The 57671-nt window shown below is 41.9% G+C and carries 55 protein-coding genes, 3 tRNA genes and 1 pseudogene (1 of these 59 running past the window's edge); 35 read left to right on the top strand and 24 right to left on the bottom strand.

All coding sequences use genetic code 11. The annotated features are described in order from the left end of the window. Positions 1 to 942, top strand: the 3' portion of a protein-coding gene (gene cysN / locus HYG89_RS11375) for a sulfate adenylyltransferase subunit CysN (protein WP_178867548.1). The gene continues 675 nt to the left of window position 1, outside the view; the window shows 942 of its 1617 coding nt (coding positions 676-1617); its start codon lies beyond the left edge, outside the window; it ends in the stop codon at positions 940 to 942. Positions 943 to 1044: 102 nt separating this feature from the next. Here cysN and HYG89_RS11370 read toward each other — a convergent pair whose 3' ends face one another. Next, positions 1045 to 1512 (bottom strand): GNAT family N-acetyltransferase, encoded by a 468-nt coding sequence (locus HYG89_RS11370; protein ID WP_178867547.1) that lies wholly within the window; start codon positions 1510 to 1512, stop codon positions 1045 to 1047. A 281-nt stretch (positions 1513 to 1793) separates the two neighbouring features. Here HYG89_RS11370 and HYG89_RS11365 point away from each other — a divergent pair, with 281 nt between their 5' ends. The 5 genes from HYG89_RS11365 (at position 1794) to HYG89_RS11345 (ending at position 4644) form a co-directional block, all read left to right on the top strand. Beyond that, positions 1794 to 2270 (top strand): hypothetical protein, encoded by a 477-nt coding sequence (locus HYG89_RS11365; protein ID WP_167845869.1) that lies wholly within the window; start codon positions 1794 to 1796, stop codon positions 2268 to 2270. Between the two features lie 157 nt (positions 2271 to 2427). Further along, positions 2428 to 3006 carry a nicotinamide riboside transporter PnuC gene (gene pnuC / locus HYG89_RS11360; protein WP_178867546.1) on the top strand — a complete coding sequence of 193 codons (579 nt, stop codon included), beginning with the start codon at positions 2428 to 2430 and terminating at the stop codon, positions 3004 to 3006. Between the two features lie 12 nt (positions 3007 to 3018). Next, positions 3019 to 3303, top strand: a complete 285-nt coding sequence (locus tag HYG89_RS11355; protein WP_178867545.1) for a hypothetical protein — start codon at positions 3019 to 3021, stop codon at positions 3301 to 3303. 165 nt (positions 3304 to 3468) lie between these two features. Further along, entirely contained in the window at positions 3469 to 3966 is a 498-nt protein-coding gene (locus tag HYG89_RS11350; RefSeq protein ID WP_004971978.1) for a DUF2505 family protein, read from the top strand. A 258-nt stretch (positions 3967 to 4224) separates the two neighbouring features. Further along, positions 4225 to 4644 (top strand): DsrE family protein, encoded by a 420-nt coding sequence (locus HYG89_RS11345; protein ID WP_178867544.1) that lies wholly within the window; start codon positions 4225 to 4227, stop codon positions 4642 to 4644. Between the two features lie 60 nt (positions 4645 to 4704). On the opposite strand, the gene mobR is transcribed toward HYG89_RS11345, so the two are convergent. After that, on the bottom strand, positions 4705 to 6378 hold the full coding sequence (mobR, locus tag HYG89_RS11340) for a phenol degradation transcriptional regulator MobR (protein ID WP_178867543.1): 1674 nt from the start codon (positions 6376 to 6378) through the stop codon (positions 4705 to 4707). 417 nt (positions 6379 to 6795) lie between these two features. On the opposite strand from mobR, the gene HYG89_RS11335 reads away from it, so the two are divergent. From HYG89_RS11335 to HYG89_RS11295, 9 genes are all read left to right on the top strand, one after another. Beyond that, positions 6796 to 7089: a phenol hydroxylase subunit gene (locus HYG89_RS11335; protein ID WP_004971972.1), complete on the top strand. Its 294-nt coding sequence runs from the start codon at positions 6796 to 6798 to the stop codon at positions 7087 to 7089. 19 nt (positions 7090 to 7108) lie between these two features. Next, on the top strand, positions 7109 to 8113 hold the full coding sequence (locus HYG89_RS11330; protein WP_178867541.1) for an aromatic/alkene monooxygenase hydroxylase subunit beta: 1005 nt from the start codon (positions 7109 to 7111) through the stop codon (positions 8111 to 8113). An 11-nt stretch (positions 8114 to 8124) separates the two neighbouring features. After that, a complete protein-coding gene (locus HYG89_RS11325; protein ID WP_004971969.1) occupies positions 8125 to 8391 on the top strand; it encodes an MmoB/DmpM family protein in 267 nt (88 codons plus the stop codon). Between the two features lie 92 nt (positions 8392 to 8483). After that, positions 8484 to 10010 (top strand): aromatic/alkene/methane monooxygenase hydroxylase/oxygenase subunit alpha, encoded by a 1527-nt coding sequence (locus tag HYG89_RS11320; protein WP_004971966.1) that lies wholly within the window; start codon positions 8484 to 8486, stop codon positions 10008 to 10010. Between the two features lie 117 nt (positions 10011 to 10127). Then, on the top strand, positions 10128 to 10490 hold the full coding sequence (locus tag HYG89_RS11315) for a phenol hydroxylase subunit P4 (RefSeq protein ID WP_178867539.1): 363 nt from the start codon (positions 10128 to 10130) through the stop codon (positions 10488 to 10490). Positions 10491 to 10558: 68 nt separating this feature from the next. Beyond that, positions 10559 to 11620, top strand: a complete 1062-nt coding sequence (locus HYG89_RS11310) for an NADH:ubiquinone reductase (Na(+)-transporting) subunit F (protein WP_004971960.1) — start codon at positions 10559 to 10561, stop codon at positions 11618 to 11620. Positions 11621 to 11809: 189 nt separating this feature from the next. Then, on the top strand, positions 11810 to 12730 hold the full coding sequence (catA, locus tag HYG89_RS11305; protein ID WP_178867537.1) for a catechol 1,2-dioxygenase: 921 nt from the start codon (positions 11810 to 11812) through the stop codon (positions 12728 to 12730). Positions 12731 to 12885: 155 nt separating this feature from the next. Further along, on the top strand, positions 12886 to 13758 hold the full coding sequence (locus tag HYG89_RS11300; RefSeq protein ID WP_178867535.1) for a transporter: 873 nt from the start codon (positions 12886 to 12888) through the stop codon (positions 13756 to 13758). Between the two features lie 251 nt (positions 13759 to 14009). Next, positions 14010 to 15080 carry an ArsO family NAD(P)H-dependent flavin-containing monooxygenase gene (locus HYG89_RS11295; protein ID WP_372595709.1) on the top strand — a complete coding sequence of 357 codons (1071 nt, stop codon included), beginning with the start codon at positions 14010 to 14012 and terminating at the stop codon, positions 15078 to 15080. Positions 15081 to 15218: 138 nt separating this feature from the next. Here HYG89_RS11295 and HYG89_RS11290 read toward each other — a convergent pair whose 3' ends face one another. After that, positions 15219 to 15911, bottom strand: a complete 693-nt coding sequence (locus tag HYG89_RS11290) for a pirin family protein (protein ID WP_178867531.1) — start codon at positions 15909 to 15911, stop codon at positions 15219 to 15221. Positions 15912 to 16113: 202 nt separating this feature from the next. Continuing rightward, positions 16114 to 17358: a L,D-transpeptidase gene (locus HYG89_RS11285; RefSeq protein WP_178867529.1), complete on the bottom strand. Its 1245-nt coding sequence runs from the start codon at positions 17356 to 17358 to the stop codon at positions 16114 to 16116. A gap of 271 nt (positions 17359 to 17629) precedes the next feature. On the opposite strand from HYG89_RS11285, the gene hemE reads away from it, so the two are divergent. The 5 genes from hemE to HYG89_RS11260 all read left to right on the top strand — a co-directional run bounded on the left by hemE (position 17630) and on the right by HYG89_RS11260 (position 23742). Beyond that, positions 17630 to 18700 carry a uroporphyrinogen decarboxylase gene (gene hemE, locus HYG89_RS11280; protein WP_178867527.1) on the top strand — a complete coding sequence of 357 codons (1071 nt, stop codon included), beginning with the start codon at positions 17630 to 17632 and terminating at the stop codon, positions 18698 to 18700. A 76-nt stretch (positions 18701 to 18776) separates the two neighbouring features. After that, on the top strand, positions 18777 to 19610 hold the full coding sequence (locus tag HYG89_RS11275; protein ID WP_178867551.1) for a DUF817 family protein: 834 nt from the start codon (positions 18777 to 18779) through the stop codon (positions 19608 to 19610). A gap of 155 nt (positions 19611 to 19765) precedes the next feature. Next, complete coding sequence (locus HYG89_RS11270) at positions 19766 to 20236, top strand: DUF3015 family protein (RefSeq protein WP_168417733.1); 471 nt, start codon at positions 19766 to 19768, stop codon at positions 20234 to 20236. A 95-nt stretch (positions 20237 to 20331) separates the two neighbouring features. Next, positions 20332 to 22281 carry a DUF4105 domain-containing protein gene (locus HYG89_RS11265; RefSeq protein WP_178867525.1) on the top strand — a complete coding sequence of 650 codons (1950 nt, stop codon included), beginning with the start codon at positions 20332 to 20334 and terminating at the stop codon, positions 22279 to 22281. A 105-nt stretch (positions 22282 to 22386) separates the two neighbouring features. Next, positions 22387 to 23742: a diguanylate cyclase gene (locus tag HYG89_RS11260; protein WP_178867523.1), complete on the top strand. Its 1356-nt coding sequence runs from the start codon at positions 22387 to 22389 to the stop codon at positions 23740 to 23742. An 89-nt stretch (positions 23743 to 23831) separates the two neighbouring features. Here the strand turns inward: HYG89_RS11260 and folE are convergent, their stop codons facing one another. From folE to HYG89_RS11235, 5 genes are all read right to left on the bottom strand, one after another. Further along, positions 23832 to 24380 carry a GTP cyclohydrolase I FolE gene (gene folE, locus HYG89_RS11255; protein WP_171062567.1) on the bottom strand — a complete coding sequence of 183 codons (549 nt, stop codon included), beginning with the start codon at positions 24378 to 24380 and terminating at the stop codon, positions 23832 to 23834. Between the two features lie 93 nt (positions 24381 to 24473). Next, positions 24474 to 25163 carry a Smr/MutS family protein gene (locus HYG89_RS11250; RefSeq protein ID WP_168417735.1) on the bottom strand — a complete coding sequence of 230 codons (690 nt, stop codon included), beginning with the start codon at positions 25161 to 25163 and terminating at the stop codon, positions 24474 to 24476. Positions 25164 to 25178: 15 nt separating this feature from the next. Next, positions 25179 to 25985 (bottom strand): indole-3-glycerol phosphate synthase TrpC, encoded by an 807-nt coding sequence (gene trpC / locus HYG89_RS11245; RefSeq protein WP_178867521.1) that lies wholly within the window; start codon positions 25983 to 25985, stop codon positions 25179 to 25181. 21 nt (positions 25986 to 26006) lie between these two features. After that, positions 26007 to 27053, bottom strand: coding sequence for an anthranilate phosphoribosyltransferase (gene trpD / locus HYG89_RS11240; protein ID WP_167846447.1), 1047 nt, complete (start codon positions 27051 to 27053; stop codon positions 26007 to 26009). Between the two features lie 17 nt (positions 27054 to 27070). After that, entirely contained in the window at positions 27071 to 27655 is a 585-nt protein-coding gene (locus HYG89_RS11235) for an aminodeoxychorismate/anthranilate synthase component II (protein WP_004971915.1), read from the bottom strand. An 874-nt stretch (positions 27656 to 28529) separates the two neighbouring features. Between HYG89_RS11235 and glnA the strand changes: the two genes are divergently transcribed. The 4 genes from glnA to HYG89_RS11215 all read left to right on the top strand — a co-directional run bounded on the left by glnA (position 28530) and on the right by HYG89_RS11215 (position 31988). After that, the gene (glnA, locus tag HYG89_RS11230) at positions 28530 to 29945 is read left to right on the top strand and encodes a type I glutamate--ammonia ligase (RefSeq protein ID WP_171287402.1); all 1416 of its coding nucleotides are present in this window, start codon (positions 28530 to 28532) and stop codon (positions 29943 to 29945) included. 207 nt (positions 29946 to 30152) lie between these two features. Continuing rightward, positions 30153 to 30641 (top strand): chorismate lyase, encoded by a 489-nt coding sequence (locus HYG89_RS11225; protein ID WP_004971911.1) that lies wholly within the window; start codon positions 30153 to 30155, stop codon positions 30639 to 30641. A gap of 14 nt (positions 30642 to 30655) precedes the next feature. Beyond that, the gene (gene ubiA / locus HYG89_RS11220; protein WP_131261595.1) at positions 30656 to 31534 is read left to right on the top strand and encodes a 4-hydroxybenzoate octaprenyltransferase; all 879 of its coding nucleotides are present in this window, start codon (positions 30656 to 30658) and stop codon (positions 31532 to 31534) included. Positions 31535 to 31730: 196 nt separating this feature from the next. Beyond that, positions 31731 to 31988 (top strand): hypothetical protein, encoded by a 258-nt coding sequence (locus tag HYG89_RS11215; protein ID WP_096900950.1) that lies wholly within the window; start codon positions 31731 to 31733, stop codon positions 31986 to 31988. Between the two features lie 16 nt (positions 31989 to 32004). Here the strand turns inward: HYG89_RS11215 and HYG89_RS11210 are convergent, their stop codons facing one another. The 7 genes from HYG89_RS11210 to HYG89_RS11180 all read right to left on the bottom strand — a co-directional run bounded on the left by HYG89_RS11210 (position 32005) and on the right by HYG89_RS11180 (position 35109). Then, positions 32005 to 32448, bottom strand: a complete 444-nt coding sequence (locus tag HYG89_RS11210; RefSeq protein ID WP_178867519.1) for a DUF2726 domain-containing protein — start codon at positions 32446 to 32448, stop codon at positions 32005 to 32007. 78 nt (positions 32449 to 32526) lie between these two features. Continuing rightward, a tRNA-Asn gene (locus tag HYG89_RS11205) sits at positions 32527 to 32602 on the bottom strand. 117 nt (positions 32603 to 32719) lie between these two features. Beyond that, positions 32720 to 33022 (bottom strand): hypothetical protein, encoded by a 303-nt coding sequence (locus HYG89_RS11200; protein WP_004971899.1) that lies wholly within the window; start codon positions 33020 to 33022, stop codon positions 32720 to 32722. A 216-nt stretch (positions 33023 to 33238) separates the two neighbouring features. Further along, positions 33239 to 33314: transfer RNA gene (locus HYG89_RS11195), tRNA-Asn, on the bottom strand. 6 nt (positions 33315 to 33320) lie between these two features. Beyond that, positions 33321 to 33396: transfer RNA gene (locus HYG89_RS11190), tRNA-Asn, on the bottom strand. 146 nt (positions 33397 to 33542) lie between these two features. Next, positions 33543 to 34169, bottom strand: a complete 627-nt coding sequence (locus tag HYG89_RS11185; protein ID WP_026438302.1) for a superoxide dismutase — start codon at positions 34167 to 34169, stop codon at positions 33543 to 33545. A gap of 181 nt (positions 34170 to 34350) precedes the next feature. Continuing rightward, positions 34351 to 35109, bottom strand: coding sequence for a Nif3-like dinuclear metal center hexameric protein (locus HYG89_RS11180; protein ID WP_004971895.1), 759 nt, complete (start codon positions 35107 to 35109; stop codon positions 34351 to 34353). A 167-nt stretch (positions 35110 to 35276) separates the two neighbouring features. Between HYG89_RS11180 and HYG89_RS11175 the strand changes: the two genes are divergently transcribed. Continuing rightward, a complete protein-coding gene (locus HYG89_RS11175) occupies positions 35277 to 36455 on the top strand; it encodes a trypsin-like peptidase domain-containing protein (RefSeq protein ID WP_004971893.1) in 1179 nt (392 codons plus the stop codon). 350 nt (positions 36456 to 36805) lie between these two features. Here HYG89_RS11175 and HYG89_RS11170 read toward each other — a convergent pair whose 3' ends face one another. The 3 genes from HYG89_RS11170 to HYG89_RS11160 form a co-directional block, all read right to left on the bottom strand. After that, complete coding sequence (locus HYG89_RS11170; protein WP_178867518.1) at positions 36806 to 37792, bottom strand: Tim44 domain-containing protein; 987 nt, start codon at positions 37790 to 37792, stop codon at positions 36806 to 36808. Between the two features lie 115 nt (positions 37793 to 37907). Beyond that, a complete protein-coding gene (gene radA, locus HYG89_RS11165; RefSeq protein ID WP_104853204.1) occupies positions 37908 to 39299 on the bottom strand; it encodes a DNA repair protein RadA in 1392 nt (463 codons plus the stop codon). Between the two features lie 156 nt (positions 39300 to 39455). Beyond that, on the bottom strand, positions 39456 to 40811 hold the full coding sequence (locus tag HYG89_RS11160) for a sodium:alanine symporter family protein (protein ID WP_178867516.1): 1356 nt from the start codon (positions 40809 to 40811) through the stop codon (positions 39456 to 39458). 359 nt (positions 40812 to 41170) lie between these two features. On the opposite strand from HYG89_RS11160, the gene HYG89_RS11155 reads away from it, so the two are divergent. The 10 genes from HYG89_RS11155 (at position 41171) to HYG89_RS11110 (ending at position 51995) form a co-directional block, all read left to right on the top strand. Beyond that, a complete protein-coding gene (locus HYG89_RS11155) occupies positions 41171 to 41410 on the top strand; it encodes a lipoprotein (RefSeq protein ID WP_178867514.1) in 240 nt (79 codons plus the stop codon). Positions 41411 to 41434: 24 nt separating this feature from the next. Beyond that, on the top strand, positions 41435 to 42679 hold the full coding sequence (gene lysA / locus HYG89_RS11150; RefSeq protein ID WP_178867512.1) for a diaminopimelate decarboxylase: 1245 nt from the start codon (positions 41435 to 41437) through the stop codon (positions 42677 to 42679). Between the two features lie 12 nt (positions 42680 to 42691). Then, positions 42692 to 43537, top strand: a complete 846-nt coding sequence (gene dapF, locus HYG89_RS11145) for a diaminopimelate epimerase (RefSeq protein WP_178867510.1) — start codon at positions 42692 to 42694, stop codon at positions 43535 to 43537. Between the two features lie 131 nt (positions 43538 to 43668). Further along, on the top strand, positions 43669 to 44307 hold the full coding sequence (locus HYG89_RS11140; protein WP_096900946.1) for an alpha/beta fold hydrolase: 639 nt from the start codon (positions 43669 to 43671) through the stop codon (positions 44305 to 44307). Further along, the gene (gene xerA, locus HYG89_RS11135) at positions 44307 to 45233 is read left to right on the top strand and encodes a site-specific tyrosine recombinase/integron integrase (RefSeq protein ID WP_178867508.1); all 927 of its coding nucleotides are present in this window, start codon (positions 44307 to 44309) and stop codon (positions 45231 to 45233) included. Before HYG89_RS11140 ends, xerA begins: the two co-directional genes overlap by 1 nt. Before the next feature lie 270 nt (positions 45234 to 45503). Beyond that, positions 45504 to 45875 (top strand): hypothetical protein, encoded by a 372-nt coding sequence (locus HYG89_RS11130; protein ID WP_096901040.1) that lies wholly within the window; start codon positions 45504 to 45506, stop codon positions 45873 to 45875. 546 nt (positions 45876 to 46421) lie between these two features. After that, on the top strand, positions 46422 to 47171 hold the full coding sequence (locus HYG89_RS11125) for an electron transfer flavoprotein subunit beta/FixA family protein (protein ID WP_178867506.1): 750 nt from the start codon (positions 46422 to 46424) through the stop codon (positions 47169 to 47171). Between the two features lie 18 nt (positions 47172 to 47189). Beyond that, positions 47190 to 48122: an electron transfer flavoprotein subunit alpha/FixB family protein gene (locus HYG89_RS11120; RefSeq protein WP_004971866.1), complete on the top strand. Its 933-nt coding sequence runs from the start codon at positions 47190 to 47192 to the stop codon at positions 48120 to 48122. Between the two features lie 403 nt (positions 48123 to 48525). Further along, positions 48526 to 51501 carry a DNA gyrase subunit A gene (gene gyrA / locus HYG89_RS11115; protein ID WP_178867504.1) on the top strand — a complete coding sequence of 992 codons (2976 nt, stop codon included), beginning with the start codon at positions 48526 to 48528 and terminating at the stop codon, positions 51499 to 51501. 68 nt (positions 51502 to 51569) lie between these two features. Continuing rightward, positions 51570 to 51995 (top strand): DUF3887 domain-containing protein, encoded by a 426-nt coding sequence (locus HYG89_RS11110; protein ID WP_096901142.1) that lies wholly within the window; start codon positions 51570 to 51572, stop codon positions 51993 to 51995. 27 nt (positions 51996 to 52022) lie between these two features. Here HYG89_RS11110 and HYG89_RS11105 read toward each other — a convergent pair whose 3' ends face one another. The 5 genes and pseudogenes from HYG89_RS11105 to HYG89_RS11085 all read right to left on the bottom strand — a co-directional run. After that, on the bottom strand, positions 52023 to 53123 hold the full coding sequence (locus HYG89_RS11105) for an ABC transporter permease (protein ID WP_096901141.1): 1101 nt from the start codon (positions 53121 to 53123) through the stop codon (positions 52023 to 52025). Then, positions 53120 to 54250, bottom strand: coding sequence for an ABC transporter permease (locus tag HYG89_RS11100; RefSeq protein WP_004971855.1), 1131 nt, complete (start codon positions 54248 to 54250; stop codon positions 53120 to 53122). Before HYG89_RS11100 ends, HYG89_RS11105 begins: the two co-directional genes overlap by 4 nt. Then, positions 54250 to 55380 carry an HlyD family secretion protein gene (locus tag HYG89_RS11095; protein ID WP_178867502.1) on the bottom strand — a complete coding sequence of 377 codons (1131 nt, stop codon included), beginning with the start codon at positions 55378 to 55380 and terminating at the stop codon, positions 54250 to 54252. Before HYG89_RS11095 ends, HYG89_RS11100 begins: the two co-directional genes overlap by 1 nt. An 11-nt stretch (positions 55381 to 55391) precedes the next feature. Next, positions 55392 to 56873: a TolC family protein gene (locus tag HYG89_RS11090; protein ID WP_178867500.1), complete on the bottom strand. Its 1482-nt coding sequence runs from the start codon at positions 56871 to 56873 to the stop codon at positions 55392 to 55394. A 397-nt stretch (positions 56874 to 57270) separates the two neighbouring features. Beyond that, positions 57271 to 57543: pseudogene (locus HYG89_RS11085) on the bottom strand (transposase family protein); the annotation flags it as partial. Between the last annotated feature and the right edge of the window lie 128 nt (positions 57544 to 57671).

The following is a 57671-nucleotide window of genomic DNA, read 5'->3' as shown; positions in this document are numbered from 1 at the left end:
ACTTTAATGGGAACATTGGAGTCGGTAGAAATTAACCGTAACTCGGCTCAAAATGATTTCCGTTTCCCTGTGCAGTATGTCAACCGTCCAAACCTTGACTTCCGTGGTTTCTGCGGCACGATTGCTTTGGGCGATATTCATGTGGGTGACCGCATTGTGGCATTGCCATCGGGTAAAAGCTCGACAGTAAAAGAGATTGTGACTTTTGATGGCAATCTTGAACATGCAATTGCAGGTCAAGCAGTTACCCTAACACTGAACGATGAAATTGATATTTCACGTGGTAATGTGTTGGTGCGTGAAGATCAAGTGCGTCCTGAAATTTCACGTGCTGTAAATGCCACTGTGGTGTGGATGGCTGATCAGCCACTATCTATTGGCAAGCTGTATAACTTAAAAGTGGGTACACAAACTGTGCCTGCAAAAGTCACAGCCATTCATTACCGTACCAATGTGAATACTTTGGAACAGGTGCACGTTGAACAGCTTGAACTGAATGCAATTGCCAATGTCACCATCGAATTTGATGCGCCTGTGGTATTTGACCGTTATCAAGACAGTCGTTATACGGGTTCGTTTATTTTCATTGATCGTTTAAATAACGTGACCATTGGCGCAGGTATGGTTGAAGCTTGCGTAGAATGGACTGCACACAGTACACCTGTAACAGCCGAAGACCGTGCTGCACGTTTGGGTCAAAAACCTGCAGCGGTATGTGTACCAAGCCAAGCACTTGAACAGGCACAAGCACTTGAAAGCTTGCTGATTCAGCAGGGTATTGTTGCCATTGCCAAAGCAGGTTTAGATGCTGCGCAGGTTGCATTACTCCGCGAAACGGGCATTGTGGTCATTAGTGATGTAAACAGTGGTGCAGATGCAGAGTTGACTGCGACAGCTACAGAAGAACTGGCAGAAAAAATTATTGCCCTAGTTCGCTTATAAAATTAGATTCGTTTATAAAATCGAATCCACATCCCCAAAAAACCGCTTTCACCTGAAAGCGGTTTTTTTATGTGCGTTCACTATATTGGAAAGTTTGTTTTTTTAAGTGTGCTCTAAGGGTTCGCCATTGAGATGTTTGAGCATGGGTGTGAAGTGCTCATAGCTAATTTTTTGAGGTTGTATTTCAAAGCCATTTTTTTCATAAAAACTTAAAGCAGTCTGTGTGCTAAATACACTCATGTGCGATACATTTTTGCGCTTTAAATCGCTTATTGCTTCAAATAACAAGGCTTGACCAATACCGCGTTGTTGTACTTCGGGGGCAATGGCATGTTGTAAAATTTGCCCGCGATCACTCATCATAATAAAGCCAACCACCATATGCTGTAAGACATAGACCCAACAATTATTGTAATGCAGCAGCATTAAAATATTTTCATAGCTTTTATTTTCTAGCCATGCCTGAATTTTGGCTTCATTGCGTTGATGATCTTGAATACAAGAGCGAATACTGGCGTGTAATACCGCAACCAAATTGGCGACATCTTGAATTTGTGCAGCTCTAATCATCTAGGCTTAGGGTGATAGATAAAAACAAGGCTCTATTGGAAGCGAAAAGTGTTTAAAGAAATAGCAGAAAATTGTTGTGTTTTACTGCGTTATACTGCAGCACAAGTCCTATTTTTAAGGCAATCGGTATCATTGTGTAATTGAGCATTGCACTTTTTAGCGATGCATGGATGGAATCTTCTGTTAAAGCATAAGCGTTGAAGCGTGCAGCAGCGAATAGACGCTAAGCCCTGAAATGGTTATACTTTATTGAAACGCCTGAAATAAGAGCGAAGACCAAGATGGCAAAACTATTGTTATGGATTTTGTTGTTGATTGCCGTATATGCAGTCTGGAAAGTCTGGTTCAAAATAAAAATTAATCGTACTTTTCAGCAAAGCTGTCAAGATATTGCCAATATTGTCCAAGACCCGATTACCCACAAAGCACCGCGCCCTGTAGAAGAGGTGGTGGAAGAAGTTGCCGAATACGAACAGCAATTATTTGATGATATCGCAGAAATATTTTTAAGCTTAAAAGTATCTAGTCGTGACCCTGAAGATGCCGAAACTATTCAACAAGAAGTGCTAAATAAAATGCCTGCCAAAGCACATACGCAAATTCGTCAGTTAGACTTGGGGGAGTGGTCAATTTACTGGAGTTTTTACGAGCAATCCCTTGAATATTTTGTCGGCAAATACGGAGTTTTTATTACCCATGTAGACCGCTTTGGGCAAGAGCATAAATACAATAATTCAGAGCAGTTTCAAACAGATTGATTGTCATGCCTGATTTTCTGTTTATGATTTTACAGAGGTTTCTTGAAAATTAATTGCAGCATCTTCTTGTCAGTTAAGTGTTTGGTTAAATGTTGAGTTTTGCGCTATTTTCCCGAAAAGAGGTATCATGCCTTTTTCTTTTACATAGGCAGCATCAATGTCAGTTTTAGAAATCATTGCTGTGTTGATTAGTGTTTTAGGCGTGACCTTAACCATTAAGCGACATATAGCTTGCTGGGTGGTGAATTTTATTGCCTGTTTGCTGTATGCCTATTTGTTCTTTGAATATCAATTGTATGGCGAAACGGTATTACAAACCCTATTTATGGGCATGGCTGTTTATGGTTTTTTCCAGTGGAAAACTGCACAGCAGCAAAAACAACATATCATCATTCAAAGCTTGCCACTCTCTAAAATGTGGCTGCAAATTGCACTGAGTAGCATGCTGGGTTTACTGTTTGGGCTAAGTTTAAAGTGGTGGACGCAGGCTTCACTGCCTTTATTGGATGCACAACTGGCAGCTATGAGTCTATTGGCAACCTATTGGACCAGTCGTAAATACTTGGCTACATGGGTGTTATGGATTGTGGTCGATCTGGTGTATATCGGCATGTTTATTTACAAAGAGTTGCTGTTAACGGCTGTGTTATATGCAGGTTTTGTGGTTCTTGCTTATTTGGGCTGGCGTGAATGGCATAAAATCCGACAACAACATGCGGCACATTCTGCGGTGTGATGACGTGTAGCGATGAGCAATTTAATTGATTTTAAACAGGCGCAGCTTAAACAATTTGATTTATTGGCATTGGATATTTTAGCGTATCCTGAGCGTTATTTACAGTTTGATTCGATTGCAGATTTTTGCCAAGCCCAGTGGTTAGATGATTTCCCCAAAGGGACGACATGGTGTTCCACAGGACTAGATGATGGCGCAGAACATTTTTATGCCAAAATTGAATTTTATGGGCATTATTTAACTATTTATAGCCATGAAACCTATGCCGCTGAATTTGGCATCATTCACACAGAATAGACAAAATAGAGTCAATGACAGCAGGCGGAAAAAACATTTTAATAGCCTGAAAATAAAGTTGTATTTAGGATATAAAACAGCTTATACCCGTTGAGCATCAGCCAAATTATATTGCACGATGATGCTAGACCTACTCCATCAATAAACAAAATAAAAGGAACTCAAATGGCTCATCAATTTACTGTAAACGCCACCATTCATGGCGTTTCAATTGACGAATTTAAGCGTTTAGTGGCAGATGTTGCTTTGCATGAAGCAGTCTGCAAGCGTATTCCTGGTGAAAATTTGGAAATTTTAGAATCTAAAAAGAACGGTGATATTTACACTTTACGCCGTGCTTATAATTTAGATGTGAATATTCCAGATATGGCTAAAAAATTATTAAAAGATGCATTTCGTTTAAAACGCAATGATGTGACCCATTTAACGGCGCTTACTTCTACCGTGGAGCTTGGTGCAAACTTGCCTTTAGAAGCTAAAGGCGAGCGTAGTGTGACAGGCAACCATGAAAAAATTGATATTCAATTAAACTGGACAATTAAGGTTAAAGTGCCATTGATTGGCGGCATGTTGGAAAAACATGCAGAAGGGGAAATCCGTCGTTTCAGTGAGTTGGAAATTGGTATTGTAGAAGATGAACTCAAGAAAAATTTAGCGGCTTAACCCTTCATTTCTACTAGAAAAGATTGCTCTTAAATACATGCTTGGCGCTGCCGTTTTCGGTGGCGCTTTGTTTTTTGGACGTATTGAATTGTGATTGTTGATGCTGGGGTCATTTTACAGTGATCAATTTTTGATTTTTGAAAAAGTTTAGTGCTTGGCTTTATTGCATACAGACTATCGTCTTAATTTATTATTTAAATATAGTATATTTATTATGCTAATATTTTGACCAGATTTAAATTGAGTGTGAGTTCTGCCATGAAATTGATTCAGTTGTTATGTTTATCGGTTTTGCTGACCTTTGCCAGTCTATCTCCAGCAATGGCAGAGAGCAAAAAAGATCCACTTTTTGTCTTGCTTACCAGCAGTGATGAGCACCGCACCAAAATGGCAATTGGCATGAGCAATAACCAATTTGGCAAAGGTCATCCACTGACGATTTATTTGGTCGATCAAGGCGTAATGTTGGCATCTAACCGCTTTGAACCTAAATATGCAGAGCATCAGAACATGCTGAAAAGTATTATCGCCAAAGGTGGTGATGTGTATATCTGCAAAATGTGTATGGAGCAGTACGGTGTTGTTGAAGGTGACTTAATGAAAGGTCTGAAATATGCCAATCCAGATGCTATGGGTGAAGCAATTTTCCGTCCAGGCACTCAGACACTGAGCTGGTAATTCGGCTGCTTGAAATGCAAAAGCCTTGTTGAAAAACAGGGCTTTTTTATTGCGGAATTTCTAGCGCATGGCGTATTTTTTTAAACGATAATCCAGTGCAGCGCGGGAAATTCCCAATAAGCGTGCCGCTTCAGATACATTGTGTTTGGCTTTTTGCATCGCGGTGATAATCAGTTGATGCTCATGCTGTTCTAAATCAAAACCTTCGGTTAAAAGCGTGTCTAAATCTACGCTGTCTTGCTCATCTACAGTATGGTCGCTGTGCATTTGCGGAAACAGGGCATTCAGTTTAATCAGTTGTTGATCTTCCGTCAGTAGTACCGCACGTTCGAGCAGGTTTTCCAGTTCACGAATATTGCCAGGCCACGCATAGCTTTGCATAAAGTCAGTGGCTTTTTCACTGACGCCTTGAATTTGTTTGTCATACATTTTTTCAAAGCGTTTTAAGAAATGCGCAACCAATAGCGGTAAATCTTCACGGCGTTCACGCAGTGGTGGAATTTGCACAGGAAAAATATTTAAACGGTAATATAAGTCGGCACGGAAACGACCTGCTTTAACGGCTTGTTCTAAATCTTCATTGGTTGCAGCAATTACACGAACATCAATATGACGGGTTTGTGAATCCCCAACACGTTCCACTTCACCTTCTTGTAGCACACGCAGTAAAGCCGCTTGAGCGCGTGGTGAAAGCTCAATCACTTCATCTAAAAAAATAGTGCCGCCATGGGCGCGTTCGAATTTACCTAAGCGTGATTGATGTGCACCTGTAAATGCACCTTTTTCAACACCAAACAGTTCAGATTCAATCAGTTCAGGCGGAATTGCCGCACAGTTGACCGCAACAAAAGCATGTTCTTTACGTTGACTGAGTTCATGCACACCACGGGCAAAGGCTTCTTTCCCGACCCCTGTTTCACCTTGCAGCAAAATCGACACTTTTGCACCTGCCGCTTTTTTGAGTAAGTCACACACCCGTTGATAAGCTGCAGATTGTCCGACTGAGCTGAACATGCTGTAGTCATTTTTACTGGTGGTATAAATCGACTTTTTCAGTTCATACAGTTCTGCTTGTAGCGCAATGAGTTCCTGTTCCATCGGTTCAGGCGACATGAACTGAATCAGCTCATCGGCATTTTCCCATTCACTGAGTTGTTTACCAATAATACGGCAATGCTCACGCCCGCAGGCTTTACATTCCACTTCCTGATAAATAATGGTCATGCCTGTGGCAAAACTGCTGTAACCGCAAGCATAGCCCAGCAGCATCCAGCAGGAAGGTTCGTGACTCAGTCCAAATTGCTCAACATGCACATCGGCTTCAAAAGAGTTATGCCAGTTTAAGTCTGCATAAAACTGTTTTTTCTTTTGATTTAAAATCAATTGATTGGCAGAAACTTGCACCATGCCACGAATACCGTGCATTTGCGGCCCTGCCATAAAAGCCTGTTCTTCAATTAAACCTGGGCGCATTTTAGTAGTGACTTCTGCATCTTTCAGACCTGCCTGATAGCCCAAACGAATAAAAAAGCGTTTGGTGCGTTCCATTCCAATCATATTGGCAAGGTCTTTACGCAAATAGCCCATGATGCTGGTATGCATCAGCAACATGCGATACTCATCAAACCAGATTTGTCCACGCTCAGTGTCAAAATGTAGTTTGGAAAGCAGGTCGTGAATTTCCTGAGGATGACCTGCATATTTGCCGCTGCTGTCGTATTTTACTTGTACCATGCGCCGTGTTTAATCCATTAAATTCGAGGCTATTTAGCCATCTTATGCAAATTCGTGAAAATTCAATAATACCTAAACAGCATCATGCCAAACCTTAAAGGTATTCGGCTGTATCTCTATGTTTTTGTTGTTTTTATTTCATCTTTATCATAAGCGAATTGCATAAAGCCCAAGGGTAAATTTTTGTATCTGTACGGGCTGTATTTCATCAAATCATGAAATCTTAAATTTTTTAAACATCAAAATTCATCAAATCATGAAATCCAAATTCTTATAAAAACACTCAGATTTTTTAAGTTGCTGTTTTTCAATGTTTTTATAAAGTTGGCACGCTTGTTGTAATAGTAAAAGTAAGCAACAGATGCATGAAGCAACTGAAGCAAGTTCTGAATGAATCAGATCTTGTAGGAGAACAATATGAAGGATGCAACAGGCGCATTGCCCTTAACCAAATATATTCGGGTAACGGGCGATATTAATGCCGCATTTGTCGAGTTCGACTTTGCCATTCACGATCCCACTTTATATGTGGAGTTGGTGTTACCGCAGCAAGCATTCCGCGAGTTCTGCGCAACCAATCAAGTGGTGGAAATGAGCGAACAACAGCAAGCCGTGAATGATGCTGAAGAAGACAAATGGCGTTACGGCATTGAACACGACACTTTAGTCGGTGCACAGCGATACAACATTGATCATGAAGATCAACACTGAATGCTTAAGGAGATAAGCGATGACTTTAGAAATTAAAACAGCGGGTATTGAGCCAATTCGTCAAAACTATGCCTATATTGAGCGCCGTTTTGGCAACAAGCCAGCCACCCGTTATCAGGAAGTCAGTTTTGATATTCAGGCGGAAACCAACTTTCACTATCGTCCGCTGTGGAAACCTGAAAAAACCTTAAATGATAAAACCCATACTGCAATTGAAATGCAGGATTGGTATGCATTTAAAGACCCGCGTCAGTTTTATTACGGAACTTATGTGCAGCATCGTGCGCGTTTGCAGGACATTGCCGAAAGTAACTTTAGCTTTTTTGAAAAGCGTCAGTTGGCAGAGCATATTTCTGAAGATGTCAAAGCCAAAGTGATTGCCTTGTTTTTGCCGTTTCGTCATATCGAACAGACTGCCAATTTACACATGATGTCGGGCAGTGCTTATGGTTATGGCACGGTGCTGACCCAAGCCTGTATTTATGCTGCGATGGATCGTTTAGGGATGGCGCAGTACATCTCACGGGTTGGTTTGGCACTCGATGGCAACACGGGCGAATCTTTAATTCCAGCCAAACAAGCATGGATGCAGGATGAAGCATGGCAAGGACTGCGCAAGTTGTGTGAAACCAGTTTGATCGAGCAGGACTATTTCAAACTGTTTTTATTACAAAACTTGGTGATTGACAGCTTTATGAGCGAATTGGTTTACACCCAATTTGATCAATGGCTGGCACAGCATCAAGCACGTGACTTGGCGATGCTGATGGAATTTATGCAGGAAGCCATGGCAGATTTACGCAAATGGTCAGACAGCGTATTTAAAATCGCAGCTGCAGAATCTGCACATAACAAACAATTGTTGAGCCAGTGGTTAGCCGAATATTTACCTGAAGTGAAAGCGGCATTTGCAGCGTGGGCAGCTGAGGCGTTGTCTGCAGATGCAGTCGACATTGCAGAACAAAAACTGCTGGAACGCAGTAAAAAAATTGGCATCGAACTCGAACAAATTTTGCAGGCTTAAGGAGAAGCAGCATGTCTAAGGTTTATCTCGCATTACAGGACAATGACACGTCGCGCTACATCATTGAAGCGATTGAAGAAGACAACCCAGATGCCACGATTCAATATCTGCCAGCCATGATTCGGGTAGAAAGCGAAACAGGTCTGATTGTTAAAGCAGAAACGGTATCTGAAAAACTTGGACAAGATTGGGATATTCAGTCTTTACAACTCAACATGATTACGTTGGGCGGCAACGTCGAAGAAGATGATGACAGTTTCCGTTTGCACTGGAACTAGGAATAAGGATGTGCACTGAGCCAATTTGAGTACAGTGCCGCCAGAACATATTGCTGCATAGATTGCCGCTAAAAAATTTAAGGATGATGAGCATGAATTCACAAGTTAAAACCCCAGCAAAAAAACTGAATGCCAAAGACCGTTATCGCGCACTTACTCGTGACTTGGATTGGGACTTTTCTTATGCAGACCGCAAAGAAGCCTTTCCATACGAAGAATTTGAAGGCATTAAAATTACAGACTGGTCTAAATGGGAAGATCCATTCCGTTTAACCATGGATGCTTACTGGAAGTATCAGGCAGAAAAAGAGAAAAAACTTTACGCCATTTTTGATGCTTTTGCGCAAAACAACGGTCAAATGAACGTGACCAATGAGCGTTATTTGAATGCCATCAAACTGTTTTTAACTGCGGTAACTCCGCTTGAATATCAGGCATTCCAAGGTTATGCACATGTAGGGCGTCAGTTCAGTGGTGTAGGTGCACGTATCGCATCACAAATGCAGTCGATTGATGAATTACGTCACGTGCAGACGCAAATTCATGCCATGAGCCATTACAACAAATTCTTTGATGGTTTTCAGGATTGGTCGCACATGCATGACCGCGTTTGGTACTTGTCTGTACCAAAATCTTTCTTTGAAGATGCGCGTTCAGCAGGGCCGTTTGAGTTCTTGTTAGCCATTAGCTTTGCCTTTGAATATGTATTGACCAACTTGTTGTTCGTACCGTTCATGTCAGGTGCAGCACACAATGGCGATATGGCAACGGTCACCTTTGGTTTTAGTGCACAGTCCGATGAAGCACGTCACATGACTTTAGGTCTAGAAATCGTGAAATTCTTGTTAGAACAACACGAAGATAACGTGCCAATCGTACAGGAATGGATTGATAAGTGGTTCTGGCGTGGGACTCGTCTGTTATCTATAGTTGGCATGATGATGGACTACATGCTGCCAAACAAAGTGATGTCGTGGAAAGAAGCGTGGGAAACCTACTTTGAAGAAGCGGGCGGTGCGTTATTTAAAGACTTGAGCCGTTACGGTATTCGTATGCCGAAATATTCAGAAGTAATTACCAAAGAAAAAGAACACGTGTCGCATCAAGCGTGGTGGATTTTCTATAACTTCGGTCATGCAGCAGGTTTCCATACTTGGATTCCAACCGATCAGGAAATGGATTGGTTATCTGAAAAATATCCAGACACCTTTGACAAATACTACCGTCCAAAGTGGGAGTTAGCACGCAAGATGGAAGCAGAAGGCAAGCGTTTCTACAGCGCAGGCTTACCGCAATTGTGCCAAATTTGCCAAGTGCCAATGACTTTCACCGAAATGGATGGCGATCCGACCATGTTTACGTATCGTGAGTCTGTTTATAAAGGCGAGCGTTACCACACCTGTTCAGATGGTTGTCACGATATTTTTGAACGTGAACCTGAAAAATATGTGCAGGCATGGTTGCCAGTGAACCAAATTCTACAAGGCAACTGTGGTGGCTTAGATTTGGAAAACATGCTGCGCGAATATTATCGCTTCAATGTCGGTGCAGATAACTTGGATATTGAAGGTTCACCAGACCAGCAACGCTGGAAAAAATGGAAAGGTGATGCGGCTTAACGCTCATTCACTATCTAAAGTAAATATCTAAAATTTAAGTTATTTCAAGATTCAAATTTAAAAGGATTTCGGTTTGAGTCATTTGCGGCTCAAACCACCCCAATACGGAGAATGACCATGTCAGTACGCGCTATTCGCCCAGATTACGACTTTGAACCACGCGACCTACAAAAACACTATGGCGACAACATTTTGGTGTATGTGGGTTGGGATCATCACACTTTATATTGTTCTGCACACGCCATGTTGGTTTCGCCGCAGCAAACCTTTCAGGAATTTTTGGATCAGCAAATGCAGGCGGGTTTCCATCAACATCCTGACTTTGAAAACATTAAATGGGATGAAGTGCAATTTACTTTAAACAAACAGGTAATTCAGCCACGCTCTGAACAGACCTTGGCAGAAATTGGCTTCGATCAAAAATCACTACTGCGTTTTGTGACCCCAGGACTGAATGGGTACAAGGGCGCACACGTTTAAAACAGTAAGATCACAACAAAATAAAGACAGCAAAGCACAGTCAGTAAGTACAAGACAGGAGGTCGCAGATGAGCTATCAAGTCACAATTGAGCCAATTGGCACAACCATTGAGGTTGAAGAAGATCAAACCATTTTAGATGCCGCGTTACGTCAAGGCGTGTGGTTGCCATTTGCTTGTGGGCATGGCACTTGCGGCACTTGTAAAGTCCAAGTCACCGATGGTTATTATGATGTCGGCGAAGCGTCACCTTTCGCGCTGATGGATTTGGAACGTGAAGAACACAAAGTGTTGGCGTGCTGCTGTAAGCCTGAATCAGACATGACCATTGAAGCCGATGTTGATGAAGACCCAGATTTCTTGGGATATTTGGTTCAGGATTATCAGGCCAAAGTCCTTGAGGTAAAGGACTTATCTCCAACCATTAAAGGTGTGCGCTTGCAGTTAGACCGCCCGATGGAGTTTCAGGCAGGGCAATACATTAACGTGCAATTCCCGGGTATTGAAGGCACTCGTGCCTTCTCAATTGCCAATGCACCAAGCGAACTAGGCATTATTGAATTGCATATTCGTCATGTTGTGGGCGGCAGTGCTACGACCTATGTGCATGAGCAGCTTGCGGCAGGCGACGCACTGGAAATTTCAGGGCCATACGGACAATTCTTTGTACGTAAATCGGATGATCAGGATGCGATTTTTATTGCAGGTGGTTCAGGTTTATCTAGCCCGCAATCTATGATTTTAGACTTACTAGAGTCGGGTGATACCCGCACCATTTACCTATTCCAAGGTGCGCGTGATGTTGCGGAATTATATAACCGAGAACTGTTTGAGCAGTTAGTCAAAGACTATCCAAACTTCCGCTACATTCCTGCATTAAATGCACCTAAAGCAGAAGACCATTGGACAGGATTTACAGGCTATGTGCATGAAGCGGTTGCCGATTATTTTGAGCAGCGTTGCGGTGGACACAAAGCCTATTTATGCGGCCCACCAGTCATGATTGATGCAGCAATTTCGACCTTAATGCAAAGCCGTTTGTTTGAACGTGATATTCACACTGAACGCTTCTTGAGTGCTGCCGATGGTGCAAGTGGTCAGTCACGTTCAGCATTGTTTAAACATATTTAAAAGTGGATAGGTGCTGCAATATTGTACTGAGCCTATCGAATTGCAATAGATAAAAAGTTTCCAAGGAAGTCGGTCAGTGTTGAGGCATTTAGCTCAGCACTGACACCATCATCAACACAGTAAGGCAGTGTCAAAAGCCAAAATAGCAATGCGACAACCAGCAAAGCCAAAATAGCCAAGGAGAGTTACATGGACCGTCAACAAATTGATACTTTAGTGAAGGAAATGAACGTAGACACCGCTACACGCCCTGTCGATCAGCGTGTGCAGCAAATAGTGGTGCGTTTAGTGGCAGATTTATTTCAAGCCATTGAAGATTTAGACATTCAGCCTTCAGAAGTGTGGAAAGGTCTGGAATATATTACCGATGCAGGCAAAGCCAATGAACTTGGTTTACTTGCAGCAGGTTTGGGTTTAGAACATTATCTAGATTTACGTGCCGATGAAGCCGATGCCAAAGCAGGCGTAACAGGCGGTACACCACGTACCATTGAAGGGCCACTTTATGTTGCAGGTGCGCCTGAATCAGTCGGTTTTGCGCGTATGGATGATGGTTCAGAATCAGACCATCTAGATACGTTAATTATTGAAGGTACAATCACTGACACCAATGGCAATATCATTGAAAATGCCAAAGTCGAAGTTTGGCATGCCAACGGTTTAGGTAACTATTCATTCTTTGATAAATCTCAGTCTGACTTTAACTTACGCCGTACTATTTTCAGTGATGCCAATGGTAAATATGTGGCGCAAACGACCATGCCAGTCGGTTATGGCTGCCCACCAGACGGCACGACTCAAGCTTTATTAAACAAACTAGGTCGTCATGGCAACCGTCCATCTCACGTGCATTACTTCATTTCTGCACCAGGTTACCGCAAACTCACTACGCAATTTAACATTGAAGGTGATCAATACCTGTGGGATGACTTCGCATTTGCGACCCGTGAAGGTCTGGTTGCAACAGCGGTAGATGTGACCGATGCTGCAGAAATTCAGCGCCGTGGTTTAGACAAACCATTTAAGCACATCACCTTTAACTTTGAATTAGTCAAAGACACTGCAAATGCGCCATCGACTGAAGTTGAACGTCGTCGTGCAAGTGCTTAATCCCACACCTTAAAACACAAAGTTTTAACACGTTCGCCAATACAGCATCAGCAAGTTCTTTGTTGATGCTGCCCTTAAAAGTCGGCTGTTCGCGCATGAATGATTCAGGCGCAGCAGGCAGACTTCATCAAAATTTCTATTGAATAGGATGTTCTATGAATAACAAAATTTGGGCACTCATGCTTTTGTGTGTCATGGCGACACACGTCAATGCAACAGAAAACGGTTTAGATACATTTGGATTAGGCGCAGAAGGCATTGCAGCAGGGGCTTTACCACCAGCTGGGGTATACTTACTCAACTACTATCAGAACTATCATGCCAGTGAGTTTAAAGACGGCCCAGACAATTTCCATGCCGATGTGAATGTCTATATTCCACGTTTGGTATGGATGACCCCCCAACACATTGCAGGCGGTCAGTTGGGTTTATATGCTGCACAGCCTTTGGTCGATTTGCGTTTAAATGTGATGGGCATGTCAGACTCTAACAGTGGTTTGGGCGATTTGATTATTGGCAGCATGTTGGGTTGGCATAAAGGCAATCATCACAGTATAGCTGCTTTAGAAGGTGTGCTCGCAACAGGCGATTATGAAGATGCCAATCCACAACGTCCTGTAGTTGCCAACTTAGGTAAGAACTACAACACCATTCGTCCTATCTTTGCGTATTCTTATTTGCAGCCGCAAGGTTGGGAGTTTTCCACCAAAATGTCTTATAGCTTCAACAGTGAAAATGACGACACAAATTATCAGTCGGGGGATTATTTCGCTGGAGATTATGCAATCGGTTATCAATTGAATGATCAAGTCAAATTGGCACTCGAAGGTTATGTATTTAAACAAACCACAGATGATGAAGTGAACGGTGCCAGTATTGGCAATAAAGGACAGGCGTTGGCATTTGGCCCTGCAATTCAATATAAGAAGGATAACTGGTCATTAGAGGCGAAGTTCCTGAAAGAAACCGAAGTGGAGCATCGTCCTGAAGGACATTCCACCACCTTGAAAATGGTGTGGGCGTTTTAAGGTCTAACTTTATCTAGCATTTGCTCTTGCAGCCTTGCAGTACAAAGCCAAGTTCTAGGACTTGGCTTTGCTTTTTTGGACATTCTTTTCTAAAAAGCTTGTTCTGTGGACTGAGTGTTAAATCAATGCTGTGCTTTATGTGTGTACTCTGCCCAAAAATGATCTAAAAGCTAGAGCAAAGATCATAGAGTAAACTGTTCACACAGGGTTAGAATCAAACATAGCATGTGCGTCTTGTATGCAGGAGAGTCATTTTGAGTCAAACAATTGATACCGATGTGATTATTATTGGTGGTGGACAAGCTGCATTAGCCACGGCTTACTTTTTAAAACGGCAAAAAATCAATTTTCTGATTTTGGATAATCAAACGCAAGCGGGCGGTGCGTGGCAACATGCGTGGGATTCTTTGCAGTTATTTTCTCCAAATACATGGAGTTCTTTGTCCGGCTGGTTAATGCCAAAAACCGAACAGGAATATCCAAAACGATTAGAAGTGATTGACTATTTAACAGCGTATGAAACACGCTATCAATTTCCTGTGCTGCGTCCTGTGCAGGTCGAAAAAGTCCTGAAGGAAGGCAATGATTTAATTGTGTGTTCGGCACAGCAAAGCTGGCGAGCCAAAGCCGCTGTGAGTGCTACTGGAACGTGGAGTCAGCCTTTTATTCCTGCTTATACAGGACGCGAACGCTTTTTAGGCACACAAATTCATTCGGCTCATTACCGCAATGCCAATGCTTTTCAGGGCAAAAGAGTCATGATTGTCGGCGGGGGTAACTCAGGCGCACAAATTTTGGCAGAAGTGTCTAAAGTGGCCGAAACCTTTTGGGTTACACAGCAGCCGCCAAGTTTTTTAGCCGATGATGTAGATGGTCGAGTTTTATTTTTACGTGCCACGGAGCGCTTAAAAGCCCAGCAGGAAGGTCGCAGTATTGAACAACCAATGGGGGGGGTGGGCGATATTGTGATGATTCCAAGTGTCAAAGAAGCACGGCAACGTGATGTCTTACATGGCCTGCCGCCATTTGATTATTTAACCGAACATACTGCAGTTTGGGCAGATGGGCGCGAACAGGAAATTGATGCCATTATTTGGTGCACAGGTTTTAAGGCAGCATTGTCGCATTTACAAAGTTTGAATGTGGTTAATGCACAAGGCACAGTCGATGTGTTAGAAAATCGAGCGTTACAACAGCAAAATTTATGGTTGGTTGGTTATGGCGATTGGACAGGCGCAGCCTCGGCAACTTTAATTGGTGTTTCCCGAACCGCACGGAATGTGGCAGAGCAAATTGCTGCGTATTTGCAGACAACAGCGTAAAGTCATTAACGTGACAAAAACTGTGTTTAAAAAATGAATCATGCAATTTCAGCCATAAAAAAGCCCTCTGTAGAAGAGGGCAAGAGGGTAACTCAAAAAATTAAAGATGCTCAATCATAATAAGGTGACAGTCAGGACTTACTGTTTTGGTAAATCAAACCAAATGAACTGGCTGTCTTCTTTTGCTTCAATCACAGCATTATCAGCAAATAACAAAGCATCGCCCGCTTTAACTGTTTGCTCGCCAATGGTGATTTCACCACGAATCACATGCACATAGTTAACAGCTTGTGTTGCTGCAACATCTAGCTGTTTTCCTGCTTGCAATACTGCAGTTTTCACTTCTGCTTGTTGGCGTATATGCATTGGTGCATTTTCATTCGGGCCTACAATCAGGTGCCATTGGTTCGGTTCGGCATTTGGGTCACGCTGAATTTGTTGGTAAGTCGGTTCTGCATTGCGTACATTAGGTTGAATCCAAATTTGCAACATGTGCACTTCTTCATCACCATTGTTAATTTCGCTATGCTCAACGCCTGTACCTGCGCTCATTAACTGCCATTCACCTGCAGTAATATGGCGTTCATTGCCCATGCTGTCGCGGTGGGAAATCGTACCACTTAATACACAAGTCAAAATTTCCATGTTGTCGTGTGGGTGAGTACCAAAACCATTATGTGCGGCAATACGGTCATCGTTAATGACACGTAAGGCACTAACACCCATATATTTCGGGTTATACCAATTACCAAAAGAGAAACTATGTTTGGTGTCTAACCACCCCATTTTTACATGACCACGATCTTCACTACGGTGTAAATAAGCATTCATGATAATGCTCCTATCATTTTTTTAACTTGAACTAATCTTAATCTTTTCACCGCAGCCGACCTAGAGGCGAACTGCAACATGCCGTTCTAAAATTGCAACATGTGTAGATTTTTTGCAGAACCTAGACATTTTAGAGTTTTATCGCGGCATTAAAAAACCCACGTAAAAACGTGGGTCTTTTGCGGTTTAAAGCGATCACTGATTATTCAAGGAATTTTACAGTCACGCCAGAACGTACTTTACGACCTAAATCGTTTGCATCCCAGTTGGTTAAACGGATACAACCATGCGACGCCGTTTTTGAAATGGTCGATGGGTTTGGTGTGCCGTGAATACCGAATGATTTTTTACTTAAACCAATCCAGATATTCCCCACAGGGCCGTTAGGGCCTGGTGGTAAAGACAGCGGTTTTAAGTTTTTGCCCTGAATAAAGTTACTTGGTGAATAGCTGTACCATGGGTTTGGTGCAACACCTGTCACTTTATAAGTACCTGTTGGCGATGGAGTATCTGCACTGCCAATGGTTGCTGGGAATGAGCCGACCATTTGGTTTTGTTTGTTGAACAAATACAGTTGTTTTGCACCTTTGTGCGCCACAATCAGGTGAATGTCTTCAGGTAAGTCATTGCGAACGTTGGTCACCAATAACTTTTCACCCACTTTATTAAATGTTGCATTCGGATTTAATTTCTTTAAGAAATTTTCATCCATGTGGAATTTTTCACCTAACATTTCACTTACGCGGGTGTAGTACAAGCCTTTCATTTTGGCTTGTTCTGCATAGTCATGCGGAATAGATTTCGCATAAGGACCTTTTAAGTCCGCTTCAGTAACCGTGTATTCTACAAATGCAGGACGTGAACCTTGACGTGCAACCAACGCATCCCAAGTTTCTTTGGTTAAAATACCCGTTGGGCTAATGCCATTCATTTGCTGGAATGATGCAATTGCTTTTAGGGTGTTCTTACCACTAGTGCCATCAATTGTACCTGGAGAAGCATGTGAATTGTTCAGCATCACGTGTGCACGTGCATACACAGGGAACTGACCTTTACCAATATTTTCATACCAAGTGGCATTATTTAAACCATCTAAAGTCCATGAAGCTTTTGGTGCTGCTGTGTTGGATGTAGCAGTTTGGCTTGCAGAGCTTTTTGTTGGTGCAGTGCCTACATCGGCAGTGGTATCTTCAGTTTTGTGTAGATCATCTAAGGTTTTTGAAGCCTTATTTAAATCATTTTGTTCTTGTTGCGTAATAGCAGTGTCTGTTGCATTTAGATTATTTTGTGCAGCCGATGCTTCTGTCGCTAAAGGATCAATCGGATCTTCAATAGCGGTATTGCTAATCACTTGTGGATTTAACGGTTGTTTAGCAGTAGATGCAGCAAAAGTAGTCCCTGCAAAAATGCAACTTAAACTCATTGCGAGTATTGTGCGAACCAACATGTAATTCAACCTTGAGAATTATTCATTTACATAGATAAAAACTAGCCAAGTATTGCAGAAAAACTAAGGAGATGCAGTAGTTGTTTTGTGTAAATATGCAAGATAACCCCAATTTTACAGTGACTTTTGTTTGTGTGATGTATTTCACATAAACGTAAGCTGAATTTGAACACTTAGAATAGGCTGAAAAGACGAGCAAGAAATGAAGTTATTAAAACTTCAACCTTTTTGATATGATGGCTGCAAGATTGAAAATGAGTTGGGAAAGTAAATGACGACCTTAAAAAATGATCGTTTTCTTCGTGCCTTATTACGTGAGCCAGTAGATTGCACGCCCGTATGGATGATGCGTCAGGCAGGACGTTATTTACCAGAATATCGTGCTACACGTGCGCAGGCAGGAGATTTTCTTTCTCTATGCAAAAATACTGAATTTGCCTGTGAAGTGACTTTACAGCCTTTGCGCCGTTATGAATTAGACGCTGCGATTTTATTTTCCGATATTTTAACCGTTCCAGATGCTTTAGGTTTAGGACTGTATTTTGAGGCAGGCGAAGGGCCAAAGTTTCATAAAACCGTACGTACTGAGCAAGATGTTGCCAATTTACCTAAATTCAATGCCAAGTCAGATTTAGACTATGTCATGAATGCAGTATCGACCATTCGTTCTGCTTTAGGCGGACAAGTACCTTTAATTGGCTTTTCAGGCAGTCCGTGGACATTAGCAACCTATATGGTAGAAGGCGGTTCAAGTAAAGATTTCCGCTATACCAAAAACATGATGTATGCACAGCCTGAAGTATTGCATGCGCTGTTAGGTCGTTTGGCGGATGCAGTGACTGAATATTTAAATGCACAAATTGATGCAGGCGCGCAGGCAGTTCAAATTTTTGACAGCTGGGGCGGTGCATTAGCACATCGTGAATATATTGAATTTTCACTGAACTATATGCAGAAAATTGTGTCAGGTCTGCAGCGTGAAAAAGATGGTCGTAAAATTCCTGTTATTTTATTCACCAAAGGTGGTGGTCAATGGCTTGAGCCAATGATTGCAACAGGTGCAGATGCCTTTGGTTTGGACTGGACAACACCATTGAATGTGGCACGTCAAACTGTGAATGGCCGTGCGGCTTTACAAGGAAACTTAGACCCTGCCACTTTATATGGTTCACCTGAAGCGATTGCCAAAGCTACTCGTGCAATGCTAGATGATGCTTACGCCAATGGTGAAAAAACTGGTTATGTGGCCAACTTGGGTCATGGTATTACCCAATGGGTTGACCCTGAACGTCCTAAAGTGTTTATCGATACCGTACATGAATACAGCGCTAAATATCTATAATAAAAGCAATCATATAGATCAGTTAGTTGTAGATGGAAATGGGTAACGTGAGCTTCAGTCGGGTCGTCAAATCATGATGTGGCGAACATGGCTGAAGTCAGGATTTGAATTTTCGACTAAGGCAGCTTCGGCTGCCTTATTTGGAATTTTATTGCTGATTGCATTTGCATTTACAGCACCTATGGCCAGTCAGGAATATTTTGGCTTTTTTCGTTATGACTATTTGCTGTTTTATGCCTTAATCATTCAGGTTTGTCTTTTATATTTAAAACTAGAATCTTGGGCTGAAGCCAAGGTGATTGCTTTATTTCATATTTTGGCAATGATCATGGAAATTTTTCTGACCCATCCACAGATTGCTTCATGGCAATATCCGCAACCTGCTGTGTTTAAAATTATGACTGTGCCGCTGTTTGCAGGCTTTATGTATTCAGCAGTTGGTAGTTTTTTTGCACGTTCCTTGCGTTTGTATCGGGTATCGTTACTGAATTTGCCAACTTTCCCGAATATGCTGGCTTTAGCGGTTTTGTCTTATATTAATTTCATGAGCAAATTTTTTATTCCAGATATTCGCTACGGCTTATTTGCGTGGAGTGTGCTGATTTTCTGGAAAACCAAAATCCGTTTTCAATTGCAACAGCATCAATTGCAGCTGCCAATGTTACCTATATTGTTGCTATTGGCATTTATTATTTGGGTGGCAGAGAATATCAGTACCTTTTATCAAATTTGGCTATATCCAAGTCAGGTCGATACGTGGCACATGGTGGGTTGGGGCAAGTTGGGGTCTTGGTACTTGTTGCTGCTATTGAGTCTGGTTTTAGTCATGCAAATACTTGGTATTCGTGATGCTCAAGGACGATGGACACTTAAAGATGAGGCTCCGAAAACAGACTCAATTCAGAGATGATCTTACGCTACAAAAATAATGCATGACTTTGGTATAAATGTTTTGCGTTCTTAGTCGCATCTCGCTATCTTAAAGCGGTGTAATAAAAGTTACACAAAGCAATAATAATGATTCGAAGCATAACTTTTCGGATAATAAATTTCTGGAGTACGACTATGATGAAAAAATTAGCATTGGCTGCAGTGTTGGCAGTAGGTTCTACAGCAGCATTTGCAGACCGTGATGCAGGTTGTGGTATCGGTTCACAAGTTTGGGCAGGTCAGTCTGGTAAAGTGGCTAAAATTTTAGCAGCAACCACCAACGGTATTTTTGCTAACCAATTATTTGGTATTACATTTGGTACTTTAGGTTGTAGCGGTACAGGTACAGTAACTGCACAAGTCGTGACTTTTACCAATGAAAATGCTGAATCATTGGCACGTGATATGGCAGTTGGTGAAGGTGAAAGCTTAAATGTATTGGCTGAATTGCTAAGCATTAAAGCTGAAGATAAAGCACACTTCTTTACAGTTTCTAAGCAAAACTTTGCTTCTATCTACTCTGCAGAAAACCAAACGTCTTTAGAAGTTCTGGCTTCTTTACAAAACGTAATGGCAAATGATGACGTATTAAAAGCATACGTTTAAGTTTGAATGAAAGCCCTGTGTAATTGCAGGGCTTTTTTATACCCAAATACAATGTTGAAATTCAAATTTGCCTATAAAAAACATATAAGATGTCCATGAAATTTTTTGTCTTGTGTACTGCTGCTTTTTTATCTCCTACGGTTTTTGCTTTATCTTCTGAAATATCAACCAGCCTGACTCAACAACTTTCTCCAAGTTCTGTGGCACAAAGGGCTGAAACTTTAGCCACATCTGCAAGCAATTATGTGCAAAAAGCCAAAGATTTGCACTTAGCAGAACAGGTGACTTGGCAGCGCTTAATGTATGCGCAGCAAGGCAAAAGTGAAGTGCAATATGCGGGCTATTTTGTGTCAGAACAAGGTGGAAGCAATTTAGACCAAGAGTTACTTCGCAATGTGCAGGCATTATTTGAAATAGCGCCTGCCAATCAATCGGTGCAGTGTAAATTTCCTGCACGTAGTCGCTGGTTGGTTGAACAATTACAAATTCCTCAACAAGATTTGGCGCAGGTGCAATGTCCTGAATTGGATGAATGGATTGGACAAATTAAACCTTATAAAGCGGTGCTAATTTACGCCACAGACTTTATGGGCAATCCAAGTTCTATGTTTGGGCATACTTTATTGCGCTTAGACCCGAAAGATCAAAAACAATTGAACTTAATTTCCTATGCGGTCAATTATGCGGCAACCGTGACTGGTAGTGAAGGTTGGTCTTATGCGTGGAAAGGGCTTACAGGGCAGTATCCAGGTGAATACTCACTGATGCCGTATTACCGCAAAGTAAAAGAATATGGCGATTTAGAAAGCCGTGACTTATGGGAATATGAACTGGCACTGAATGAGCAGGAAACCACATTTTTAGTGCAGCATATTTGGGAAATGAAGCATGTGCAATTTCCGTATTATTTTATCAGTGACAACTGTGCCTATCGCTTATTGGGCTTAATGGATTTGGTGCGCCCTGAACTCAATTTACAGCAGCAGTTTAAAGTCGCATCTATTCCAATTGAAACACTAAAAGCTGTAGAGCAGGAAAATTTAGTGGCCGATGTAGTCTATCGTTCTGCTTTGGAAACTCAGTTATTGGCGCAAGCCAGACAACATGGTACAGCGTTGGCAAAAACTGCCCATCAAGTGGCCGAAGCAGAACCTGAAAATGTGGCGGCAATTTTGCAAAATCACAGCCAAAGCGATCAAGCTAAAATTCTGGAAATGGCCTATGACGATTTGTATCTGAAGCTGATTGGACGCAAAATTGAAGCCAAAATTGCACAACCGCGACTGAGACAAATTTTAAGTTTAAGAAGTCAGATCAATTTAGAAAAACAACGTCAGGATGTCGCACGCCCTCAGGTTGATCCTGTGCAGGGGCATCATGCACGTAACTTTGCTGTGCGTACTGGCGAGGTGCAAGGCGAGCATTTTGTAGAGTTGAGTCATCGACAGGCTTACCATGACTTACTTGATCCGCAAGGTGGTTTTCGTACAGGGACGCAACTCAACTTTTTAGAAGCTTCTGTGCAATATCGTGAAGACCGCTTAAAACTGAATCAGTTAGATTTACTCTCGGTGAACTCTTATAACCCAATGACCGCATTTAAAACACCACTTAGTTGGGGCTTTAATTTGGGTTGGCAGCAAGAAGCCCTGAATTCGCACGGTGCTTTTAGCGAAACGGAACAGCATGGTGTTTTAAGTTTAAAAACACAGTTTGGTTATAGCGTGGCTAATCAAGCGCGTGAACATTTGTGTTATGTGCAAATTCAAAATCATGTGCAAGCGGGTAAGGCTTTAGACAAAGGCTGGCGTGTTGGAATTGGCCCAACACTGGGTTGTCAAAATATCTGGTCAGCACGCATGAATAGTTTGGTTCAGCTTGAATTACCGTGTTGGGAAGATCGTCACCAATGGCAATTTAAGCTGAACAGCCAGTTGCAATATGTACTCAACCCGCAGCATGTGTTGCGATTGGGTTGGGAATATCAACAACAGGACAAACAGGACTGGAACAAGACCAGTTTAGGCTATGTGCATTTTTTTTAAAGAGCTGTTGAATTTATACTGAATTGTAAAAAACCAGCTAAACAAGTTGAGTTGCTGGTGAAACCCGTTAAAATTTAGCAGTTTCTTTTGGCTGGGTTGTTGTGGATGTATCAAGAGTGTACGCATGAGCTTGCAGAGCAATGGAAGTCAATTTGCGAGCAATTTAAGCCAGAAGATTTGCAAGCGACATTCCAGTTTATTCAAGCACATGCAGAAGATTTTGTGATCGAGTTCTATCAGCAAATGTTGCTTGAAGAACATGCGACAGAATTTTTGTCTGCAGAGATGGTGAAGAATCGCTTAAAAAACTCTTTATATCAGTGGCTAATTTCCAGTTTTGAAGTTCCGTTTCAACACAATTATAACGAGATTGTAGAAAAGCAATTTAAAGTGGGCGATGTGCATGCACGTGTACAAATTCCATCTTGGCTGATTATTCGTGGTGTGCGCGTTATTATAAAAAAGGCTTTTGAGTTTTTTGCAACAGAAGCCAATAGCAACTTAAATCAGTTTAATTATTTAAGCCAAATTTTATGCTTTGCCACAGAAATTATGTGCCGATCTTATGAAATGAAGGTCGAAGTACATAATGATATGAAACATACCTATCGCTTATTTTCTGCCATGCAAGATGTTGCCGTGCACAAAGATCGACAACGCGGAACTTTGCTGGATTGGGAAAATGAACTGATGTTTCAGGTGGTGTCCGATCACACCAAAATGACGCAACCGATTTTATCTAAAACTGAATTTGGTTTATGGTTTATTCATAAAGCTGCTTATGCATTTTCCAATACTGAGCAGGTCGGTACAATTACCGATCGCATCTATCAAGTTGATGAATTAATTGAACAAATTAAGAATTCTGAAAGCCAATCCCATGCAGTTGAAATGATTCAGTTGATCCGCGCTAAAAACCGTGAAATTTTACATTTGATTGATCAAATTTTTCAGGTTTCAGAATATATCAACTCAGGGAATGATGCTTTAACTCAGTTACTGAATAGACGTTACTTAAGTACTATTGTGGCGCGTGAAATTAACTTTGCGCGTAAAAATAATACACCGCTGACTGTGCTTTCCATAGATGCTGACCATTTTAAATACATTAATGACCGTTATGGACATGCAGCTGGCGATGAAGCCTTACAATTTTTGGCAGATTCTATTTTGCAATATACCAAGGGCAGTGATTATGCATTCCGTATTGGCGGTGAAGAGTTTTTACTTTTACAGGTCGATACCAATGTAGAGCGAGCGTTAAAAGTCGCTGAAAATATTCGTAAACGGGTTGCGGACAGAACGGTCAATACTTCTACTGGGGCGAGCTTTAATTTCACCGTTAGTATTGGGGTACATGAATATGATGGTCACCCAGACTATCAACGGTTCCTAGATGCAGTAGATAAAGCTTTGTATGTCGCCAAAAATAATGGGCGTAATAATGTTTATATGGGCTAAACATATAGCTAGACACTAAAATGCAAAAATCCCGAAATCAATTTCGGGATTTTTTTATGTAGGCTTGATCTATTTAGAGCAAACGTCATTTAAAAACTTTCAGGCACTGCACTTAAAAACTCACGACGTGCTTCTTTATCGGTTTTAAAATCTCCCACAAAAGACACGGTACGTGTGGTTGATTCCTGTTTGCCTACACCGCGCATCATCATGCACATGTGGGCTGAATCAATGACTACAGCAACTCCGCGAGCTTTGGTCACTTCAGCTACAGCTTCAGCAATTTGCTGAGTCAGGTTTTCCTGAATTTGCAAACGACGAGCAAACATTTCGGTAATGCGGGCAAATTTAGACAAGCCCAATACATTGCCTTCTGGTAAGTAGGCAATATGCACACGACCATAAAATGGCAATAAATGGTGTTCACATAGTGAGTAGAACTCAATATTTTTAACCAATACCATTTCACGATTGTCGGATGGAAACACTGCATTATTGGTGACTTCGGCTAAAGTTTGGCTATAACCCGAAGTTAAATACGAAAAAGCTTTAGCAGCACGCATCGGCGTATCTTTGAGACCTGGACGATTAAGATCTTCACCAACGGCGGTTAGGATGTTTGCGTAGGATTGCTGCATAGACATAAGACGTGTTCACTTACACTGATATTGAACAAGGACGGCATTGTAACAGAAAACTATTGCAATGCCCTGTTTAAAAGATGAATCCGATTACTGTTTAAACTTTGGGTTCTTTTCACTGCGTTTAAGCAACACTAAAACCGCACCAGTACCACCTTGTTTTTCAGGCGCACTGACAAAAGCCAAAACATCTCGATGCTGACGCAGCCAACCGTTCACATAGGTTTTTAAAATGGCTTCAGGGCCTTTACCATGTACAATTTTAATCACGTTCTGGTTTTCATCTTTGGCCATTTGAATGATTTGCAGCACTGCAACTCGTGCTTCTTCTACGGTACAGCCATGTAAATCTACAGCTTCAAACCAGCGTAAGTTACCTGCTTTTAAATCTTCAAAGACTTTATGTTGCAGGGTTGCGATCCGATAACTCAATGCAGCTTGACTGCCAACTGGATTCAGCATGGCTTGTGTATCGGACAGCAAAGTTTCATCTGTTTCCATTGGTCCCATCGCTGCAGCACGTTTGGCCAGTGTTTGTGCATCAGGTTTTCTTCTGGCAGGTGTTTCAAGTTTAGCAATATTGCCAGCATCCATTTTTTGGACACCTTGCATTTGCTGATGAAACAACGCCAAATCATCTTCCTGCTGTTGCTCAGGCGTCTGAACTTTGGGTTCAGACGATTTGGCAATAGGAGAAGAATGTGGCTGAGTGATTTGCTTTTTAAAAGACTTCAGTAGCTTGTACTGTTCTTTAGAAAGCGAGGAATCATGTTTACTCATGGTACTTTGAATGAATTAAAGATTTTCAGGCTGACCAAACAGTGCCTGAAAGGCAAGGTCTGGACGTTCTTGTTTCATAAAGCTTTCGCCTACCAAGAAACTGTGAATATCGTGTTCCTGCATCATGCATACATCTTCAGGAGTCGCAATACCACTTTCTGTAACCAAAAGGCGAGAAGGAGGTAAAAGATTTTTTAAACGCAATGAGTTATTTAAATCGACCTGAAAGGTTTTTAAATCGCGGTTATTGACCCCTAAAATGCAGCGTTCAGACAGTTTTAGTGCACGTTCGAGTTCGCTTTCATCATGCACTTCTACCAACACATCTAAATGATGTTCAAACGCCGTTTCAGACATTTCTTGCAATTGCTGATCGGACAAACAAGACACAATGAGCAAAATACAGTCCGCATGCAAAGCACGCGCTTCAATCACGCCATAAGGGTCAATTAAAAAGTCTTTACGCAGGGCGGGTAGGCTGCAGTGCGAACGGGCAATTTGAATATTTTCATCTGCACCCTGAAAGAAATCTATATCTGTGAGTACGGATAAGCAGGCTGCTCCTGCGGCTTCATATTGCTGTGCAATTTCGGCAGGATTGAAATTTTCACGAATGATGCCTTTAGATGGAGATGCTTTTTTAATTTCGGCAATTACAGCAGGGCGTTTTCTGTGCAAGGCTTGTGCAAAGCCACGTACAGGTGTTGCTGCACGTGCCAATTCTTCTAAGTCTGTATAACTACGTTGCTTCAGACGCTCGGCAAATTCTTCCTGCTTACGTTCTACAATTTTACCTAAAATTGTATTTGTAATATCAACCATGATGATTCTTCCTAACCTGTCTTAAGCTTCATACTGTTTAAGCGTTTTGGTAAATTCAGACAACACGCCCATTTTTTCCAAAGCTTGTCCACCATAAATAATGTCATGTGCCAAAGCCACACCTTGTTTGTAGCTTGTGGTTAGACCAGAAACATAGATACCCGCACCCGCATTGAGTGCAATCATATTGGCCGCTTTTTCGCCTTTGTCTGATTTGTTTTTGCCCAAAGCATCTTTAATCAAACTCAAGCTTTCAGCTGAGTTTTCTACAATCAGTCCTGTTAAAGTTTGAGATTCAATTCCCACGCTTTCAGGGGTAAGTTCCCATTCGGTAATTTCACCATCTTTGAGTTCTGCAACATAAGTGCTCGAAGCAAGGCTAATTTCATCTAAACCATCTTTAGAATGCACCACCATGACATGCTCAGCACCGAGCTGTTTCATCACTTCTGCAATCGGGCGGCATAATTCATTGCTAAACACCCCAATGACAAAACGCTTTACACCCGCAGGGTTAGTCAATGGCCCAAGCAAGTTGAAAATACTGCGAATACCTAACTCTTTACGCGGGGTAACCGCATATTTCATGGCTTTGTGATGATTCGGAGCAAACAAGAAACCCACGCCCATTTCACGAATACAGCGCTCAGTTTGTTGCATGTTTAAATCAAGATTAATGCCTGCTTGCTCAAGTAAGTCAGATGAACCTGATTTGGTTGAAACACCACGGTTACCGTGTTTGGCAATGGTTGCACCTGCCGCTGCAATCACAAAAGCAGAGGCGGTAGATACGTTAAATAGGTTTTGACCATCGCCACCTGTGCCGACAATATCCACGAGGTAAGGAATATCACTGACATCAATTTTGATGGCAAATTCACGCATTACACGTGCAGCAGCAGTAATTTCATCAATGCTTTCGCCTTTTAAGCGTAAGCCCATCATCAATGCACCAATTTGAGCATCTGTAGCTTCGCCCGACATAATCGCGCGCATCACATCTTCCATTTGAGGCTGAGTCAGGTGAATTTGTTTTGTAATATGGTTGAGTGCTTGTTGAATATTCATGTGATTTGACTCGCTCATTATGCGTAAATTTCCAAAAAGTTTTTAAAGATTTGATGACCGTGTTGGCTCAGGATCGATTCGGGGTGAAATTGCACGCCTTCAACAGGCAAAGTTTTGTGCTTCACGCCCATAATTTCTTCCATCGAACCATCTGCTTCTTTGGTCCAGCATGTCACTTCCAGACAATCTGGCAAGGTTGCTTGATCAATTACCAACGAGTGGTAACGGGTTGCAGAAAATGGTGAAGGCAGATTGCTAAAAATACCTGTGTTGCTGTGGTACATATCCGATAAACGACCATGCATCACGGTTTTAGCGCGCACAATGTTTCCACCAAAGGCTTGTCCGATACTTTGGTGTCCTAAACACACGCCCAGTAATGGAATTTTGCCTGCGAAATGCTGAATGGCAGGAATAGAAATCCCTGCTTCAGATGGAGAACAAGGGCCTGGGCCAATCACCAAATACTTGGGTTGCCATCGCTCAATATCTTCTAAAGTCACGGCATCATTACGAACGACTTTTACTTCCTGATTTAACTCGCCAAAATACTGGACGATGTTGTAGGTAAAAGAGTCATAATTATCGATCATTAAAAGCATGAGCTAACCTATTGAAAATTGAACACTTTAAGTGCTAAAGAGTCTAAGATAATTTGCTTTATTCCTGCGCCTATAATGAGAAAGGACTTTATTTTTCTTGTTGAAAAGAAGGTGGAATAAGGAAGCGCTTATCATCATAGCAAAAAATAAGCATTTTCTGCGGACTATTTATATGATAATCCCTGTTAAAGCTTATCAGCGCATTCACCAGTTCATAGATTTTCAAAGCTTATTACACATTGTTCAAGTTTGATCTGAAAGAAATGATCACTTGATCAAGCAGGGTCATTCAGCAGTCATATTTTAGCTTCACACTTATAGATAACGTAAAAAATGCGCTAAAAAGTAGCATCATGGCGCATGTTATTAGCGGTTCACGTCAGGCAGTTTGATTGCAAAACATCGATAGAAAATACAAATATGTAGTAAAGGTATTTTCAATCAGCTTGCTCGAAAAGAATACAGATTTAGGATTTTTAAACGATCTTATTATTTTTGCTCAATAAAAAATAAAGTGTTGTTTAATATTGTTGAATAATTTGCATTGCTCAATGAAAGTACGGCACAGCAAAATACTTGCATAGATACAGTTTGAGCTATTTTTTGATCTACAATTCAACAGAAATAAAACATAAATGCACTAAAATGGTGCTATGTTTTGCAGTTTTAAATCAAATCAAATGAACAGTGTTTGAATATGGTGCAAATCGTATTTCTGACAGTATAATAGCGACAAAGTAATTTTTTTAAATGATGTATTCTCATACGGAATTCATGGTTTTAGCTTTGCTTTTAAAAGTTGGTACGCTAATTGCTTAATAACTGCCAACTACTAACACGCACTTTCGGGTGCAACAAAAAACATCGGAGCAAAATGAGCATGGCGAACAAGGTCCTTCAACTCATCCAAGAAAGTGGTGCAAAATGGGTCGATTTCCGCTTTACAGATACTAAGGGTAAAGAGCAGCACGTAACTTATCCTGCAGACAGTATCGATGAAGATACTTTTGAAGACGGTAAAATGTTTGATGGTTCTTCTATTGAAGGCTGGAAAGGAATCGAAGCATCAGACATGATCTTACGCCCAGATGCCAACACAGGTTTCATTGACCCGTTCTTTGCAGAACCAACAGTGGTTGTAACGTGTGATGTTATCGAACCATCGACAGGTCAAGGCTATGACCGCGATCCACGCTCTATTGCTCGCCGTGCTGAAGAATACTTAAAATCGACAGGTATTGGTGATACTGCTTTCTTTGGTCCAGAACCAGAATTCTTCGTATTTGACGAAGTAAAATGGGACATCGATATGTCTGGCGCGCGCCACACATTAATCGCTGAAGAAGCTGCATGGTCTACAGGTAAAGACTACGAAGCTGGTAACTCAGGTCACCGTCCACGTGTGAAAGGCGGTTATTTCCCAGTACCACCAGTAGATTCTTCTCAAGATATGCGTGCAGATATGTGTGCAAAAATTGAAGAAATCATGGGGCCTGGTCGTGTAGAAGTACATCACCACGAAGTTGCATCTTGCCAGTTAGAAATTGGTGTGAGCTTCAATACCATGGTGCGTAAAGCTGACGAAGTGCAACAGTTCAAATATGCAGTTTGGAACGTTGCGCATCAATATGCAAAAACTGCAACCTTTATGCCTAAACCAATGGTAGGCGATAACGGTTCAGGTATGCACGTACACATGTCTATCTCTAAAGATGGCAAAAACTTATTTGCAGGTGATGAATACGCAGGTTTGTCAGAAATGGCGTTGTACTTCATTGGCGGTATTATCAAACATGCCCGCTCTTTGAACGCGTTGACTAACCCATCGACCAACTCATATAAGCGTTTAGTACCGCACTTTGAAGCACCAATTATGTTGGCTTACTCAGCGCGTAACCGTTCTGCATCTATTCGTATTCCTTACGTGTCTAGCCCGAAAGGCAAACGTATTGAAGCACGTTTCCCTGATCCAATGATGAACCCGTACTTAGGTTTTGCGGCATTGTTGATGGCGGGTCTTGACGGTATTCAAAACAAGATTCACCCAGGTGAAGCTGCAGATAAAAACTTGTATGACCTTCCGCCTGAAGAAGAAGCAAAAATCCCAACTGTGGCACACAACCTAGAAATGGCGCTTGATGCTTTGAAAGAAGATCACGACTATTTATTAAAAGGTGGTGTATTCACCAAAGACATGCTTGATGCTTATATCGAGTTGAAAACTGAAGATGTACGTCGTTTGAACACGACGACTCACCCAGTTGAATTTGATATGTACTACAGCTTGTAATACATCAAAAATCTTAAATTTGAAAAACCCGCTTCGGCGGGTTTTTTGTTTTAGATGGTGCAATCATGGTTTTGAATTGGCATGGATTTTATCAAAATATAAGAATTCGCTTAATTTTTTTGGATAATTGCAGGGAATTGCGCCATCGGTCACAAAACTTTGCCTAAATTTGGGCTACACTAGGCTATCTTGTTAAGGTGGCGGAACATGCGAACACAGCCTATTTTTCCCAAGCAGGCAAATCTGCCTTCTGAATTAAAAACATGGCTATATGCAGCAGGTTCTTTGACCCAACAACTGACTCAGCTCGCAGGCGGACAATTTAAAGTTGAACCACTGCAGCAATCTTTTCAGCGTTTAAATTTACAAGATGCCCAGTGGATGCAAATGCCACATTGGCACACTTCATGGGTGCGTGAAAGCTATTTATATGGGTGTGATGAACAGCCATGGGTCAAAGCCAAAAGTATTTTTCCGATTCTAAGTTTGCAAAGCAAAGCCCGTTTATTTCAGCATATTGGCAATAAACCCATTGGCTGGTTTTTATTTCAGCGTACCAATCCGTTGTGTCAAAGGCGTGTGGTTTTGCTCGATGAAGGTTGGACACGACAGAGTTGCTATACTTGGCATGGCTGTAAATTTATTGTGCAAGAAACTTTTTTACCGCGTTTTGAGCAATTTATTCAACAACATTAAGATACGAGATTGGTATGGCATTGGCACAGCAGATCACGTGGCGTGAGCGTTTAGAAGCATATTATTATTTGTGTCGTTTCGATAAACCGATTGGCACAGAACTGGTGTTTTGGCCAACCATGTGGGCCTTGTGGATTGCTAATCAGGGCATGCCGTCTATCGGGATATTAATCCCTATGATTCTGGGCACAATTTTTATGCGCGCTGCAGGCTGTGCCATTAATGACTTTGCTGACCGTAAGGTAGATGGTCATGTAGAGCGTACCAAAACACGTCCTTTAGCCACGGGTGTGATTAGTGCCAAAGAAGCAATTTATGTATTCTTAGGTTTGGTTGCACTAAGCGCAGCCATGTTGTTATTTTTACCAATTGAAACTTTCTATTGGTCATTTGGGGCATTATTTTTAGCGTTTATTTATCCATTTATGAAACGCTACACTCATTTACCGCAAGTGTTCTTGGGAGCGGCATTTTCATGGTCTATCCCTATGGCTTATACCGCTGTAGGTGCAACGCCTGATCTTACTTGTTGGTTATTGTATTTTGGCAATTTGGCGTGGACTGTGGCTTATGACACCCAATATGCAATTACTGACCGTGAATATGATTTGAAAATTGGGGTGAAATCTACCGCAATTTTATTTGGTCGCTATGACATTCAGATTATTTCATTGTTGCAAGCGGGCAGTGTGCTTTTGATTGGTACGGCATTGTGGTTAGAAAATTTATTGATTCCGTTTGGTTTAGCGGCGTTATTGGTGGTGGTTGCAGACTTTATATATCAATGGAGTAAAACTAAAGATAAAGATCCGCAACGTTGTTTTTGGGCATTTCGTCATAACCGTTGGGTAGGGCTGATTATTTTTTCAGGAATCGTATTGGCTTTAATGTAAATATTTCTGTGCGATAAAAAACTGAGCAAAGCATCTGATGGTAGTTTGGTCAGGTGCTTTTTTATTCGATCGCTGATCAATTTTTGCTGTTAAAAATTAAACTGAGCATTAGAGCGTGCGTACTTATGCACAAAGCACAATCAGCATTATTCTGATATATTGAGCCTCATTTTGAAGTTTGAATTAGGAATAGATGATGTCACAGTCTGAGCAGCAAAGTCCTGAAAAAAAGCCAAGTCTAAAAAAGATGATTATCTTGGCAAGCTTAGGTTTGTTGATTCCTATCTTTTTGGTCAGCATGGCATTTTTAGCAGTCAATAGTGATGCCAAAAATCAGGAAAAATATAAACAACAGCAGGCAGAAATTATTGCGCGTATTGAAGCGCGTGAAGCTGCAGCACAGCAAGCGAAGCAGGCGGGTCAGACACAAGCTGCTTCAGAAGCTACACCTTAATATCGAGTTGATGATTTCAACTCAAATCTGATTGTAGTTGTCTGATACTTGGAATCTCGATGTATCGGACAACGCGATAACCTGCCTCGTGAAACATTGCATCCCGTTCTGCATCTTCCTGTTCTTTGCCAATATGTGAGGGGTCATCTAACTCTATAATTGCAATGACCTGCATTTCTGCATTTAAGATCACAAAATCAGTCACTTTACGATTAAACAGCGCACGAATTTTATAGTGGTTGTTGGTGATTAATGCGCTAAACGCCACTTGTGCCAAGATGTGATGCTCAGGAAAAGCTTGTTTTAAACGCATAAACATTCTGCGTTCAAAAGCAGTCATCATCGGTTTAGGATAAAAGTTTTTCTTGGGGAAAAATAATTGCTTAAAAATTAAGATAAACAGGGCAAGGCTAGCCAAGCTGCCAATAAGCAAGAAAGTCGATTGACTGGATTCAAACATAGATGATGCGGTGTCGTTAGACCCTAAACAGCAGGAATAAAAAACCCACGTCATAATGCGTGGGTTTTTTAAGAATTTTGGCTCTCCCACCTGGGCTCGAACCAGGGACCTGCGGATTAACAGTCCGTCGCTCTACCGACTGAGCTATGGGAGAATCTGACACGCATTCTATGTGGGTATCTGTTTTTGGTCAAGCTGGAATTGAAAAAAAACCGTAATTATAGATTAACTGCTTTAAAAATAATCATCTAGCTTTGTTTCAATGCAGTTTTTAGAGTGCTTGAATGGCTTTTATATAATCTTCGCGTGTCTGTGGTGGGTTGGTTTTACGACATAAGTTAATTAATTGCAGCATCTCTTGCTGAGTCATTTCTGTTTTCACTTGGCTTTGAATTTGTTTTAAGGTGGCTTGTTGTTGTGCGTTCAGATCACGACTGCATTGATACAGACGTTCATACATGAGTGTCGCAGCAGTTTTATTGCTTTCAGATTTTTGCGTACATTGAAAAATTGCAAAAATCACCACAATCAGAATTGTCCAAAAAATCAGGGATTTTAACCAAGGCGCTTGCATGGGCTTTCAAGTTTTATTGTTGTTGATGAACCTAAGTTAGCGAAAAAATAGAGTCATCACAAGAGGGGATAGCCCGATCTTCACTGTATGGTTTTAATTTTGATTTAAGGGGAGAGTGAGGCCTGTTCCATTCGTTTAGAACATCATATCCACTATAAAAACAATAAAAATTGCAAAAAAAATCCCACGTCATACTGCGTGGGATTTTTAGAATCTTGGCTCTCCCACCTGGGCTCGAACCAGGGACCTGCGGATTAACAGTCCGTCGCTCTACCGACTGAGCTATGGGAGAATAGATTGGCTCTCCAACCTGGGCTCGAACCAGGGACCTGCGGATTAACAGTCCGTCGCTCTACCGACTGAGCTATTGGAGAATCTGTGGGGCATTTTAGGGATGAAAGTTTAAGTCGTCAACACGTTCATCATCAGAAATGTATTGTTTGCTTTATAAATATTCATTTCATCTGCAAAAATAAAAAAACTGCCCATAAAGAGCAGTTTTTCTACAGAAAAATAGAAATTATTTTTCTACACCAGCATCTTGACCTGCGTATTTCGCATTTGCGTAATCCCAGTTTACAAGGCTTTCTAAGAAAGTTTTGATGTAAACAGGACGTGCATTACGGAAGTCGATGTAGTAAGCGTGTTCCCAAACGTCAATCGTCAATACTGCAACTTTGCCGTGCGCCATTGGTGTGTCAGCATTTGAAGTTTTCATAATAGAAAGTTTGCCATTCACTTCGTCAGCTACTAACCAAGCCCAACCTGAACCGAATTGAGTTGTTGCAGCAGCAGCAAATTCTTCAGCAAATTTTTCGTAAGAACCGAAAGCTTCATCAATTTTAGCAGCCAAAGCACCAGTAGCTTTACCACCACCGTTTTTCGCCATACAGTTCCAGTAGAACGTGTGGTTCCAAACTTGCGCTGCGTTGTTGAATACACCAGCTTTAGCTGCATCGCCTGCAGTTGCTTTGATGATTTCGTCTAAAGTTTTACCTTCAAGCTCCGTACCCGCGATCAAGTTGTTCAGGTTCACAACATAAGTGTTGTGGTGTTTGTCGTGGTGGAATTCTAAAGTTTCTTTGCTGATGTGTGGAGCAAGATCTTCGTAACCGTATGGTAAAGCCGGTAAAGTAATGGTTGTCATGTTTTCAATTCCTTGCATTTTGCTGGGTTTTAACATTAAGTGGCTCTATTGTAATAGATTTCGAGATCAAATTGCGCATTAGGTATAAATAACCATACAGAATAAGACTCGAATGTATACATCTAAAGACTATGTTAAACACAGATGTCATTTGAGTGAAATCGTTGGGTGAAACGGTGTATTAAATTGGGTTATTTAATTCAAAATAACTATACTCAATATTAAACTGTTCTGAAATAGCTTTTGCGAGTCGTTGTACACCATAGCGCTCAGTCGCGTGATGTCCGCAGGCATAATAATGCACGCCTAGTTCTTTGGCTTCATAATAGGTGCGTTCACTGACTTCGCCCGAAATAAAGGCATCACAACCTTGTTCTGCCGCTTTGCCAATAAAATCTTGTGCTGCACCCGTGCAGAACCCTACTTTTTGAATCTGACTTTTTTCGGCAGGAAGATGAATGGTTTTAAAGCCTAAACGCGCTGTGAGATAGTCACGAAATTCGGTTGCGCTCATGGCTTGCTTTAAAAAACCAATATTACCAATAGGATGACGTTCACTCGGGTCTAGGGCTTGCAAATTTTCTAATGCCAAACATTCAGCAATGGCAGCATTATTGCCTAGACTTGGGTGTGAATCGAGCGGTAAGTGATAACCCACCAAAGAAATATCATGCTGGATTAAACTTTTGATGCGTTTACCGCGCATGCCTGTAATTGGGTAAGGTTCGCCTTTCCAAAAATAGCCATGATGTACCAACAGTAAGTCTGCATTTTGGGCAATAGCAGCATCAATAGCCTCTTGAGAGGCAGTCACTGCACATAAAATTTTTTGAACTTCAGACTTACCTTCAATTTGTAAACCGTTGGGCGCGTAATCTTTAAATTCATGTGTATTTAAAGTTTGATCACACCATTGAATAATTTCTTTTAATTGCGCCATAACTCTCTCAAATTGCACATATTTAGCGAATATCAAAACATATTTTGTATTGTAACTAAAGCAAGACAAAACTCTTGGGCTTTTTTATGTTTCTATTTGTGTTTCGTTTTACAATAGCTCATTCAATGACTTAATCATCAAAAAAAATTTACTTAGAGGTACAAAACGTGCGCCGGACCTTTACCTGGTTACCTTGGGTGTTACTCATTCTGGTTATTATTGGCTTTGTGACTTGGCAACAACTGCAAAAACCGAAAGCGCCTGTGGCTGCCGATGGGGTCAAAATGCCTGCCGAGAAAGTTGAACCATTAATTGATACAACACGGACAGGTGGGGTGGTGTCGTATAGCGCTGCGGTTAAAGTGGCAGCGCCTGCGGTGGTAAATATTTTTACCACACAAAAAGTGAAACAAATGGATCATCCATTGTTAAATGACCCTGCATTTCGTGAATTTTTTGGCAATCAGTTACCCGATCAATTTAAGCAAGGCCCAAATGAAAACAGTTTGGGGTCTGGGGTCATTGTTCGTCCAGATGGTTATATTTTAACGAATAATCATGTGATCGCGCAGGCTGAACAAATTGTCGTGGCTTTGCACGATGGACGCCGTGCGGTTGCAAAAGTTGTTGGAACTGACCCAGACACAGACTTAGCGGTCATTAAAATTGATCTAGAAAAACTGCCTGTATTGCCATTTAAACTGAGTGGCAATGAAGTGGGCGATGTCGTACTTGCGATTGGTAACCCATTTGGTGTGGGACAAACCGTGACTCAAGGGATTATTTCTGCGACAGGACGTTCTGACTTGGGTATTAATACCTATGAAGATTTCATTCAAACCGATGCAGCAATTAATCCAGGTAACTCAGGTGGTGCATTGATTGATGTGGCAGGGAATTTGATTGGGGTAAATACGGCAATTTTCTCGCAATCAGGTGGTTCATTGGGCATCGGCTTTGCAATTCCTGCACAAGTCTGTCAGCAGGTTTTAAACTCGATTTTAAAAGATGGACGTGTGGTTCGTGGTTGGTTAGGTATTAGTTTGTTGCCTGTGCAACAAGACAACATTTTAGAACCTGCACAAGGCGGTGTAGTGGTTGCTGATGTACTGCGCGGTGGCCCTGCAGCAGAAGCAGGTTTAAAACGTGGTGACAAAATTTTAAAAGTGAATGATGAAGCGATTACTTCAACCTCGCATTTAATTAATTATGTTGCTGCACAAGCACCGCATACGACGGTGACTGTTTCAGTTGAACGTGGTGAAGAAGCCTTAGATTTGGAAGTCGCAGTCGGTGAGCGCAAAGTTCAAAATACCGATAAGCAATTTATTCCATTGCCTGAATAATAGATTTAACAGTAACAATTTAGCCTTGCCCGTTTGCAGGGCTTTTTTGTTGGCTAAGTAAATGGAGATCGACTGGAAATAACCAAAGTGATACGGATAACGTGATTTGATTTATCTCTGGGTAGATACAAAGAGAAGGTGGGCTAAATAAACTGTATTGATGAATGATGATACTTTTTGATAGATCTAATCAATCGAGGGTTTGGTTTTGTGTGGCAAGTGTGGATGTATTCGGTGTTGATGTCTTAGAAGATTTAAACGTGCTGTTTAAACATGATGGGTCTCAACTTAGATAAAGAAAGGCATAAAAAACAGCAACCGAAGTCGCTGTTTTTCTAGATCCATTGAAATTATTGCTCTTGCTGAATACCTGCCACTAACCAGTCTTGATTAGAGCCTGCAGGTTTTACAAAGTGCCAAATTTCTGTAAATGGTTGCGGTAAACTGTTCAGGTCTTCGCTGACTGTACCTGTAAAGCGTACACTTATGACATATTGACCATTTTCAGTTGCAGAATCGACCACCATGGCATTCAAGTTAGAAAACTCTGCTACATCTTGGTCTTGGTTTGCCATAATGTCCTGATACATCGACCGATATAAATCAGGAGTTAAATAACGCTGAATTTCTGCGATATTACTGGCTGTGTTCATAGACTGAATATGGTTAAAACGCTGACGCGCTACACGTAAAAAGGTTGCAGGCTCTGAACCATCAGGCAATTGATTGCCACTGTTGGTATAAGCTGCACCAAATGGCGCGTTATTATTGGCAGCTTGACCAAAAGGCGCTTGGGTAGAAGCGGCAGAACCCCCAACAGATTGACCAAAAATATTGGTATTGTCGTTACGTGGCGCTGCAGCAGGTGGTGTTTGCGCAAACGGTGCCTGATTGGCACCGCTATTTGGCGCATACGGATTAGGCGTTAGTTTTTTTTTTGCGCCCATCTTACGGAAAATGAAGAAGGCAACAGCAGCAGCGAGTAAAATCCAAATCCAGCTTGGAATACCGCCTTTTTCCTCTTGCGCTTCGGCAGCACTTGCAGCTTGATCATCGGCCAAGGCATTGGCAGCAACCGCACCAATTGCCGCACCTGCAACACCTGCAGCAACCATACCACCTACGCCTGGACCAGATTTTTGCTGTGCTGGTGCAGTTGTTGGTTGTTGTGCTGGCGTTGTTTGACGAGGTTGTTGGTAAGACTGAGTTGGAGTAGCCGAACGACTCATGCCATGGCTTTTACCGCCACCTGCACGTTTTGCTTCTGCTGCTAACGGAGCTACCAATAAAGTCGCTGTGAGCATTGCTGCGATCAAACCACGCTGTCGAACTTCCATCAAATTTTCCTATATTAAAATAAAGTTAAGCTGTGTATTTATGCAGGCATTTGCTGCGAATTTCAATATAAATATGATATTTTTTCTTGAAACTGAAAAAATATCATCCAAGGATTTAACCTAAGTTTTCACTTAAATTCATGGCTTCAGTTAAGGCTTCATGCAAACGCGCCACCGCAATAATTTGCACACCTGCAATGGCTTTTTGTGGGGCATTGCCACGCGGCACAATAATATATTTAAATCCGTGTTTAATAGCTTCTTTTAAGCGTTCCTGACCATTTGGTACTGGGCGGATTTCACCCGATAAACCGACCTCACCAAATACTGCCAATTGTTGTGGCAGGGCTTTGCCACGCAAGCTAGAAGCACAGGCAAGTAGTACAGCAAGGTCTGAACCTGTTTCGGTAATTTTTAAGCCGCCGACCACATTCACATACACATCTTGCCCTGAAGTTTGTACGCCGCCATGCCGATGCATCACCGCCAATAGCATATTCAGACGGTTTTGTTCCAGACCTAAAGCCACACGTCTAGGCTGACCATGTGCATCATCCACCAAAGCTTGTACTTCAACTAAAAGTGGTCGCGTTCCTTCGCGGCTAATCATGACAATAGAACCTGGAATTGCCTCATCATAACGGCTCAAAAATATCGCAGATGGATTGGCAACCTCGCGTAAGCCTTTATCGGTCATGCCAAAAACGCCCAGTTCATTCACTGCACCGAAACGGTTTTTGACTGCTCGAATCATACGGTAGCGTGAGTCTGACTGTCCTTCAAAATACAAGACGCAATCGACCATGTGTTCAAGGACGCGCGGCCCCGCTAAAGCCCCTTCTTTGGTCACATGACCGACAATAAACAGCGCAGTGCCACTATTTTTAGCAAAACGAGTCAGCAAGGCAGCTGATTCACGAATTTGTGAAACACCACCTGGAGCAGACTGCAACGTTTCGGTATATAAAGTTTGAATCGAGTCCAGAATGGCTACCGCAGGGCGTTCATGCGCCAAAACTTCACAAATCCGTTCGACACAGGTTTCTGCCATGACTTTCAGTTGATCGGTGGGTAAGTCTAAGCGTTGAGCGCGTAACGCCACTTGCGAAAGAGATTCCTCACCTGTGATATATAAAGCGGTGTTATTGGCAGCCGCCATGTGAGTCGCAGTTTGTAGCAAAATGGTCGATTTCCCGATACCAGGATCTCCACCAATCAGTACCACAGAGCCCGTAACCAAACCGCCACCCAAAACACGGTCAAATTCCCCAATGCCTGTTGTTAAACGGGTTTCGTGCGATACAGACACTTTATTAAGCGTGGTAATGGCGGCCGCTTGTCCTGCATAGCCACCGCCCATTTTAGGTTGGGCACGATGCGTCACCGCAGGGGCAATACTGACCTCATGAAGTGAGTTCCATTCCCCACATTCTGAACATTGACCTGCCCATTTAGGATGATCTGCACCACATTGTTCACAGCGATAGACACTTTTTACTTTTGCCATAACCCAGTCATTGCATCAATTAAAAACTGACTACAGCATACAGAGGAATGTTCGCGAAATGAATGTTATCTGGATTTTTCATGGAAAATCATACAACCACGTGGGTGATTGTATGATTTATGATTTGAACAGAATAATTCAATGAATTGGGCTTATTTAATACAACTCGCCAGATTTGCGCTTCGCAATAAAGTCTTTGGATTCTTTGGCAATCACACCAGACAGTAACAACAAGGCAATTAAGTTTGGTACAGCCATTAAACCATTAAAGGTATCGGCAAATAACCAGACTAAATCTAGGGTGGCGATGGTGCCAATGAACACTGAAGCAATATAAATTAAGCGGTAAATCAACACGTATTTTTCGCCGAATAAATAAGTACAGCATTTTTCACCATAATAGCTCCAACCGAGAATGGTGGAATAGGCGAAGAAGATGATCCCGAAAGTGACGACCCAACCACCAAAGCCTGGCAATAACTGGTCAAAAACCTGTGTGGTGAGTACAGCACCTGTTGCACCACCAAAACTATTGTCGGCCATAATAAAACCCATGACCAAAACAATACCTGTAATGCTACAAACAATAATGGTGTCAATAAATGTACCTGTCATAGACACTAAGCCTTGACGGGCAGGGTGGTCGGTCTTGGCAGCGGCAGCGGCAATTGGCGCAGAACCCATACCTGCTTCGTTGGAGAATACGCCACGTGCAACCCCGTAACGAATTACTGCACCAATTGCACCGCCCGCAACTGCTTCACCAGTAAAGGCATCACGGAAAATTAGCTCAAATGCAGGCACGACAAGGTGTAAATTATTCAGGATAATAATTAAACCGCCTGTAACATACAGAATGGCCATAATCGGAACAATCACCGAAGATGCTTTGGAAATCGAGCTAATTCCGCCCAAAATCACCAATGCAGAAAATACGGTAATTACCACGCCAGTAATCCAAGTTTCTACACCTAAGCTATTTTCAACTGCTAAAGCTACGGTGTTGGATTGTACTGAACTACCAATTCCAAACGAGGCGACTGTGCCAAAAAAGGCAAAGATAATCGCCAGCCATTTCCATTTTAGTCCGCGTTCAATGTAGTACATTGGGCCGCCTGACATTTGCCCTTTTTCGTTTTTAATACGGTATTTAACCGCCAAAACACCTTCACCATATTTGGTCGCCATACCAAACAGGGCAGTCATCCACATCCAAAACACTGCACCCGGGCCACCGAGGACGCAAGCCGTTGCAACACCTGCAATATTTCCCGTACCAATGGTGGCAGAGAGTGCAGTCATCAGTGATGCGAAATGTGAAATATCGCCCGGTTCTTTTTGCGCTTTGTCGTGTTTGCAAAAGACTTGTTTAAAAGCCAGTGGCAGCATGCGGAATTGCCAGAACAATAAGCGGAAGGTGAGGAAGACGCCCGTTCCCACAATGAGAACCAGCATGTATGGACCCCAGACCCAACCGCTTAGGGTTTCCATCATCGATTGTAAATTTTGCATAAATTTCTTCTTATAAACGCAGTGTATAAATGCTTAGTTTGTGACTGTAGTTGAACAGTTGTAAAAATTAAGCAAGTGATATGCCAGTCTTTAAAACTTCCTGTTAAAAGAACTTGGTTTTAAGCACGTTATATTTTTTGCATAGTTTTTAGATTTTGACAATTGATGCCTTGAAATAAAATTGACTTTATCTGTGTCAGAAGTCGCAATTTTTCAGACCTGATAAGGTCAATCTATGCCAGCAGAATAGTAAGTAAGCTAGAATTTTTACTAAGCTCAAGATAATCTCTGTGTTTTAGCACTTTGGTCACAGCGGTGATCACGTTATACTTCATCGAAAATATTTTATAGGTGGTCAGATGCGTACAGTCATTTGCTGCGTGAGTGTTGTGTTCACAACAGTACTTTTGGTCGGTTGTGGTCAGTCTGGGGCATTACAGCTTCCCAATGATCCAAACTATGACAAACGAGCAAAATATTTGTTATATCCAGATCATGCACCACAAAGTGTTAAACCATCTGAAACAGCTTCTGAGCAGGCAGCACCTGTACAACAGCAGTTTGCTGCACCTGCAACATCTACATCGACTACACCTTAACGCTTTCTAGAAAAGGATACATTCATGAGTTTTACCCGTATTCAAGGGGTTTTGCATGCCGAGCAATGTTCGCTACAACAACTCGCACAGCAATTTGGCACGCCACTTTATGTTTATTCAAAAGCAACTTTTGAAAAACATTATTTAGATATGGATCGTGCTTTTCACTTTATCGACCATCAAATTTGTTTTGCGGTAAAGTCGAACTCGAATATTGCGGTATTGAATGTATTGGCTAAATTGGGCGCAGGCTTTGATATTGTGACAGGCGGTGAGTTGGCGCGTGTGCTCAAAGCAGGTGGTGATGCATCGAAAATTGTATTTTCAGGTTTAGGTAAAACTGAAGCTGATATTCAAAAAGCACTAGAAGTGGGCATTGCCTGCTTTAACGTAGAATCACATGCAGAATTAGACCGTATTCAAAAAGTTGCGGCACAAATGAATGTGAAAGCGCCAATTTCATTACGCGTTAATCCAGATGTAGATGCCAAAACTCATCCTTATATTTCTACAGGTTTAAAAGAAAATAAATTCGGGATTCCTTCAGATTCTGTGTACAGCACCTATGAATATGCTGCGTCTTTGCCAAACTTGGATATTGTCGGCATTGACTGTCACATCGGTTCGCAATTGACCGAAACACAACCTTTTGTGGATGCTTTGGATCGTGTCATTGTGATGATTGATACCTTAAAAGAAATGGGTATTCAACTGAAACACATTGATATTGGCGGTGGTTTGGGTGTGACCTATAAAGATGAAACACCACCAAGTGTTGAAGAATATGCCAATGCTTTGCGCCCAGCTTTAGAAAAGTTAGGTCTTAAAGTATATATGGAGCCAGGACGTAGTATTTCTGCCAATGCGGGAGTATTGCTGACTAAGGTTGATTTATTGAAACCGACCACACATCGTAATTTTGCAATTATTGATGCAGCAATGAATGACTTAATCCGCCCTGCATTGTATGAAGCGTGGATGGATATTCAGCCAGTGACGCCACGTACCGATGTTGAAAGCAAAGCATGGGATGTGGTGGGTGCAATCTGTGAAACAGGAGATTTCTTGGGTAAAGACCGTGAATTGGCGATTGCTGAAAATGACATTTTGGCCGTGATGGGTGCGGGTGCATACGGTTTTGTGATGAGCTCTAACTACAACACTCGTGGTCGTGCGGCCGAAGTGATGGTCGATGCAGATCAGCCACACTTAATTCGTGAACGTGAAAGCATTGAATCTTTGTGGGAAAGAGAGCGTTTATTGCCATAAGGGGAATTCGAGATGTTATTAGAATTTACCAAAATGCATGGTTTGGGCAATGATTTCATGGTGGTTGATCTCATCAGTCAGCGGGCGTATTTGGATGCACTGACGATTCAGCGCCTTGCAGACCGCCACTTTGGCATTGGTTTTGATCAATTGCTGATTGTGGAACCGCCTGATTTGCCGAATGTGGATTTTAAATATCGCATTTTCAATTCCGATGGCTCTGAGGTGGAGCAGTGTGGCAATGGTGTGCGTTGTTTTGCACGTTTTGTGCATGAACGTCAGTTGACCACCAAGACCAAAATCAAGGTGCAGACCAAAGCGGGTATTGTAGAACCTGAACTTGGTCAAAATGGTTGGGTGCGGGTGAATATGGGCTATCCTAAATTCTTACCGCAAGAGATTCCTTTTATTGCCGATAAACCAGATAATTTATATGACATCGCTTTAAAAGAGGGTGCTGCTTTGACCATTGATGTGGTGAATATGGGCAACCCGCATGCTGTGACCATTGTGCCTGATGTTCTGACTGCAGATGTTGCAGGGATAGGCCCTCAAGTGGAATCACACGAGCGTTTCCCACAGCGTGTTAATGCAGGCTTTATGCAAATTATTGACGAAAAACATGCACGTTTGCGTGTTTTTGAGCGTGGCGTAGGGGAAACTTTGGCTTGTGGCACAGGTGCCTGTGCTGCAGCCGTTTCGGGTATGCGCCGTGGCTTATTGTCTAATTCAGTTGAAATTGAACTGGCAGGTGGTAAGTTGCAAATCGAATGGCGTGAAGGCGATGTGGTGTGGATGACAGGGCCAACTGCTAATGTCTATCACGGTCGTTTGGATTTAAATTATTTTCAGGGCTGATGTTTCGTTCTAACATGAACAGCTCTTATCTTACTTAAAAGCACTATTCAAAACGAATGGTGCTTTTTTGTATCTTGCAGCACGGATCAGGTATGCTGTACTGAATGTCACTCTAAAAACTTCTACTCATTATGCCGCAACTGATTTTTTTACCTGGCGCTTCAGGCAATACCGCATTTTTTCATCCGCTAATCGAAAAAATTGAAAAATTGCCGTGGCAGAATGCTGTAAAAATTGTGGCTTATCCTGAATTTAATCATCAACCTGCACATTCACAGGTACATGATTTTGCAAGTTTGCAGGCTTATGTGTTGGCGAATATCCCAGATGATTGCATTATCATTGCACAGTCGATGGGTGGTATTTTTGCAGTTGCTGCCGCGTTGCAATATCCAGAAAAAGTCAAAGGATTAGTATTGGTTGCAACATCTGGTGGCATGGATTTAAGCAGTTTTCAGGTGCAAGATTGGCGACAAGACTATCAAGCAAGTGATTTAAATTATCCTGACTGGTTTGTAGAGGCAAAGGCCGATTACACGGTAGACTTTGCTAAAATCAACATGCCTATTTTGTTGTTATGGGGTGATCAAGACCCGATAAGTCCACTGGCAGTAGGTGAGTTTTTACAACAACAATTTCCACAAGCCGTATTAAAAATTGTGCATGATGGTGATCATTTGTTTTTAGAAACACATGCAGATCAGGCGGCTGAACACATTGCTGCTTATTTATCTCAGTTTGCCGCAGTTCAGCAATCGGAGCGTGACTAATGTACGATCCGCAGCAACTATTAAAGATGTGGCTCAAAGAACGAGAAATACAACAGCAGTCACCGCATACGTTAAAAGCCTACGCACGCGATTTAAACGATTTTTTTAGCTTTTGTGAGCAACAACAACTTGCCTTATATGATGTAGAGGCTGCAGATTTGCGCCATTATTTAGCGCAAAAAGTAGAACAGCAACAGTTAAATAGCAGCAGTTTACAGCGCATGTTATCAGCGATTCGTCAGTTTATGAAATGGGCCGAGCAAGGGCAGTATTTACAATTTAATCCAATTGATAATTTTCAGCTAAAACGTCAGCCACGACCTTTGCCGGGTTTGATTGATATTGAAACGATTCATCAAATTTTGGATCAGCCTGAACCTGAAACTGAAGTACAACAACAAATGTGGCGACGCGATAAAGCGATTTTAGAATTGCTCTATTCGAGTGGTTTGCGCCTAGCAGAGGTACAAAGTTTACGTATCCGCGATTTAGATTTTAACCGTCAATTGCTGCGCATTACGGGTAAAGGCAATAAAACCCGTATAGTGCCTTTTGGTCGCAAAGCCAAAGATGCGGTGATGCAATGGCTGCAGATTTACCCTTTATGGCAGGGCGATTTTGTACCCGATGCAGCATTGTTTATTACTCAAAAAGGTGAACCTTTAAAAGCACGCCAAATTGAAAATCGGGTGAAGTTTCAGGCGCAGCGTGCGGGCGTTAATGTCGATTTGCATCCGCACTTATTGCGACATTGTTTTGCAAGTCACATGCTGTCGAATAGTGGGGATATACGTGCAGTCCAAGAAATGCTTGGGCATAGCAATTTAAGCACCACGCAAATTTATACCCATGTCGATTTTGATCAGTTAGCGCGAGTTTATGATCAGGCACATCCACGTGCGAGTAAAAAGTATAGCTTTACCTAAAGTCGGCATTATTTTTGCAAGTTAAAATATAGCTATTTCATACTGCAAATATTTTTCTCACAGTCAGTTGTAAAGCCTTTGTGCTGTACTTAATACTTTAAGTAAAAGCGCTTTCACCAAGATGTCATTGCAACTATTGTAGAATAATAAAAAAGTGCGTTATGCAGTATAAAGAAGCAGAAAGAGTGGGTCACACGAATAATAGACATGGATGACATTATTTTTTGTTCCACTGCATAACACTTTGGATATCAAATGATAGGCAAAACCATGATTTCGAATCTTCAAGAAAAATATGAACAATTAAGCCCAAGCCAAAAAGAAATTTTTGCAGGTTATGGCTTGCGTCAAGTGAAACATTTTGTCGAAATAAGCTTGCCGATGATCGAGCAAGAACTACCTGCCGATTGTTTGGTGCAGGGTATTAATGCTGAAGGTAAAATGCAGGCGATTCATCCGCAAACGCAACAAAGCTATTTATGGATTTCAGATCAGCAGTGGCAAGCACGCCCAAATGCAAGCAGTAAAATAGATGTAAAAGAAGATTTTATTGCAGTTTGGGAAATTTTTAATTTACAGGCCTATGAATTGATAGATTTAAGTCATATCCACCGTGACTTTTTAGAAACTCAGCAAGTTTAAGCTGAGTTTTTTTATGTCCTTTATCTGGGAGGTGGCGTGGTGAAAGCGCATAAATATCCATCAAAATAAAACAGATTGTTTATTTCATACCCAATAAACTGCTGAATACAGTTTTGTGAACCAGCAGTCACATTTTAAAAGAGCATTTATATCTGAAAAAATACTGCAAAAAATAAAGTTTTCTATCTTTAATGACAGTCAGATTATGGGGTTTTATGTAAGGAACTTTGCTTAAATTGTAGGCGGAACTCAATTTGAATTGCATTTCAATCAATCTTGTTGATGAGGGAAACAAATAAAAAACATAATATAAATCAAAGCTTAAAATTGCTTATATAATCGTCGCTTGGTTTGTTAATTTTTAGAAATAAAAAAGTATGAACGCATCGTTCAGTTAATTTTCGGCATTTTTAGCCTTGTTTAGACAATTCTGACTTGACCGAAATGCCGATCACATAGCAAGATAGGACACCTAAAAAATTTAAAGCGAAGAGTTATTATTAACTTTTCTCAATATTTACTTTTGCTAAAACAGCCGAGGATTACATGAAGGCTCTTGTTGCTGTAAAACGTGTGGTAGATGCCAACGTTAAAGTTCGCGTTAAGCCGGATAATAGTGGAGTTGACCTAACTAACGTTAAGATGTCAATTAACCCATTCTGTGAAATCGCAGTGGAAGAAGCGGTTCGTTTAAAAGAAAAAGGAACTGTTTCAGAAATCGTAGTGGTATCCATTGGTCCTAAAGAAGCGCAGGAACAAATTCGTTCTGCAATGGCGCTTGGTGCAGACCGTGGTATTTTGGTTGAATTAGCCGATGAGATTGGTGCACTTGAAGTGGCTAAAATCTTAAAAGGTGTTGTTGAACAAGAACAACCACAACTTATTTTATTGGGTAAGCAAGCTATTGATGACGACTCTAACCAAGTTGGTCAAATGCTAGGCGCTTTACTTGGTGCAGGTCAGGGTACTTTTGCTTCAGAAGTAAAAGTAGATGGCGACAAAGTTCAGGTAACACGTGAAATTGACGGTGGTTTACAAACTGTTGAGCTTGCACTTCCTGCAATCATCACCACTGACTTACGTTTGAATGAGCCACGTTATGCGGCACTTCCAAACATCATGAAAGCACGTAAAAAACCGCTAGACACCAAATCTCCTGCAGATTATGGCGTTGCAACAGGTTCTAAGCTGAAAACTGTAAAAGTTGAAGCACCTGCTGAGCGTAAAGCGGGCGTACAAGTGAAATCTGTAGACGAACTTGTAGATAAATTGAAAAACGAAGCGAAAGTGATCTAATACAGAAGGATAAAAATCATGAGTATTTTAGTTATCGCTGAGCACGACAATAAAGCACTAAATGGTGCAACATTAAACGTTGTTGCTGCAGCTCAAAAAATCGGTGGTGATATCACTGTATTGGTTGCGGGTTCTGGTGCACAAGCAGTTGCAGACCAAGCAGCTAAAGTTGCAGGCGTAAGCAAAGTATTACTTGCTGACGATGCGGCTTATGCAAACCAATTGGCTGAAAACGTAGCAAAACTTGTTGCAGAATTAGGCAAAGGTTATAGCCATATCCTTGCTGCTTCTACAACAACAGGTAAAAACATTTTACCGCGTGCAGCTGCGCTTCTTGATGTTAGTATGATCACAGACATCGTCGCTGTAGATTCTGCAAAGACATTCAAGCGTCCAATTTATGCAGGTAACGCGATTGCAACTGTAGAATCTTCAGAGGCGATTGTGGTGGGTACTGTACGTGGTACAGCATTTGACCCAGTGGCTGCAGAAGGTGGTTCGGCTGCGGTTGAAGCTGCTACTGTGACAGGTGATGCTGGTATTTCTAAGTTCGTCTCTGAAGAAATTGTGAAATCAGAGCGTCCAGAATTAACTGCAGCACGTATTGTAGTTTCTGGTGGTCGTGGTGTAGGTTCTGGTGAGAACTATCACAAAGTACTTGATCCATTAGCAGACAAACTTGGTGCAGCACAAGGTGCTTCACGTGCAGCAGTAGATGCAGGCTTCGTACCAAACGACATGCAAGTAGGTCAAACAGGTAAAATCGTTGCACCTGATTTGTATATCGCTGTAGGTATCTCTGGTGCGATTCAGCACTTGGCAGGTATGAAAGACTCTAAAGTGATCGTTGCGATCAACAAAGACGAAGAAGCGCCAATCAACGCAGTAGCTGACTACTGGTTAGTGGGTGACTTGAACACTGTTGTTCCAGAGTTAGTATCTAAAATCTAATTACTGAACACAGTCAAAAACGCCTCTATGTGAATAGCATAGGGGCGTTTTTTATTGTCTTTTTTAATTTAGATGCAGTGATTGGTTTTAAGTACATTATGTGAACTTAGCGTATATGTGGGTACATATCGAGCAAGTATATGTTGAAGATATTTTGACGTGACTCTTAAAAATATGAAGCACTTTTGTTTCTTGGGTGTGAATATTTTTTTGCCTAAAAAATCACCGTTAAATTTAAGTAAATTAACAAGATTAAGATCATCTCTAAAGCACAAAAACACAGGCGTATATGCTATAATTTTTCGCTAGTTTTTATTTTTAGCCTGCATTTCAGGCTAATCATTTGCAAGTTTTACGACATATAAAATGCAAGCAAAATTTGTTTGCAGAATAAGGAGTATGCATGAGCGTATCGGAAATTAGACCGATTGCCATTGAGGATGAACTCAAGCACTCGTATTTAGACTATGCGATGAGTGTGATTGTGTCACGTGCGCTGCCAGATGTACGAGATGGTCTAAAACCTGTGCATCGCCGTGTGCTATTCGCAATGCACGAATTGGGCAATGACTACAACAAAGCTTACAAAAAGTCTGCCCGTGTAGTCGGTGACGTCATCGGTAAATATCACCCACATGGTGATTATGCAGTTTACGAAACGATTGTTCGCATGGCGCAAGATTTCAGTTTGCGTTATCAATTGGTCGATGGTCAGGGTAACTTCGGTTCGATTGATGGCGATAGTGCTGCAGCTATGCGTTATACCGAAGTCCGTATGCGCAAACTTACCCACGAATTGCTGGCCGATTTAGAAAAGGACACTGTCGATTGGGAAGATAACTACGACGGCTCTGAGCGTATTCCTCAAGTGATGCCTACTCGTATTCCAAACCTATTGGTCAATGGTGCTGCAGGTATTGCTGTAGGTATGGCGACCAATATGGCACCGCACAACATGACTGAAGTGGTGCATGCATGTTTGGCTTATGCAGACAACCCAAATATTTCAATTGAAGGGTTGATGGAACATATCACAGGTCCAGACTTCCCTACAGGTGGCATCATCTACGGTAAATCAGGCATTGTCGATGCTTATCGTACAGGTAAAGGCCGTTTGCATATTCGTGGTAAGTATCATTTTGAAGAAGATCAAAAGTCTGGTCGTACCACCATCGTCTTTACTGAAATCCCTTATCAGGTCAATAAAGCCAAAACCATTGAGCGTATTGCTGAACTGGTAAAAGAGAAGAAACTCGAAGGTATTTCAGAACTACGTGATGAGTCTGATAAAGAAGGGATGCGTATTGCAATTGATCTGAAGCGTGGTGAAAACGCTGAAGTGATTGTGAATAACCTGTTCTTAAATACGCAGTTAGAAAACTCATTCAGCATCAACATGGTCTGCCTAGACAATGGTCAGCCAAAATTGATGAACCTGAAAGATATTATTGCGGCATTTATTCGTCACCGCCAAGAAGTAGTGACCCGCCGTACCATGTTCGAGTTGCGTAAAGCGCGTGAACGTGGGCACATTTTAGAAGGCTTAACCGTCGCGTTGGCCAATATTGATGCCATCATCGAAACCATTAAATCTTCTGCCAACCCAGCCGAAGCGCGTGAGCGTTTACAGGCAGGCGAATGGGCAGCAGGCGGTGTAGTCGCATTATTGGAAAAAGCTGGTTCAGTTTCTGTACGTCCAGACGAAATTGAAGGTGAAGATCCTAACCGACCATTTGGTTTAGATGGTCAGGTCTATCGTTTATCACCTGCGCAAGTGACCGCAATTTTAGAATTACGTTTGCATCGTTTAACAGGTCTAGAACAAGACAAATTACATGCAGAATATTCTGAAATTTTGGCACAAATTGCTGAATTAACTGCAATTCTAAATGATTTTAATTTGCTAATGGGCGTGATTCGTGAAGAGTTGGCGCAAGTTTTACAACAATATGGCGATGCACGTCGTACTGAAATTGTAGAATCGCGTATTGATTTCTCGCGTGAAGATTTAATTCCAGAAGAACAAGTGGTACTGACAGTATCACAAACAGGTTATGCAAAAACTCAACCATTGTCAGATTACGCAGCACAGCGTCGTGGTGGTCGTGGTAAATCTGCAACGTCGATGAAAGAAGACGATTATGTGCAGCATTTAATTGTGACTTCTAATCACGCAACGGTGCTGTGCTTTACTGATGTGGGTAAAGTTTACCGTCTGAAAGTGTTTGAAGTGCCGCAAGCATCGCGTGGTTCGAAAGGCCGTCCAATGGTCAACCTGTTGCCATTAGATGCCAATGAAACCATTACCGCGATTCTGCCAGTAATTGATGCACCGAAGAAATTCAAAGAGCGTCTGGCCGATTTCCGTAGTTTTGTGAAAGCCAATGCGGCACATCTACAAACCAACGCAATCATTGCTGCACATTATGCAGAATTAGAAGCAGCATTTGCTGAATTAGCAGATGGAGATGATTTATCTGACGCATTACGTGTGCAATTGAAACAATTGGGTGTAGAGCTTTCTGCAACCGATTTAGATGATGAAATCATTGCAGAATTTGCATCACAAGCAGAAGCCTTGCGTAAAAACTTCTATGTCTTTATGGCAACGGCATCGGGTACAGTGAAACGTGTTGAATTGGAACAATTCAGTAACGTGCGTTCGAATGGTTTACGTGCCATTGAATTAAATGAAGACGATACCTTAATTGGTGTTGCAATTACCGATGGCGAACAGCAAATTATGTTGTTCTCTAATGAGGGTAAAGCCATTCGTTTTGCTGAAACCGATGTACGTTCAATGGGCCGTGCGGCAAAAGGTGTACGTGGTATGCGTGTTAGCTTTGGTTCAGCGCAAGTTGAAGATGTCGAAGATGCAGAAGTAGATAGCGATGATGAAGATAATTCAGATTCAGCACTCATCAGTCGTATTGTATCGCTAGTTGTAGTACCAGAAACAGGCGAAGTTTTGTGTGCTTCGGCGAATGGTTATGGTAAGCGTACACCTGTAGATGACTTCCCAACCAAAAAACGTGGCGGTAAAGGCGTGATTGCCATTAAGACCTCTGAACGTAATGGTGAATTGGTGGGTGCAGTTGCGATTGATGAAAGCAAAGAGCTGATGCTGATTTCTGATGGCGGTACATTAGTGCGTACTCGCGCTTCTGAAGTGGCGCAAACAGGTCGTAATGCACAAGGTGTACGTTTAATCCGCTTGGGTGAAAACGAAACACTGGTGGGTGTAGAAGCGATTGAAGCTGTTGAAGAAGACGAGTTTGTTGAAGCGATTGAAGGTGCAGAATCTTTAGTGGCTGAAACGGATGCAGTTGCTGAAACTGAGCAAGTGGAAAAAGACGGTGAAAATTCAGTAGAAGAATAAGTTTTTTACTGATAAAAAGGGCGCTTCGGCGTCCTTCTTTATAAACGTTGACTGCATAAGGGTAAGCGATGAAAACCAAATTAATGTTGTTGGCAGCAGCGGTTGCATTGAGTGGCTGTAATTCAATGGACAATATTCCAGATCCGAGTCCTGAACAGGAAAAGGCGGCACAGCTAGCCTATGAGGATTTGCGTGATGGGAAGTATGACGAGTTTTTGGATCAGTTAGAGCCGCAGTTGCAAACCCAGTTTAAGGACAATGAAAAGCTGATGAAACGCTTTTCACGTTCAATTCCTCAAGGTGAATACAAGTCTAAGACTTTAATGACCAAAGAGATTGAAGAAGCAACCAATCAGCTTGGGCAATATAAGGTCAGCTATGAAATTGCCTATCCGGAAAATCTGGTTCAGTATGATGTTAGTTTTGACAAGCCGAATGGTAGCAACAAGATTCGTAATTTCAATATTCAAGTCTTTGGCGAATCGGGTAAATAAGTGGAATAGGAGCATTGCTATAATGCTCTATCTGCTTTGATGACCAGAAATTAAACGTCGATAAGCCAAAAAAAAGCACAAGCTACCGATCATTCCAAGATAGAGCAATTTAGGCAAGATCAGTGTTGTAGGCACACCCATCTGATTGAGTTGAATAAACATCTGCACAATTTGGGTAGAGGGCAGGATTTCGCCAACGACTTGCATCCAGGTGGGCATGGCAGCATGCGGCCAGGCCGCACCAGATAAAAAGAACAGTGGAATAGAAGTGAATACAATGACATGCCCCGCACGTTCCGGCAGATCCAGAAAACTAGCAAATAAGCAGGTCATGCCAATTATCGTGTAGATAAAAACCGCAACAGCCAGCAGCATCCCGAGCAGGTTGCCACCGCGCGGATAATCAAATAGCCAGAAGCTAAAGCCGAATAAATAGAAACATCCCAGACAACCAATGGTGAAGACCGCTAAACACATCCCAATCAATGCATTTGTGTTTAATTCTATTTTTCTTTCCCGATATACCAAAATCAGCATACTCAAACCCAAAAGAATGGTTTGGTGGATAATTAAAGGTGCAACCGCAGGAAAGACATAGCTGCCATAGCCGGACAGCGGATTAAATAAAGGAATTTGATGCACAGAAAGGGCAGGTGAAAAATCCGAGACCTTGCCAAAGCGTTCAGTATAATCTGCCAAAGTTTGCTCAACTGATGTGGCTAAGCCCAGACCAATTTGTTTGGTTACTAAAAAGTTGGCTGTACTTAAATACAGGCCAATGCCACCTGTTTCACCATGCCTTAAGCTTTGCGATAAATTGTCCGGCAGAAGTAAAATACCATCGGCTTTTTGTGATTCCACCCATTGTTTGGCCTCGGAAAAATTGCCGGTAATCGCCTCAATCTCCACATTGGGGCTTTGTGCCACTTGACCAATAATACGGGTGCTTAAGTTACTTTGTTCTTCATCGACAATAATAATCGGTAAGGCTTCAGCCTGCTGTGCCTGATAAGCGGTTGGATAAAAAAAGCTGTAAAACAAGACGGATAGAATAAGCGTGGTAAAGATCGTGCCGTGACTGACAATATCCTTAAAGCTTTGCAGATAGTAAAACCAGAGGGATTTCATTGGACTGCTCCTTTAACTATTTTTTTAAGAAACAGATAAGCCAGCAGAGCGTAAACTAGGGCATAGATCAGCAGCATGAATCCAGCTTGCAGTGAAATATGCAATGGACTACCAATCACCCATTGTTCAGTTTGTAATTTGGCATAGGGCGTAAACGGAATAATATTGGACCAGAACTGGGTGAATAGGGGCGCATTATTTAAAGGTAAAGTCACACCGGCAAAACTTAAAGATGAACCACCATAGACCGCAATGATGCCAAAAGATTTACTTAAATCTTTGGTTGCCAGAACCACTGCACTGCTTAAAAATGCATAAGCGCTATATAGCAGAAATTGTGCCGATAGAATCAGAGCGAGCGAGCCGGCAACAAACCAGCCGCGAATTTCAATCAGCCAGAACATCCAGATCCAGGTCCATAGACTAAAAATAGCCACATAGATCAGGTTCTTAGACAGCAATGCCATCCATATGGATGAGTTGCTAATCCAGCTTGTTAAGGTCTGCCGCTTCAGTTCCTGACCGACGGAAAATGCCACACAACAACACAGCAGTAAATGCAGAATTGCCGGAATGACATAGGGTTCCAGATAGAATTCATAATTCAGCTGCGGATTATACAGCGGAGATATTTTAATATGCGGTGACGGTGCTTCGAGAGAGGGGAGTCGGTTGCCCAGATATTGCTGTCCGCTAAATTCAGCGAGTGCTTGTAGGGTACTGACCAGCATGGCCGAGGAAATGGTATTTCCAATACTGAAATAACTCTGGTTAAAAGCAATACTGATGTCAGCATCCTGGGCACGAACCAGACGTTGCTCGGCACCGCTTGGAATATGGATATAACCCCAAATTTTATTTTGATTTAACAGGCGCTCAATTTCAGCTGTTTGTTCCGACACCGTAGCAATTTTAAGAGTATGATTCAGCGCCACATGTTGATAAATGCTTTGACTCAGCGCACTCTGGTCTTGATCAATAATCGCAATCGGTAAATGATCCGATTTCCCTTGAGCAAACATGCTGCTGAATAAAATAATCACCAGTGCAGGTGCCAGCGTGACCAGACACAGATCCCATTTTTCGCTGAGCAGATAGCGCAGTTCGCGCCATATACCCGTCCACATTATCGGGTCTCTTTCAGTTTAAATAACACGCTCATCCCGACTTTCAGTTCAGAAATCGCTGGTGTGGGTACAAGATGCAGCTTAAAACTGCGCACATCATAACCGCCAGTTTGACGTGTGGTCTTAATGGTGGCAAATTCACCTTCAGCACTGATCTGTCTAATTTGAAAAGTGGCGGTTTTATCTAGGGCGGGAATATAACCTTCAATACTGCTCATTTTCTGAAATGGGGCATATTGGTCTTCACGAATATTCAGGCTCACCCACATTTGATCTTCAATCAGGCTGACCACAGGGACTGCGGTGGCTACCAGCTCCGAGACTTTGCCATAGGTTTTAGACACCGTTCCGTTTACAGGTGCTACTAATTGGGTTTCTGCTTCTAAAGCATTGGCTTCATCCAGCGCAGCCTGGGCAATATCTACTTGTGCATCGGCAGAACTCTTTTGCTGCGAGGTGCTGCCACGTTTGGCACGTGCGTATTGCTGATACGCTGCTTCTGTCATTTGCGCCGCTGATTGACTGGCTGCATACAATTCATCACGGCGCTGGCGTGAAATCACACCTTCCTTCAATAAATTTGCACCACGCTCATAAGAAACTTTGGCTAAATTTTGCTGTGCTTTCAGCGATTGCCAGTTGGCATACAGACTGGCGATATTTTCTTCCTGCGAGCCACGTTCAGCAGTCGATTGTAAGGCCAGCGCAGATTGTAAAGCCGCTGCGGCTTGCTGTTTTTTGGCCTGAATTTCCGGGCTGTTTAAGCGCACCAGTACATCGCCTTTTTTGACCCGCTGACCTTCTTCTACATAGATTTCTTCAATACGGCTTGGCACTTTGGTCGCCACCTGAACTGTTTCAGCTTCTACACGACCCTGCAATTCAAGCGGAGCCGGTTGGTAGCTTTTCCACAATCCAAAAGCGATGACTGCCAGCAGAGCTGGAATCAGGGCGAGCAATAAATATTTTTTCTTTTTAGCGATTTCAGGAGCTTGTTGTTGCTCGGTCGAAGTCGTCGCGTTGTTTTCTATTTCAGTTTTTGTTTCTACCTGTTGCGCAGGCGATTTTTCTGTATCGCTGGATGAAGCCACTTCATTCACAGGATCATTGGGTTTTTGATCTTCGTTCATGTTCGGCTCCATTAGCGAATATAGTGGGTGTTGGCATGTTGAATGTAGGTTGGAAATTCTGCAATCAAGCCATGGCTTTGTAATAGTGTGGCCAGTGACATCACATATTTGTAAGCATTCAAGGCAGTTTCAGCTCGTAGTCCGCTCAGCATATTTTGTGCATCGATGACCTGTGTGGCGGTGCCCGTATCTTCTTTAAAAGACAATTCTTGGATGCGTAAATTTTCCTGTGCGGCTTTCAAGTTTTGTGCCAGAAGTACATCACTTTGCTGTGCACTAAGTGCTTCGCTATAAGATTTATAAATCAGATTTTCAATTTCCTGCTGGGTGCGTGCAGTAAGCAGTTCTGTTGCAGAGCGTTTGAGTTCGGCAGCCTGAATATTCTTGTTTTTATCGATCCCGGAAAACAGGTTATAGCGTGCGGCAACCCCGACAATCCAGTTTTCATTTTGATCCAGACTATATTCGCCAAAAGCAAATACATTTGGTTTTTTCGCTGCTTGCTGGGCTTTCACATTGGCTTGGGCCAATTGGGTATCCAGCTGCATTTTTTGAATCAGCGCAGAGTTCTGACTAAAAGTTTTTAGCAGATGATTTAAGGCCTGTGGCTCGGTTTTATTGACAAATAAAGGCGTCGAAAGCTCAGTGATGCTACTTTCCTGAAGCAGATTATTCAGCTGGAACAGCGCAGCATTCAAATTGGCCTGCGTATTTTGCTGGCTGCGCTCGGCATTATTACGTGCCACTTCAAATTGCATACGCTGGCCTTTACTGATAAAACCTTGCTGTTCCATTTTTAAGGCATTGCGATAATGCTGCTGCATGGCATTCAGATTAAACAGCGCAGCTGCATGCAATTGCTTTTGGAGCTGCACATTAAAATAACTTTGAATCAGTTCAAAACGCTGCGTATCTTGCTGCTGTTTGTTGCTGAGCTGACTACGACCGACCTGAATATTGGCAATTTCTTTGGCACTACGGGTGAGGCCTCCAGTATATATTGGCATAATCACGGAAACAGTGGGGCGAATCACCTGATCTTCAAGGATGACATTAGACGTATCCGGAATCAGACCAACTCCGCTATGAATAGTATTGTTAAGTCCATCACGCAGTGGATCGGTAATACCTGCAGGTAGATCCACGCCATTACTGGCCTCCCACTCATTAAGCCGGCCATTCACGCCTTGAGAGAGTGAATTCTCCAGATTATTTTTAAATTGCTTTAATGGAATATCGACTTCACTGTGAAAGGCATAGGCACGAACATTCAGGTCGACACGTGGCAGACCTACGCCTTTTACTGCTTCAGCTTCAAGTTTTGAAGCCTGTTCCAGACTTTGATAGGCTTGGCTGCTATAAGAATTTTGCAACAACTGACGTTCAGCATCCTGAAAGCTGATGCTCTGTGCATGAGCAAAGCTGCCATACATCATAGATGCAAGCAGATTTAAACCCCAGACAAGCTGTCTTTTATTTTTCTTTAAGTTCATAAAGTCGCTAAACTGATATAAAGCTGGTAATGTTATCCCGCTAGTATAAATCAAAGGTTCGCAGATAGAACTAGTGTAAAGTTATAGTATTGTTTCTTGTACATTTGTCTATAAAAAGCACGCTTATGCGTCCTCTAATCTTCTTTTTTTACCTTTTCTTTTTAAATAGCGTTTTTTAGCTACTTTTTCTCTATATTCTTTTAAAAGTCTTGGATTTTTTGCGATTAATTCATCCATATTGCTTTTTCCCCCCTCGAAATTCAGGATGTTGCTCTCGCATTTTTTTACATTCACTCTTTTCTCGCCAGATTTTAAAGAATAAATAAAGCTTGCTGAAGCATCTCTACGTAAAACTTCTTCTTTAAATAAAGGGGTGGCAATAGATCTCTTACGAAAGTTAATTTAAGAGCATCCAATTCACCATTCCAGCAATTAAATTCATTCTTAGACCAAATCGTTTCCGTCTATTTCTATAGCGTTCTGTTAATATCCGAAAATGTTTAAGTTTGCCGTTGATATGTTCAATTGTGATCCTACGCCGACTGATTTCTTGGTTGATCTGTTTTGCTATTTGGGGTAATGATAAATTGTTAGGTTTCTTGATTGGAATGAGTAACTTACTCTTAATCTGATGAAATCCTTTATAGGCTAAATCTGCTATGATATAAGGACGCAGATTCAAATCCCAAGTGCAACACATTTGTAGTTAGTTGAAAAAGTTAGGTGTATTCATAGAATCATTAGACTTTTTCAACTCGCAATTGGAAAGCACACAATGAAGAAATACACCCAACTTTC

Origin of the sequence: Acinetobacter sp. SwsAc5 (assembly GCF_013391485.1) — a bacterium.
Taxonomy (GTDB): Bacteria; Pseudomonadota; Gammaproteobacteria; order Pseudomonadales; family Moraxellaceae; genus Acinetobacter; species Acinetobacter towneri.
This window is presented reverse-complemented; position numbering and strand designations above follow the sequence as displayed.

What these genes read in the sequence shown, in the direction of transcription:
- HYG89_RS11125 (WP_178867506.1), top strand. Translation starts at nt 46,422, where the DNA reads ATGAAGGCTCTTGTTGCTGTAAAACGTGTGGTAGATGCCAACGTTAAA.
- HYG89_RS11325 (WP_004971969.1), top strand. Translation starts at nt 8,125, where the DNA reads ATGTCTAAGGTTTATCTCGCATTACAGGACAATGACACGTCGCGCTAC.
- HYG89_RS11345 (WP_178867544.1), top strand. Translation starts at nt 4,225, where the DNA reads ATGAAATTGATTCAGTTGTTATGTTTATCGGTTTTGCTGACCTTTGCC.
- trpC (WP_178867521.1), bottom strand. Translation starts at nt 25,985, where the DNA reads ATGGTTGATATTACAAATACAATTTTAGGTAAAATTGTAGAACGTAAG.
- HYG89_RS11180 (WP_004971895.1), bottom strand. Translation starts at nt 35,109, where the DNA reads ATGGCGCAATTAAAAGAAATTATTCAATGGTGTGATCAAACTTTAAAT.
- HYG89_RS11290 (WP_178867531.1), bottom strand. Translation starts at nt 15,911, where the DNA reads ATGAATGCTTATTTACACCGTAGTGAAGATCGTGGTCATGTAAAAATG.
- HYG89_RS11110 (WP_096901142.1), top strand. Translation starts at nt 51,570, where the DNA reads ATGAAAACCAAATTAATGTTGTTGGCAGCAGCGGTTGCATTGAGTGGC.
- gyrA (WP_178867504.1), top strand. Translation starts at nt 48,526, where the DNA reads ATGAGCGTATCGGAAATTAGACCGATTGCCATTGAGGATGAACTCAAG.
- HYG89_RS11200 (WP_004971899.1), bottom strand. Translation starts at nt 33,022, where the DNA reads ATGCAAGCGCCTTGGTTAAAATCCCTGATTTTTTGGACAATTCTGATT.
- HYG89_RS11235 (WP_004971915.1), bottom strand. Translation starts at nt 27,655, where the DNA reads ATGCTTTTAATGATCGATAATTATGACTCTTTTACCTACAACATCGTC.
- HYG89_RS11185 (WP_026438302.1), bottom strand. Translation starts at nt 34,169, where the DNA reads ATGACAACCATTACTTTACCGGCTTTACCATACGGTTACGAAGATCTT.
- trpD (WP_167846447.1), bottom strand. Translation starts at nt 27,053, where the DNA reads ATGAATATTCAACAAGCACTCAACCATATTACAAAACAAATTCACCTG.
- HYG89_RS11335 (WP_004971972.1), top strand. Translation starts at nt 6,796, where the DNA reads ATGAAGGATGCAACAGGCGCATTGCCCTTAACCAAATATATTCGGGTA.
- HYG89_RS11105 (WP_096901141.1), bottom strand. Translation starts at nt 53,123, where the DNA reads ATGAAATCCCTCTGGTTTTACTATCTGCAAAGCTTTAAGGATATTGTC.
- HYG89_RS11265 (WP_178867525.1), top strand. Translation starts at nt 20,332, where the DNA reads ATGAAATTTTTTGTCTTGTGTACTGCTGCTTTTTTATCTCCTACGGTT.
- HYG89_RS11140 (WP_096900946.1), top strand. Translation starts at nt 43,669, where the DNA reads ATGCCGCAACTGATTTTTTTACCTGGCGCTTCAGGCAATACCGCATTT.
- HYG89_RS11225 (WP_004971911.1), top strand. Translation starts at nt 30,153, where the DNA reads ATGCGAACACAGCCTATTTTTCCCAAGCAGGCAAATCTGCCTTCTGAA.
- HYG89_RS11320 (WP_004971966.1), top strand. Translation starts at nt 8,484, where the DNA reads ATGAATTCACAAGTTAAAACCCCAGCAAAAAAACTGAATGCCAAAGAC.
- HYG89_RS11260 (WP_178867523.1), top strand. Translation starts at nt 22,387, where the DNA reads ATGTATCAAGAGTGTACGCATGAGCTTGCAGAGCAATGGAAGTCAATT.
- pnuC (WP_178867546.1), top strand. Translation starts at nt 2,428, where the DNA reads ATGTCAGTTTTAGAAATCATTGCTGTGTTGATTAGTGTTTTAGGCGTG.
- HYG89_RS11095 (WP_178867502.1), bottom strand. Translation starts at nt 55,380, where the DNA reads ATGAACGAAGATCAAAAACCCAATGATCCTGTGAATGAAGTGGCTTCA.
- xerA (WP_178867508.1), top strand. Translation starts at nt 44,307, where the DNA reads ATGTACGATCCGCAGCAACTATTAAAGATGTGGCTCAAAGAACGAGAA.
- HYG89_RS11090 (WP_178867500.1), bottom strand. Translation starts at nt 56,873, where the DNA reads ATGAACTTAAAGAAAAATAAAAGACAGCTTGTCTGGGGTTTAAATCTG.
- HYG89_RS11160 (WP_178867516.1), bottom strand. Translation starts at nt 40,811, where the DNA reads ATGCAAAATTTACAATCGATGATGGAAACCCTAAGCGGTTGGGTCTGG.
- HYG89_RS11275 (WP_178867551.1), top strand. Translation starts at nt 18,777, where the DNA reads ATGTGGCGAACATGGCTGAAGTCAGGATTTGAATTTTCGACTAAGGCA.
- HYG89_RS11355 (WP_178867545.1), top strand. Translation starts at nt 3,019, where the DNA reads ATGAGCAATTTAATTGATTTTAAACAGGCGCAGCTTAAACAATTTGAT.
- HYG89_RS11270 (WP_168417733.1), top strand. Translation starts at nt 19,766, where the DNA reads ATGATGAAAAAATTAGCATTGGCTGCAGTGTTGGCAGTAGGTTCTACA.
- HYG89_RS11250 (WP_168417735.1), bottom strand. Translation starts at nt 25,163, where the DNA reads ATGAGTAAACATGATTCCTCGCTTTCTAAAGAACAGTACAAGCTACTG.
- mobR (WP_178867543.1), bottom strand. Translation starts at nt 6,378, where the DNA reads ATGGTACAAGTAAAATACGACAGCAGCGGCAAATATGCAGGTCATCCT.
- HYG89_RS11100 (WP_004971855.1), bottom strand. Translation starts at nt 54,250, where the DNA reads ATGTGGACGGGTATATGGCGCGAACTGCGCTATCTGCTCAGCGAAAAA.
- hemE (WP_178867527.1), top strand. Translation starts at nt 17,630, where the DNA reads ATGACGACCTTAAAAAATGATCGTTTTCTTCGTGCCTTATTACGTGAG.
- HYG89_RS11350 (WP_004971978.1), top strand. Translation starts at nt 3,469, where the DNA reads ATGGCTCATCAATTTACTGTAAACGCCACCATTCATGGCGTTTCAATT.
- HYG89_RS11120 (WP_004971866.1), top strand. Translation starts at nt 47,190, where the DNA reads ATGAGTATTTTAGTTATCGCTGAGCACGACAATAAAGCACTAAATGGT.
- HYG89_RS11285 (WP_178867529.1), bottom strand. Translation starts at nt 17,358, where the DNA reads ATGTTGGTTCGCACAATACTCGCAATGAGTTTAAGTTGCATTTTTGCA.
- lysA (WP_178867512.1), top strand. Translation starts at nt 41,435, where the DNA reads ATGAGTTTTACCCGTATTCAAGGGGTTTTGCATGCCGAGCAATGTTCG.
- HYG89_RS11330 (WP_178867541.1), top strand. Translation starts at nt 7,109, where the DNA reads ATGACTTTAGAAATTAAAACAGCGGGTATTGAGCCAATTCGTCAAAAC.
- folE (WP_171062567.1), bottom strand. Translation starts at nt 24,380, where the DNA reads ATGCAGCAATCCTACGCAAACATCCTAACCGCCGTTGGTGAAGATCTT.
- HYG89_RS11130 (WP_096901040.1), top strand. Translation starts at nt 45,504, where the DNA reads ATGATTTCGAATCTTCAAGAAAAATATGAACAATTAAGCCCAAGCCAA.
- radA (WP_104853204.1), bottom strand. Translation starts at nt 39,299, where the DNA reads ATGGCAAAAGTAAAAAGTGTCTATCGCTGTGAACAATGTGGTGCAGAT.
- HYG89_RS11370 (WP_178867547.1), bottom strand. Translation starts at nt 1,512, where the DNA reads ATGATTAGAGCTGCACAAATTCAAGATGTCGCCAATTTGGTTGCGGTA.
- HYG89_RS11155 (WP_178867514.1), top strand. Translation starts at nt 41,171, where the DNA reads ATGCGTACAGTCATTTGCTGCGTGAGTGTTGTGTTCACAACAGTACTT.
- ubiA (WP_131261595.1), top strand. Translation starts at nt 30,656, where the DNA reads ATGGCATTGGCACAGCAGATCACGTGGCGTGAGCGTTTAGAAGCATAT.
- HYG89_RS11365 (WP_167845869.1), top strand. Translation starts at nt 1,794, where the DNA reads ATGGCAAAACTATTGTTATGGATTTTGTTGTTGATTGCCGTATATGCA.
- HYG89_RS11310 (WP_004971960.1), top strand. Translation starts at nt 10,559, where the DNA reads ATGAGCTATCAAGTCACAATTGAGCCAATTGGCACAACCATTGAGGTT.
- catA (WP_178867537.1), top strand. Translation starts at nt 11,810, where the DNA reads ATGGACCGTCAACAAATTGATACTTTAGTGAAGGAAATGAACGTAGAC.
- glnA (WP_171287402.1), top strand. Translation starts at nt 28,530, where the DNA reads ATGAGCATGGCGAACAAGGTCCTTCAACTCATCCAAGAAAGTGGTGCA.
- HYG89_RS11215 (WP_096900950.1), top strand. Translation starts at nt 31,731, where the DNA reads ATGTCACAGTCTGAGCAGCAAAGTCCTGAAAAAAAGCCAAGTCTAAAA.
- HYG89_RS11170 (WP_178867518.1), bottom strand. Translation starts at nt 37,792, where the DNA reads ATGGAAGTTCGACAGCGTGGTTTGATCGCAGCAATGCTCACAGCGACT.
- dapF (WP_178867510.1), top strand. Translation starts at nt 42,692, where the DNA reads ATGTTATTAGAATTTACCAAAATGCATGGTTTGGGCAATGATTTCATG.
- HYG89_RS11210 (WP_178867519.1), bottom strand. Translation starts at nt 32,448, where the DNA reads ATGTTTGAATCCAGTCAATCGACTTTCTTGCTTATTGGCAGCTTGGCT.
- HYG89_RS11300 (WP_178867535.1), top strand. Translation starts at nt 12,886, where the DNA reads ATGAATAACAAAATTTGGGCACTCATGCTTTTGTGTGTCATGGCGACA.
- HYG89_RS11315 (WP_178867539.1), top strand. Translation starts at nt 10,128, where the DNA reads ATGTCAGTACGCGCTATTCGCCCAGATTACGACTTTGAACCACGCGAC.